General features: G+C 56.1%; 54 protein-coding genes, 1 other RNA gene and 2 pseudogenes. 28 read left to right on the plus strand and 29 right to left on the minus strand.

Translation table 11 applies throughout. From position 1 onward, the window contains the following. Window positions 1-63: 63 nt before the first annotated feature. From rbfA to mtr, 8 genes are all read left to right on the plus strand, one after another. Window positions 64-468, plus strand: a complete 405-nt coding sequence (rbfA, locus tag H2Z33_RS11070) for a 30S ribosome-binding factor RbfA (RefSeq protein WP_003861793.1) — start codon at window positions 64-66, stop codon at window positions 466-468. Continuing rightward, window positions 468-1418, plus strand: a complete 951-nt coding sequence (truB, locus tag H2Z33_RS11075) for a tRNA pseudouridine(55) synthase TruB (RefSeq protein WP_017693918.1) — start codon at window positions 468-470, stop codon at window positions 1416-1418. The genes rbfA and truB overlap by 1 nt, the downstream gene beginning before the upstream one ends. Before the next feature lie 154 nt (window positions 1419-1572). After that, the gene (gene rpsO / locus H2Z33_RS11080) at window positions 1573-1842 is read left to right on the plus strand and encodes a 30S ribosomal protein S15 (protein ID WP_003861789.1); all 270 of its coding nucleotides are present in this window, start codon (window positions 1573-1575) and stop codon (window positions 1840-1842) included. 242 nt (window positions 1843-2084) lie between these two features. After that, window positions 2085-4223, plus strand: coding sequence for a polyribonucleotide nucleotidyltransferase (gene pnp / locus H2Z33_RS11085; RefSeq protein ID WP_017693919.1), 2139 nt, complete (start codon window positions 2085-2087; stop codon window positions 4221-4223). A 109-nt stretch (window positions 4224-4332) separates the two neighbouring features. Continuing rightward, entirely contained in the window at window positions 4333-5217 is an 885-nt protein-coding gene (gene nlpI / locus H2Z33_RS11090) for a lipoprotein NlpI (RefSeq protein ID WP_017693920.1), read from the plus strand. 107 nt (window positions 5218-5324) lie between these two features. Next, on the plus strand, window positions 5325-5405 hold the full coding sequence (yrbN, locus tag H2Z33_RS11095) for a protein YrbN (RefSeq protein WP_097397692.1): 81 nt from the start codon (window positions 5325-5327) through the stop codon (window positions 5403-5405). Beyond that, complete coding sequence (locus H2Z33_RS11100; RefSeq protein WP_003861780.1) at window positions 5398-7293, plus strand: DEAD/DEAH family ATP-dependent RNA helicase; 1896 nt, start codon at window positions 5398-5400, stop codon at window positions 7291-7293. The genes yrbN and H2Z33_RS11100 overlap by 8 nt, the downstream gene beginning before the upstream one ends. Window positions 7294-7435: 142 nt before the next feature. Next, window positions 7436-8680, plus strand: a complete 1245-nt coding sequence (mtr, locus tag H2Z33_RS11105; RefSeq protein WP_006812114.1) for a tryptophan permease — start codon at window positions 7436-7438, stop codon at window positions 8678-8680. Between the two features lie 100 nt (window positions 8681-8780). On the opposite strand, the gene H2Z33_RS11110 is transcribed toward mtr, so the two are convergent. From H2Z33_RS11110 to ubiU, 3 genes are all read right to left on the minus strand, one after another. Then, entirely contained in the window at window positions 8781-9788 is a 1008-nt protein-coding gene (locus H2Z33_RS11110) for a luciferase-like monooxygenase (protein ID WP_006812112.1), read from the minus strand. Between the two features lie 78 nt (window positions 9789-9866). Then, the gene (locus tag H2Z33_RS11115) at window positions 9867-10745 is read right to left on the minus strand and encodes a U32 family peptidase (RefSeq protein ID WP_023295495.1); all 879 of its coding nucleotides are present in this window, start codon (window positions 10743-10745) and stop codon (window positions 9867-9869) included. Between the two features lie 7 nt (window positions 10746-10752). Next, a complete protein-coding gene (gene ubiU, locus H2Z33_RS11120; RefSeq protein ID WP_003861773.1) occupies window positions 10753-11748 on the minus strand; it encodes a ubiquinone anaerobic biosynthesis protein UbiU in 996 nt (331 codons plus the stop codon). Window positions 11749-11969: 221 nt separating this feature from the next. On the opposite strand from ubiU, the gene ubiT reads away from it, so the two are divergent. After that, window positions 11970-12494 (plus strand): ubiquinone anaerobic biosynthesis accessory factor UbiT, encoded by a 525-nt coding sequence (gene ubiT, locus H2Z33_RS11125; protein ID WP_063135407.1) that lies wholly within the window; start codon window positions 11970-11972, stop codon window positions 12492-12494. Continuing rightward, the gene (locus H2Z33_RS11130; protein ID WP_015571968.1) at window positions 12488-12991 is read left to right on the plus strand and encodes a GNAT family N-acetyltransferase; all 504 of its coding nucleotides are present in this window, start codon (window positions 12488-12490) and stop codon (window positions 12989-12991) included. The genes ubiT and H2Z33_RS11130 overlap by 7 nt, the downstream gene beginning before the upstream one ends. On the opposite strand, the gene H2Z33_RS11135 is transcribed toward H2Z33_RS11130, so the two are convergent. Then, window positions 12978-13307 (minus strand): GIY-YIG nuclease family protein, encoded by a 330-nt coding sequence (locus tag H2Z33_RS11135; protein WP_072204116.1) that lies wholly within the window; start codon window positions 13305-13307, stop codon window positions 12978-12980. The two genes, H2Z33_RS11130 and H2Z33_RS11135, sit on opposite strands and share 14 nt — an antisense overlap. A gap of 14 nt (window positions 13308-13321) precedes the next feature. Here H2Z33_RS11135 and H2Z33_RS11140 point away from each other — a divergent pair, with 14 nt between their 5' ends. Further along, window positions 13322-13756 carry a YhbP family protein gene (locus tag H2Z33_RS11140; protein ID WP_047365703.1) on the plus strand — a complete coding sequence of 145 codons (435 nt, stop codon included), beginning with the start codon at window positions 13322-13324 and terminating at the stop codon, window positions 13754-13756. Here the strand turns inward: H2Z33_RS11140 and H2Z33_RS11145 are convergent. Next, the gene (locus H2Z33_RS11145) at window positions 13736-14254 is read right to left on the minus strand and encodes a type 1 glutamine amidotransferase domain-containing protein (RefSeq protein WP_015571965.1); all 519 of its coding nucleotides are present in this window, start codon (window positions 14252-14254) and stop codon (window positions 13736-13738) included. The genes H2Z33_RS11140 and H2Z33_RS11145 overlap by 21 nt on opposite strands. 128 nt (window positions 14255-14382) lie before the next feature. Here H2Z33_RS11145 and H2Z33_RS11150 point away from each other — a divergent pair. Both H2Z33_RS11150 and H2Z33_RS11155 read left to right on the plus strand, forming a co-directional pair. Then, window positions 14383-15027, plus strand: a pseudogene (locus H2Z33_RS11150) (NAD(P)H-binding protein). A 40-nt stretch (window positions 15028-15067) separates the two neighbouring features. Further along, window positions 15068-16105 carry a permease gene (locus H2Z33_RS11155; protein ID WP_032669103.1) on the plus strand — a complete coding sequence of 346 codons (1038 nt, stop codon included), beginning with the start codon at window positions 15068-15070 and terminating at the stop codon, window positions 16103-16105. Between the two features lie 50 nt (window positions 16106-16155). Here H2Z33_RS11155 and dolP read toward each other — a convergent pair whose 3' ends face one another. Genes dolP through H2Z33_RS11175 form a run of 4 tightly spaced genes read right to left on the minus strand, consistent with a single transcriptional unit; the run spans window position 16156 to window position 19844 of the window. Further along, a complete protein-coding gene (gene dolP / locus H2Z33_RS11160) occupies window positions 16156-16731 on the minus strand; it encodes a division/outer membrane stress-associated lipid-binding lipoprotein (RefSeq protein ID WP_006812102.1) in 576 nt (191 codons plus the stop codon). 9 nt (window positions 16732-16740) lie between these two features. Then, the gene (diaA, locus tag H2Z33_RS11165) at window positions 16741-17331 is read right to left on the minus strand and encodes a DnaA initiator-associating protein DiaA (protein ID WP_003861754.1); all 591 of its coding nucleotides are present in this window, start codon (window positions 17329-17331) and stop codon (window positions 16741-16743) included. Window positions 17332-17352: 21 nt separating this feature from the next. Beyond that, a complete protein-coding gene (locus tag H2Z33_RS11170; RefSeq protein WP_017382447.1) occupies window positions 17353-17748 on the minus strand; it encodes a YraN family protein in 396 nt (131 codons plus the stop codon). Next, window positions 17706-19844 carry a penicillin-binding protein activator gene (locus tag H2Z33_RS11175; protein WP_063135406.1) on the minus strand — a complete coding sequence of 713 codons (2139 nt, stop codon included), beginning with the start codon at window positions 19842-19844 and terminating at the stop codon, window positions 17706-17708. The genes H2Z33_RS11170 and H2Z33_RS11175 overlap by 43 nt, the downstream gene beginning before the upstream one ends. Before the next feature lie 61 nt (window positions 19845-19905). On the opposite strand from H2Z33_RS11175, the gene rsmI reads away from it, so the two are divergent. Together rsmI and H2Z33_RS11185 are read left to right on the plus strand one after the other, a co-directional pair. Then, window positions 19906-20769, plus strand: coding sequence for a 16S rRNA (cytidine(1402)-2'-O)-methyltransferase (gene rsmI / locus H2Z33_RS11180; RefSeq protein ID WP_045341652.1), 864 nt, complete (start codon window positions 19906-19908; stop codon window positions 20767-20769). A gap of 5 nt (window positions 20770-20774) precedes the next feature. Continuing rightward, window positions 20775-21755, plus strand: coding sequence for a Fic family protein (locus H2Z33_RS11185; protein WP_017693927.1), 981 nt, complete (start codon window positions 20775-20777; stop codon window positions 21753-21755). A gap of 19 nt (window positions 21756-21774) precedes the next feature. Here the strand turns inward: H2Z33_RS11185 and H2Z33_RS11190 are convergent, their stop codons facing one another. The 11 genes from H2Z33_RS11190 to kbaZ all read right to left on the minus strand — a co-directional run bounded on the left by H2Z33_RS11190 (window position 21775) and on the right by kbaZ (window position 33872). Next, window positions 21775-23664: a hypothetical protein gene (locus H2Z33_RS11190; RefSeq protein WP_063135405.1), complete on the minus strand. Its 1890-nt coding sequence runs from the start codon at window positions 23662-23664 to the stop codon at window positions 21775-21777. Window positions 23665-23680: 16 nt separating this feature from the next. Beyond that, entirely contained in the window at window positions 23681-24853 is a 1173-nt protein-coding gene (locus H2Z33_RS11195) for a MalY/PatB family protein (RefSeq protein WP_032672046.1), read from the minus strand. 12 nt (window positions 24854-24865) lie between these two features. Then, entirely contained in the window at window positions 24866-26437 is a 1572-nt protein-coding gene (gene malX / locus H2Z33_RS11200; protein ID WP_017382443.1) for a maltose/glucose-specific PTS transporter subunit IIBC, read from the minus strand. A 117-nt stretch (window positions 26438-26554) separates the two neighbouring features. Beyond that, window positions 26555-27427: a tagatose-bisphosphate aldolase subunit KbaY gene (gene kbaY, locus H2Z33_RS11205; RefSeq protein WP_047741485.1), complete on the minus strand. Its 873-nt coding sequence runs from the start codon at window positions 27425-27427 to the stop codon at window positions 26555-26557. Between the two features lie 12 nt (window positions 27428-27439). Then, window positions 27440-28585 (minus strand): SIS domain-containing protein, encoded by a 1146-nt coding sequence (locus H2Z33_RS11210; protein WP_032104421.1) that lies wholly within the window; start codon window positions 28583-28585, stop codon window positions 27440-27442. Window positions 28586-28831: 246 nt separating this feature from the next. Next, entirely contained in the window at window positions 28832-29965 is a 1134-nt protein-coding gene (gene nagA / locus H2Z33_RS11215; RefSeq protein WP_045329210.1) for an N-acetylglucosamine-6-phosphate deacetylase, read from the minus strand. Further along, window positions 29962-30396, minus strand: a complete 435-nt coding sequence (gene agaF, locus H2Z33_RS11220; protein ID WP_047636379.1) for a PTS galactosamine/N-acetylgalactosamine transporter subunit IIA — start codon at window positions 30394-30396, stop codon at window positions 29962-29964. Before agaF ends, nagA begins: the two co-directional genes overlap by 4 nt. 17 nt (window positions 30397-30413) lie before the next feature. After that, window positions 30414-31292, minus strand: coding sequence for a PTS N-acetylgalactosamine transporter subunit IID (gene agaE / locus H2Z33_RS11225; protein ID WP_017693933.1), 879 nt, complete (start codon window positions 31290-31292; stop codon window positions 30414-30416). Next, the gene (gene agaW / locus H2Z33_RS11230; RefSeq protein WP_003861730.1) at window positions 31282-32061 is read right to left on the minus strand and encodes a PTS N-acetylgalactosamine transporter subunit IIC; all 780 of its coding nucleotides are present in this window, start codon (window positions 32059-32061) and stop codon (window positions 31282-31284) included. The genes agaE and agaW overlap by 11 nt, the downstream gene beginning before the upstream one ends. 10 nt (window positions 32062-32071) lie before the next feature. Beyond that, window positions 32072-32545, minus strand: coding sequence for a PTS N-acetylgalactosamine transporter subunit IIB (gene agaV / locus H2Z33_RS11235; RefSeq protein ID WP_003861728.1), 474 nt, complete (start codon window positions 32543-32545; stop codon window positions 32072-32074). A gap of 19 nt (window positions 32546-32564) precedes the next feature. Then, window positions 32565-33872: a tagatose-bisphosphate aldolase subunit KbaZ gene (gene kbaZ / locus H2Z33_RS11240; RefSeq protein WP_032649636.1), complete on the minus strand. Its 1308-nt coding sequence runs from the start codon at window positions 33870-33872 to the stop codon at window positions 32565-32567. A 239-nt stretch (window positions 33873-34111) separates the two neighbouring features. Here kbaZ and H2Z33_RS11245 point away from each other — a divergent pair, with 239 nt between their 5' ends. Then, window positions 34112-34915 carry a DeoR family transcriptional regulator gene (locus tag H2Z33_RS11245; protein ID WP_017693937.1) on the plus strand — a complete coding sequence of 268 codons (804 nt, stop codon included), beginning with the start codon at window positions 34112-34114 and terminating at the stop codon, window positions 34913-34915. 540 nt (window positions 34916-35455) lie between these two features. Here the strand turns inward: H2Z33_RS11245 and garD are convergent. Beyond that, a complete protein-coding gene (garD, locus tag H2Z33_RS11250; protein ID WP_015571957.1) occupies window positions 35456-37027 on the minus strand; it encodes a galactarate dehydratase in 1572 nt (523 codons plus the stop codon). A gap of 367 nt (window positions 37028-37394) precedes the next feature. On the opposite strand from garD, the gene garL reads away from it, so the two are divergent. The 11 genes and pseudogenes from garL to H2Z33_RS11305 all read left to right on the plus strand — a co-directional run bounded on the left by garL (window position 37395) and on the right by H2Z33_RS11305 (window position 51188). After that, window positions 37395-38165 carry a 2-dehydro-3-deoxyglucarate aldolase gene (garL, locus tag H2Z33_RS11255; protein ID WP_003862676.1) on the plus strand — a complete coding sequence of 257 codons (771 nt, stop codon included), beginning with the start codon at window positions 37395-37397 and terminating at the stop codon, window positions 38163-38165. 21 nt (window positions 38166-38186) lie between these two features. Then, the gene (garR, locus tag H2Z33_RS11260; RefSeq protein WP_015571956.1) at window positions 38187-39077 is read left to right on the plus strand and encodes a 2-hydroxy-3-oxopropionate reductase; all 891 of its coding nucleotides are present in this window, start codon (window positions 38187-38189) and stop codon (window positions 39075-39077) included. A gap of 56 nt (window positions 39078-39133) precedes the next feature. Beyond that, window positions 39134-40279 carry a glycerate 2-kinase gene (gene garK / locus H2Z33_RS11265; protein ID WP_032672038.1) on the plus strand — a complete coding sequence of 382 codons (1146 nt, stop codon included), beginning with the start codon at window positions 39134-39136 and terminating at the stop codon, window positions 40277-40279. A gap of 32 nt (window positions 40280-40311) precedes the next feature. Beyond that, window positions 40312-40688, plus strand: an RNA gene (rnpB, locus tag H2Z33_RS11270) — RNase P RNA component class A. A gap of 672 nt (window positions 40689-41360) precedes the next feature. Beyond that, a complete protein-coding gene (gene tdcA, locus H2Z33_RS11275) occupies window positions 41361-42281 on the plus strand; it encodes a transcriptional regulator TdcA (protein WP_006812085.1) in 921 nt (306 codons plus the stop codon). A gap of 96 nt (window positions 42282-42377) precedes the next feature. Continuing rightward, the gene (tdcB, locus tag H2Z33_RS11280; protein ID WP_063135376.1) at window positions 42378-43367 is read left to right on the plus strand and encodes a bifunctional threonine ammonia-lyase/L-serine ammonia-lyase TdcB; all 990 of its coding nucleotides are present in this window, start codon (window positions 42378-42380) and stop codon (window positions 43365-43367) included. Window positions 43368-43377: 10 nt separating this feature from the next. After that, window positions 43378-44709: a threonine/serine transporter TdcC gene (tdcC, locus tag H2Z33_RS11285; protein ID WP_006812083.1), complete on the plus strand. Its 1332-nt coding sequence runs from the start codon at window positions 43378-43380 to the stop codon at window positions 44707-44709. 30 nt (window positions 44710-44739) lie between these two features. Continuing rightward, window positions 44740-45948, plus strand: a complete 1209-nt coding sequence (gene tdcD / locus H2Z33_RS11290) for a propionate kinase (RefSeq protein WP_045344033.1) — start codon at window positions 44740-44742, stop codon at window positions 45946-45948. 15 nt (window positions 45949-45963) lie between these two features. Continuing rightward, complete coding sequence (pflB, locus tag H2Z33_RS11295; RefSeq protein ID WP_047057413.1) at window positions 45964-48258, plus strand: formate C-acetyltransferase; 2295 nt, start codon at window positions 45964-45966, stop codon at window positions 48256-48258. A gap of 274 nt (window positions 48259-48532) precedes the next feature. Beyond that, window positions 48533-49863: pseudogene (locus H2Z33_RS11300) on the plus strand (hypothetical protein). 20 nt (window positions 49864-49883) lie between these two features. After that, complete coding sequence (locus H2Z33_RS11305) at window positions 49884-51188, plus strand: serine dehydratase subunit alpha family protein (RefSeq protein WP_063135350.1); 1305 nt, start codon at window positions 49884-49886, stop codon at window positions 51186-51188. 80 nt (window positions 51189-51268) lie between these two features. On the opposite strand, the gene H2Z33_RS11310 is transcribed toward H2Z33_RS11305, so the two are convergent. After that, a complete protein-coding gene (locus tag H2Z33_RS11310; RefSeq protein WP_003862658.1) occupies window positions 51269-51970 on the minus strand; it encodes a pirin family protein in 702 nt (233 codons plus the stop codon). Window positions 51971-52074: 104 nt separating this feature from the next. Here H2Z33_RS11310 and yhaJ point away from each other — a divergent pair, with 104 nt between their 5' ends. Next, entirely contained in the window at window positions 52075-52977 is a 903-nt protein-coding gene (gene yhaJ / locus H2Z33_RS11315) for a DNA-binding transcriptional regulator YhaJ (RefSeq protein ID WP_045911536.1), read from the plus strand. A gap of 38 nt (window positions 52978-53015) precedes the next feature. Here yhaJ and H2Z33_RS11320 read toward each other — a convergent pair whose 3' ends face one another. The 7 genes from H2Z33_RS11320 to H2Z33_RS11350 all read right to left on the minus strand — a co-directional run bounded on the left by H2Z33_RS11320 (window position 53016) and on the right by H2Z33_RS11350 (window position 56584). Next, window positions 53016-53381, minus strand: coding sequence for a DUF805 domain-containing protein (locus H2Z33_RS11320; protein ID WP_015571946.1), 366 nt, complete (start codon window positions 53379-53381; stop codon window positions 53016-53018). A 106-nt stretch (window positions 53382-53487) separates the two neighbouring features. Next, a complete protein-coding gene (locus tag H2Z33_RS11325; protein ID WP_017382429.1) occupies window positions 53488-54474 on the minus strand; it encodes a glutathione S-transferase family protein in 987 nt (328 codons plus the stop codon). Window positions 54475-54546: 72 nt separating this feature from the next. Then, the gene (locus H2Z33_RS11330; RefSeq protein WP_006812075.1) at window positions 54547-54939 is read right to left on the minus strand and encodes a DoxX family protein; all 393 of its coding nucleotides are present in this window, start codon (window positions 54937-54939) and stop codon (window positions 54547-54549) included. A 247-nt stretch (window positions 54940-55186) separates the two neighbouring features. Continuing rightward, entirely contained in the window at window positions 55187-55483 is a 297-nt protein-coding gene (locus H2Z33_RS11335; RefSeq protein WP_003862649.1) for a YqjK-like family protein, read from the minus strand. After that, window positions 55480-55878, minus strand: coding sequence for a phage holin family protein (locus H2Z33_RS11340; protein ID WP_003862647.1), 399 nt, complete (start codon window positions 55876-55878; stop codon window positions 55480-55482). The genes H2Z33_RS11335 and H2Z33_RS11340 overlap by 4 nt, the downstream gene beginning before the upstream one ends. A gap of 2 nt (window positions 55879-55880) precedes the next feature. Then, the gene (locus H2Z33_RS11345; protein WP_003862645.1) at window positions 55881-56186 is read right to left on the minus strand and encodes a DUF883 family protein; all 306 of its coding nucleotides are present in this window, start codon (window positions 56184-56186) and stop codon (window positions 55881-55883) included. A gap of 29 nt (window positions 56187-56215) precedes the next feature. Continuing rightward, window positions 56216-56584, minus strand: a complete 369-nt coding sequence (locus tag H2Z33_RS11350; RefSeq protein WP_017382428.1) for a DUF1090 domain-containing protein — start codon at window positions 56582-56584, stop codon at window positions 56216-56218. Window positions 56585-56699: the final 115 nt, after the last annotated feature.

Below are 56699 nucleotides of genomic sequence, written 5' to 3' on the forward strand. Positions count from 1 at the left end.
AGCGCCACCCGGCAGTAATTTTAAAAAGGGGCTTAAGCCCCTTTTTTGTCTGGAGAATTTATTATGGCGAAAGAATTTGGTCGCCCACAGCGCGTCGCGCAGGAGATGCAGAAAGAGATCGCTCTCATTCTGCAACGTGAAATCAAAGATCCACGCGTGGGTATGATGACCACCGTGTCTGGCGTGGAAATGTCCCGCGACCTGGCGTACGCCAAAGTGTTTGTTACTTTCCTGAATGACCAGGATGAAGACGCCGTGAAGAACGGCATTAAAGCGTTGCAGGAAGCCTCTGGTTTCATCCGCTCTCTGCTTGGCAAAGCAATGCGCCTGCGTATCGTGCCAGAGCTGACCTTCTTCTACGACAACTCGCTGGTTGAAGGTATGCGTATGTCCAACCTGGTGACCAGCGTGGTGAAACATGACGATGAGCGTCGTGTTAACCCGGCGGACGACAGCAAGGAGGACTGATGAGTCGTCCTCGTCGTCGCGGTCGTGACGTGCATGGCGTGCTGTTGCTGGATAAACCACAGGGCGCATCCAGCAACGACGTGCTGCAAAAAGTGAAGCGTATTTATAACGCCAACCGTGCAGGGCACACTGGCGCGCTGGATCCGCTGGCAACCGGCATGCTGCCGATCTGCCTGGGGGAAGCGACAAAGTTTTCCCAGTACCTGCTGGATTCGGATAAGCGCTACCGCGTGATTGCCAAACTGGGCCAGCGCACGGATACCTCCGATGCAGATGGCCTGGTGGTGGAAGAGCGCCCGGTGACCTTCAGCGCGGAGCAACTTGATGCGGCGCTGGACAGCTTCCGTGGTGATACGCTACAGGTGCCGTCGATGTATTCGGCGCTGAAATATCAGGGCAAAAAGCTCTACGAATATGCGCGTCAGGGCATTGAGGTTCCGCGTGAAGCTCGTCCGATTACCGTGTATGAGTTGCTGTTCATTCGCCACGAAGGTGATGAACTCGAGCTGGAAGTACACTGTTCGAAAGGGACCTATATCCGCACCATCATTGATGACCTCGGTGAAAAGCTGGGCTGCGGCGCGCATGTGATTTATCTGCGTCGTCTGGCGGTCAGCAAATATCCGGTCGAACGCATGGTGACGCTTGAGCATCTGCACGCCCTGGTTGAGCAGGCGCAAGCGCAGGGCGTTGCGCCTGCCGATCTGCTGGACCCGCTGCTGATGCCAATGGACAGTCCGGCAGTGGACTTCCCGGTTGTTAATCTTCCTTTAACATCGTCCGTTTACTTTAAGAACGGAAACCCGGTTCGCACATCGGGGGCGCCGCTTGAGGGCCTGGTACGCGTGACGGAAGGTGACGAAGGGAAATTCATCGGTATGGGCGAAATGGATGGCGAAGGGCGTGTGGCGCCGCGTCGTCTGGTCGTCGAATATCCGGTCGAAGCGTGACGGTGATAACGCCTCACCTTGCGATAAGCAGGGGAGACGAGTAGAATATCGCCGCTTAACGCCTGGTAAATTGTTTAACAATCTGCGGGGCGTACATGGGATAGCTGAATTAGAGATCGGCATCCTTACATTCTTTATACTTTGGAGTTTGAAAATGTCTCTAAGCGTTGAAGCTAAAGCTAAAATCGTTTCTGAGTTTGGTCGTGGTACTAACGACAGCGGTTCTACCGAAGTTCAGGTTGCACTGCTGACTGCACAGATTAACCACCTGCAAGGTCACTTTGCAGAGCACAAAAAAGATCACCACAGCCGTCGTGGTCTGCTGCGTATGGTTTCTCAGCGTCGTAAACTGCTCGACTACCTGAAGCGTAAAGATGTTGCACGCTACACCGCGCTGATCGAGCGTCTGGGCCTGCGTCGCTAATTCTTGCGAGTTTCAGAAAAGGGGGCCTGATGGCCCCTTTTTTCAACCAGACGGCAGCAATTCAATGGAAACTATTGTATTGTTGCTATAAATGATCTTCATTGCAGAGGTTCGCGCGGCTAATGAGAGGCTTCACCCATGGGGGTGTCGGTTGTCATTAGTCGCGAGGATGCGAAGAAGGTCGGGTTAAATCGTCAGCACACCTGAGGTGTGCTTTCAAACATTTAAGAAAGGACAGAATTTTGCTGAATCCGATCGTTCGTAAATTCCAGTATGGTCAGCATACCGTCACGCTGGAAACCGGCATGATGGCGCGTCAGGCTACTGCTGCCGTTATGGTAAGCATGGATGACACCGCTGTATTCGTTACCGTAGTTGGCCAGAAAAAAGCTAAACCAGGTCAGGACTTCTTCCCTCTGACCGTTAACTACCAGGAGCGTACCTACGCTGCCGGTAAAATCCCGGGTGGCTTCTTCCGTCGTGAAGGCCGTCCAAGCGAAGGCGAAACCCTGATCGCGCGTCTGATTGACCGCCCGGTTCGTCCGCTGTTCCCGGAAGGCTTCGTAAACGAAGTTCAGGTTATTGCGACCGTTGTTTCCGTTAACCCACAGGTTAACCCGGACATCGTTGCTATGATCGGCGCATCTGCGGCCCTGTCACTGTCTGGTATTCCATTCAATGGCCCAATCGGTTCCGCGCGCGTTGGCTACATCAACGACCAGTACGTACTGAACCCAACTCAGGAAGAGCTGAAAGAGAGTAAGCTGGACCTGGTTGTTGCCGGTACTGAAGCAGCGGTTCTGATGGTTGAATCCGAAGCTGAACTGCTGAGCGAAGATCAGATGCTGGGCGCTGTGGTATTTGGCCACGAGCAGCAGCAGATCGTTATTCAGAACATCAACGACCTGGTGAAAGAAGCCGGTAAACCACGTTGGGACTGGCAGCCAGAAGCGGTGAACGAGGCGCTGAACGCACGCGTTGCTGCACTGGCAGAATCTCGTCTGAGCGACGCATACCGCATCACCGACAAACAGGAGCGCTATGCTCAGGTTGATGTGATCAAATCTGAAGTGACCGCGACCCTGGTTGCCGAAGACGAAACGCTGGACGCTAACGAGATTGGCGAAATCCTGCACGCCATCGAGAAAAACGTTGTTCGTAGCCGCGTCCTGGCAGGCGAGCCGCGTATCGATGGCCGTGAAAAAGACATGATCCGTGGTCTGGACGTGCGTACTGGCGTACTGCCACGTACTCACGGTTCTGCGCTGTTCACCCGTGGTGAAACGCAGGCGCTGGTAACCGCGACCCTGGGTACCGCACGTGACGCACAGATCATCGACGAACTGATGGGCGAGCGTACTGACAGCTTCCTGTTCCACTACAACTTCCCTCCGTACTCTGTGGGCGAAACCGGTATGGTTGGCTCACCGAAGCGTCGTGAAATTGGTCACGGTCGTCTGGCGAAGCGCGGCGTGCTGGCAGTGATGCCAGAAGCAGACAAATTCCCGTACACCGTACGTGTGGTGTCTGAAATCACCGAATCCAACGGTTCCTCTTCTATGGCTTCCGTGTGTGGTGCCTCTCTGGCGCTGATGGATGCAGGCGTGCCAATTAAAGCCGCCGTTGCGGGTATCGCAATGGGTCTGGTGAAAGAGGGCGACAACTACGTTGTTCTGTCTGACATTCTGGGCGACGAAGACCACCTGGGCGATATGGACTTCAAAGTAGCGGGTTCCCGTGACGGTATCTCTGCCTTGCAGATGGATATCAAAATTGAAGGTATCACCAAAGAGATCATGCAGGTTGCTCTGAACCAGGCTAAAGGTGCGCGTCTGCACATCCTGGGCGTGATGGAACAGGCGATTAATGCGCCGCGTGGCGACATTTCTCAGTTCGCTCCACGTATCCACACCATCAAGATCAATCCAGACAAGATCAAAGATGTTATCGGTAAGGGCGGTTCTGTTATCCGTGCACTGACCGAAGAAACGGGCACCACCATCGAAATCGAAGATGACGGTACTGTGAAAATCGCAGCAACCGACGGCGAGAAAGCGAAATACGCTATCCGTCGTATCGAAGAGATCACGGCAGAAATCGAAGTGGGCCGTATCTACAATGGTAAAGTGACCCGTATCGTTGACTTTGGCGCATTCGTTGCTATCGGTGGCGGTAAAGAAGGTCTGGTACACATCTCTCAGATCGCTGACAAGCGCGTTGAGAAAGTGACCGATTACCTGCAAATGGGTCAGGAAGTACCGGTGAAAGTTCTGGAAGTTGACCGCCAGGGCCGTATCCGTCTGAGCATTAAAGAAGCAACCGAGCAGTCTCAGCCTGCTGCGGCACCGGAAGCCCCGGCTGCTGAACAGCAAGGCGAGTAAGGTTGCCATTTGCCCTCCGCGCAGGCGGAGGGCTTATTATCAGGCAGGACGCCTTGTTAAGCCGCCGGGGGACAGGACGTTCATCAATAGTTGTCTTCGGGAGTGGGAAATGAAGCCTTTTTTGCGCTGGTGTTTCGTTGCGACAGCTTTAACGCTGGCAGGATGCAGCAACTCTGCCTGGCGTAAGAGCGAAGTCCTCGCAGTGCCATTGCAACCGACTTTGCAGCAGGAAGTCATTCTGGCACGCATGGAACAAATACTTGCCAGTCGGGCTTTAACCGATGACGAACGCGCACAGCTTTTATATGAGCGCGGAGTGTTGTATGATAGTCTCGGTCTGAGGGCACTGGCGCGAAATGATTTTTCACAAGCGCTGGCGATTCGACCTGATATGCCTGAAGTATTCAATTACTTAGGCATTTATTTAACGCAGGCAGGCAATTTTGATGCTGCCTATGAAGCGTTTGATTCTGTACTTGAGCTTGATCCAACTTACAACTACGCGCACTTGAATCGCGGTATCGCATTGTATTACGGCGGTCGTGATAAGTTAGCGCAAGATGATCTGCTGGCGTTTTATCAAGACGATCCTAATGATCCTTTCCGCAGCCTGTGGCTTTACATCGTTGAGCAGAAGCTCGATGAGAAGCAGGCCAAAGAAGCACTGAAACAGCGCTTCGATAAATCGGACAAGGAACAGTGGGGATGGAACATTGTCGAGTTCTACCTGGGCAACATTAGCGAAGCAACGCTGATGGAACGCCTCAAGGCGGACGCAACGGATAACACCTCGCTCGCTGAGCATCTCAGTGAAACCAACTTCTATTTAGGTAAGTACTACCTAAGTCTGGGGGATATGGACAGCGCTACGGCACTGTTCAAATTAGCGGTTGCTAACAACGTACATAACTTCGTTGAGCACCGTTATGCATTGTTGGAATTATCGCTCTTGGGCCAGGAGCAAGACGACCTGGCAGAATCGGACCAGCAATAGCTGACGACATAAACATCAGCCCGTAATCTTTTGATTGCCATCACCTTCACTGGTGAGGGCGTTGTTGTTCGTCAATACACCTAATTTGAGCCGGTTCACACTTTTCAATGAAAATTGCTAATCATTTTCACGATGAGCTAAGTAGACTGGCCGCCATTAATATCGAGGCACTTGTACTACATGGCTGAATTCGAAACCACTTTTGCAGATCTGGGCCTGAAGGCTCCTATCCTTGAAGCCCTTAACGATCTGGGTTACGAAAAACCATCTCCGATCCAGGCTGAGTGTATCCCACACCTGCTTTCTGGTCGTGACGTGCTGGGCATGGCCCAGACTGGTAGCGGTAAAACCGCAGCATTCTCGCTGCCGCTGCTGAACAACATTGATCCGGACCTGCGCGCGCCGCAGATCCTCGTCCTGGCTCCAACCCGTGAACTGGCTGTTCAGGTTGCTGAAGCTATGACGGAATTCTCTAAACATATGCGCGGCGTAAACGTGGTAGCCCTGTACGGCGGCCAGCGTTATGACGTGCAGTTACGCGCCCTGCGCCAGGGTCCACAGATTGTTGTCGGTACGCCGGGTCGTCTGCTGGATCACCTGAAGCGCGGTACCCTGGACCTCTCTAAACTGAGTGGTCTGGTACTGGACGAAGCCGATGAAATGCTGCGTATGGGCTTCATCGAAGACGTAGAAACCATCATGGCGCAGATCCCGGAAGGTCATCAGACCGCTCTGTTCTCTGCAACTATGCCAGAAGCGATCCGTCGCATTACCCGCCGCTTCATGAAAGAGCCGCAGGAAGTGCGTATTCAGTCCAGCGTGACCACTCGCCCGGACATCAGCCAGAGCTACTGGTCTGTATACGGCATGCGCAAAAACGAAGCGCTGGTGCGTTTCCTGGAAGCGGAAGATTTTGATGCGGCGATTATCTTCGTTCGTACCAAAAACGCGACCCTGGAAGTGGCTGAAGCCCTGGAGCGTAGCGGTTACAACAGCGCAGCGCTGAACGGCGACATGAACCAGGCCCTGCGTGAGCAGACTCTGGAGCGTCTGAAAGACGGTCGTCTGGATATCCTGATTGCAACCGACGTGGCAGCACGTGGCCTGGACGTTGAGCGTATCAGCCTGGTTGTAAACTACGATATCCCAATGGACTCCGAGTCTTACGTTCACCGTATCGGCCGTACCGGTCGTGCGGGTCGTGCAGGCCGTGCGCTGCTGTTCGTTGAGAACCGCGAGCGTCGTCTGCTGCGTAACATTGAACGCACCATGAAGCTGACCATTCCAGAAGCCGAGCTGCCAAACGCAGAACTGCTGGGCAAACGCCGTCTGGAAAAATTCGCTGCGAAAGTACAGCAGCAGCTGGAAAGCAGCGATCTGGATCAGTACCGTGCGCTGCTGTCCCAGATCCAGCCTGTCGCTGAAGGCGAAGAGCTGGACATGGAAACCCTGGCCGCAGCACTGCTGAAAATGGCGCAGGGCGAACGTAGCCTGATCGTGCCACCTGATGCGCCGATGCGTCCTAAGCGTGAGTTCCGTGACCGTGACGATCGTTTCGAACGTCGTGGCGACCGTAACGACCGTGGTCCACGCGGTGACCGTCCAGAGCGTGGTGGTGAAGACCGTCCACGTCGCGAGCGTCGTGACGCTGGCGAAATGGAACTGTATCGCATCGAAGTGGGCCGTGATGATGGTGTTGAAGTTCGTCACATCGTTGGCGCGATCGCTAACGAAGGCGATATCAGCAGCCGTTACATCGGTAACATCAAGCTGTTCGGTTCCCACTCCACCATCGAGCTGCCAAAAGGCATGCCGGGCGAAGTACTGCAACACTTTACTCGCACCCGTATCCTGAACAAGCCGATGAACATGCAGCTGCTGGGCGATGCACAGCCACGTCCTGACCGTGGCGGCGAACGTCGTGGCGGTGGTCGCGGTTTCGGTGGCGAGCGTCGTGAAGGCGGTCGCAGCGAAGGACGCGGTGGTGAAGGCCGTCGTTTCTCCGGTGAGCGCCGCGAAAACCGTGGTCCACGCCGTGAAGAAGGCGCCAGCCGTCGTCGTTTCGGTGACGCGTAAGCCTTTCGCTTCTAACGTAAAGTAAAATATACAGCCCCGATAGTTGCTATCGGGGCTTTTTTTATTCCTTTTGTACTCTTGTACTGGTACAGTGCAACACACTAAAATGCAGAACCACATTTTTCACTGGAGATAAGGCCGCATGGCAACACTAACCACCACCCAAACGTCACCTTCGCTGCTTGGCGGCGTGGTGATCATCGGCGGAACCATCATTGGTGCCGGGATGTTTTCCCTGCCTGTGGTCATGTCCGGTGCGTGGTTCTTCTGGTCGCTGGCGGCGCTGGTTTTCACCTGGTTCTGCATGCTCCATTCCGGGCTGATGATCCTTGAAGCAAACCTGAACTACCGCATTGGCTCCAGCTTCGACACCATCACCCGGGATCTGTTGGGCAAAGGCTGGAACCTGGTGAACGGGCTGTCCATCGCGTTTGTACTCTATATCCTGACCTACGCGTACATTTCAGCGAGCGGGTCGATTCTGCATCACACCTTCTCAGAGATGTCGCTGAACGTTCCGGCGCGTCTGGCGGGTCTCTGCTTCGCGCTGGGCGTGGCGTTTATCGTCTGGATGAGCACCAAAGCGGTCAGCCGCATGACGGCGATCGTGCTGGGCGCAAAGGTCATCACCTTCTTTCTGACCTTCGGCAGCCTGCTGGGGCACGTCACGCCGGCCACGCTGTTTAACGTTGCGGAAGTGAACACCTCCTACACGCCGTACCTGCTGATGACGCTGCCATTCTGTCTGGCGTCGTTCGGCTACCACGGCAACGTACCGAGCCTGATGAAATACTACGGCAAGGATCCGCGCACCATCGTGAAATGCCTGGTTTACGGCACGTTGCTGGCGCTGGGGCTGTATGTGATCTGGCTGCTGGGGACGATGGGTAACATCCCGCGTCCGGAATTTATCGGCATTGCGCAGAAGGGCGGTAACATTGATGTGCTGGTACAGGCGCTGAGCGGCGTGCTGAACAGCCGCAGTCTGGATCTGCTTCTGGTGGTCTTCTCGAACTTTGCGGTGGCGAGCTCATTCCTCGGCGTGACGCTGGGCCTGTTTGACTACCTGGCGGATCTGTTTGGTTTTGATGACTCTGCTATGGGGCGCTTCAAAACCGCGCTGTTGACCTTCCTGCCGCCGATTGTGGGCGGCCTGCTGTGGCCGAACGGTTTCCTGTACGCCATCGGCTATGCGGGACTGGCGGCCACCATCTGGGCGGCGATTGTACCGGCGCTGCTGGCGCGCAAATCACGTAAGCGCTTCGGCAGCCCGAAATTCCGCGTCTGGGGCGGAAAACCGATGATTGCGCTGATTCTGGTATTTGGTATCGGCAATGCGGTGGTGCACGTGCTGTCGAGTTTTAATCTGTTGCCGGTATATCAGTAAAACGTGCGGTCTGAACCCCTCACCCCGGCCCTCTCCCCATGGGAGAGGGAGAAAAGAATGTAGGCCCGGTAAGCGAAGCGCCACCGGGCAAAGCAAAAAACTACCCCACCAACTCCTCTTTCACCTGCATCGCCAAATCAAACGAATGCAGACGCGCCTGGTGATCGAAAATCTGGCCGTTAACCATAATCTCATCCGCCTGGGTTTCACGCAGCACCGCCTCCAGCCCGTGACGCACTTTCGCCTTATCACCCACCAGCGACATACTCAGAGCCTGCTGCACGCCATACTGCTCGGAGGCCGACCACAGCTGATGCATATTCTCTACCGGCGGCGGCAACTGGCCCGTCTCGCCGCGACGCAGCTTCACAAACGCCTGCTGCATAGAGGTAAACAGGAATTCCGCGTCGCGGTTGCTGTCGGCGGCAATGATATTGATACACACCATCGCATACGGCTTCTCCAGACGTTCAGACGGTTTGAAGTGCGTACGATAAAGATGCAGTGCCTGATGCAGCATATCCGGTGCGAAGTGGGAAGCGAACGCGAACGGCAGCCCCAGTTGAGCGGCGAGCTGTGCGCTGTACAGGCTTGAGCCTAACAGCCATACCGGGATCTTTTCCCCGTACCCCGGCACAGGACGCACGTGCGGGTTCGGATCCCGCGCGTCAAACCAGTCCACCAGCTCGGCCACATCGCGCGGGAAGTTATCGATATCGCCGCTCATATGGCGACGCAGGGCGCGCATGGTCGGCTGGTCGCTGCCCGGCGCGCGGCCAAGCCCTAGATCAATACGGCCCGGATAAAGGGTATTCAGCGTCCCGAACTGCTCGGCAATCACCAGCGGGGCGTGGTTCGGCAGCATCACACCGCCGGAGCCCAGGTGCAGAGTGGTGGTATTCGCCGCCAGATAGCCAATCAGCACCGAGGTGGCGGCGCTGGCGATGCCCACCATATTGTGGTGCTCCGCCAGCCAGTAGCGGTGATAGCCGCGCTTTTCGGCAAGCTGAGCAAGATCGAGAGAGTGCGTGAAGGCTTCTCTGGCCGAGGAGCCTTGTGGGATCGGCGCCAGATCCAGCACCGAAAACGGAATGGTTTTGTCAGTCATAACAGCTCACTTTGTCGACGGTCAATCTTTAATACTGCATTAAAAAATGATAACCGTTGTTAACAAAGTGAGCCTTTTTTACGCCTGCAATTCCAGCCCGGCGAGACGTCTCCAGTAACCGTTGCAGTCGCTGTTTGCCGTCAACGGCAGCGGTGAGGCGCCGTTTTCGTTGGCGCGGAAGGCGTCCAGCATCGCGAAAACGCCGGTATCAAGCGGCGAAAGACGCACCATATCCACCAGCCCGTGCATTGACGCCAGTTCGTTGCCGAGGTTATAGACGTAACCGCTCATGGTCTGAATGCCGTTGAGAACAAACACCTGCTGGTTCTCCTGCGACAGCATACTGCGGCCGTTCGGGTACTTAATGCAGCAGGTTTCGCACTCGTCTTTCGGGCGATCTTCGGAACGAGCGGTGAAGCAGCGGGCAGAGTAGGCCAGCGGCAGATGGCCGTAGCTCAGAACCTCCACTTCAAACTTGTTGCGAATGCCCAGCTCTTCGCACTGTGTGAGCAGGTTGGCCAGCCAGTCGCGGGAGAGCTCTACTGGCATGCACCAGCGGGTCATCCCCTGTTTGAGCAACAGGCGCAGGGTCACCGCGTTATAGCAGTTCAGCGCATGTCCGGCGACAAACGGCAGCTTACGCTCGGCACACAGGTTTACCACGCCCAGGTCGCTCGCCTCCAGCAGGAACTCACCGTTTTCGACGTAGCGCTTCAGCTCGCCCAGTTCAGAGGATGCCTGCACCAGCGCCAGCGTCGAGAGCACCACCTGCTTGCCGCTGCCGGCCAGGTTTTTCGCCATATCCAGCCAGTCGCCCACTTTGGTGGCGCGGCGCTTGCTGCACACCGCTTCGCCGAGGTAAATCACATCGGCGCTGCTGTTAGCCGCCTGCTGGTAAAAATCTTCCAGCGTCTCTTTTGGCCAGTAGTAAAGCACCGGCCCTAATGAATATTTCATGATTATCTCACTGCCATTTACGGTGGTACGCGCCGAGCGTAGTTTGGGTGCCTTCAGACATCGCGCCGAGCGTCTCCATCCAGGCCGCTTGTGGAGCATAGTTTTGCGGGTCCGCCATGCAGCGGTCGATGGCCTGACGCCACACCTTCGCCACCTGGCTCACGTAGGCCGGGCTGCGCTGGCGGCCTTCGATTTTCACCGAGGCAATATTGGCGGCCAGCAGTTCCGGCAGCAATTCCAGCGTGTTGAGGCTTGTGGGCTCCTCCAGCGCGTGGTAGCGCTCGCCGTCCACCAGATAGCGGCCCTTACACAGTGTCGGATACCCCGCGTTTTCACCGTCCTGATAGCGGTCAATTAACACGTCATTCAGGCGTGACTCCAGTCCCTGCGGCGTTTGCTGCCAGCGAACGAAGCGGGCAGGCGAGCAGGCACCGACGGTATTTGGCGATTCCCCGGTGAGATAGGAAGAAAGATAGCAGCGGCCTTCGGCCATGATGCACAGGCTGCCGAAGGCAAAAACCTCCAGCGGCACTGGCGTGACGCGCGCCAGTTGCTTAACCTGATGAATAGAGAGCACGCGCGGCAGCACCACGCGGGCTACGTCAAAGTGTCGATGATAAAAACGCACGGCCTCTTCATTGGTGGCCGATGCCTGAACAGAGACGTGGCGCTCAATATGCGGATAACGTTCTGCCGCATACTCAAGCATGGCGAGGTCGGCCAGGATCAGCGCATCGGCGCCCAGCTGGGCCGCCATATCCACGGCGCGCTGCCAGCGGGCATAGCCATCAGGATGGGCAAAGGTATTGATGGCGATGTGCAGTTTGCGCCGGTGCTGGTGAACGAAGTTAACGGCTTCCTGAAGCTTTTTCTCCGTAAAGTTAAGACCCGCAAAATGGCGGGCGTTGGTATCATCTTTCAGCCCGATATAGACCGCATCGGCCCCATTTTCGATGGCCGCCTTAAGCGCCGGAAGGTTTCCGGCAGGGCAGAGCAGCTCCATAATTTATCCCGATGTTGTCGATCGCAGGGATCGTAAAAAATGTTAACGAGCTGGGATTTTAATTAACCCATACGCGACAATTTTTGATTTAAGGCAGCTAATGGCGTATTGATGGCACCAATAATGAGGTATACCGGACAACGGTTTGTTGATTTACGCCGCTATCTTCTTGTCGGGATATGGCAAAATAGCAGGACTATAGCTATCAGGGAGTAAAGCTCGTGCTGGATAAACTGCGTTCACGTCTCGTACAATTTGGTCCATCAATGCTGAGCGTGCCGGTAAAACTGGCGCCGTTCGCGCTTAAACGCCAGGTGCTGGAACAGGTACTGAGCTGGCAGTTCCGCCAGGCGCTACAGGACGGTGAGCTGGAGTTTCTGGAAGGCCGCTGGTTAAAGATTGAAGTGCGCGATATCGGGTTGCGCTGGTTTACTTCCGTTGAGAACGATCGGCTGATCGTCCGTGAAACCGCCGAGGCGGATGTCAGCTTTAGCGCGGATACCAGCGATCTGCTGATGATCGCCGCGCGCAAACAGGATCCGGACACCCTCTTCTTCCAGCGTCGTCTGGTGATTGAAGGCGACACGGAGCTCGGTCTGTACGTCAAAAATTTAATGGATGCCATTGAGCTGGAGCAGATGCCGAAAGCGCTGCGTATGATGTTGATGCAAATGGCAGATTTCGTTGAGGCCGGGCTAAAAACCCCGCCGGACAGTAAACACACTTCAGTAGGTGAGCCATGCTGATTCGAGTCGAAATTGGGATTGATGCGCCGGGTATCGATGCGTTGTTACGCCGCTCTTTTGCAGGCGACGCCGAAGCCCAACTGGTTCACGATCTTCGCGAAGATGGCCTGATTACGCTGGGCCTGGTTGCCACCGACGATGAAGGGCAGGTGGTCGGCTACGTGGCCTTCAGCCCGGTGATTGTGCAGGGTGAAGAGTTACAGTGGGTCGGCATGGCGCCGCTGGCGGTGGATGAAAACTACCGTGGCCAGGGCCTGGCGCGCCAGCTGGTCTATGAAGGGCTGGATTCACTGAATGAATTTGGCTATGCCGCTGTCGTCGTTCTGGGCGATCCGGCGTTCTACGAACGTTTAGGTTTTAAGCCAGCGTCCAGATACGATCTGCGCTGCCACTGGCCGGGCACGGAAACATCTTTCCTGGTGCATCCTCTGGCGGATGATGCGCTCGACGGCGTTACCGGTCTGGTGGAGTACCACGATCATTTCAATCGTTTTTAAGCAGGCTTTCGCGTAGCGCCTCGAAAGAGCCGTCCCCGTTGACGAGACGCTCTTTCTGGCGCTTCGTCAGCTGCTTGATGCAGTATTCCAGCCTGAGCGCCAGGGATCTGTCGCCCACGGCGGCTGAAAACGCTAACTGAAGTTCACCTTTCCCCCGCAGCGCCTTCGCTCCTTTCCCCGTTTGATGTTGTAAAAAACGCCGTGCCACATCGGTAGTGATCCCGGTGTAGAGTGCGTTATCAGCGGTTCGGACAAGATAGAGAAACCAGCACACGGTAAACAGATTCAGTATGTTAAGGTGAACGCACCATAGCATGAGAGAGAGCGAAAATGGAAACACTGGCCGCCATTAACCGCTGGCTGGCAAAGCAGCATGTCGTGACCTGGTGCGTCTGTAAAGACGAGGAGATGTGGTGCGCAAATGCCTTTTATTACTACGATCCCGGGCGCGTGGCCTTTTACGTGATGAGCGAAGATAAAACGCGGCATGCGCAGATGACGGGCCAGCGGGCAAAAGTGGCGGGCACGGTAAACGGTCAGCCTAAAACCGTTGCGCTGATCCGCGGGGTCCAGTTTAAAGGCGAAATTCGTCGCCTGGAAGGTGAGGAGAGCGACGCGCAACGTAAACGCTATACGCGCCGCTTCCCGGTGGCCGCGGCGCTAAAAGCCCCGGTGTGGGAAATCCGCCTTGATGAGCTGAAATTTACCGACAACACCCTGGGCTTTGGCAAGAAGCTGCACTGGTTACGCGCCGAGCAGGCGTAGCGCTTCACGGTTAAACGCCGGCAGATCGTCCGGTGTACGGCTGGTGATCAGCTGATCGTTATCGTTCACCACTTCCTGATCGTAGAACTCGGCTCCCGCGTTTTTCAGATCGATAACGATCGGCTTCACCGCGGTGAGCTTACGCCCGCGTACCACCTCGGCGCTGATCAGCAACTGCGGACCGTGGCAAATGGCAAATACCGGTTTACCGGTGCCGACGAAGTCACGGGTAAAGGTGACGAAACGCTCGTCTCCGCGCAGGGAATCCGGTGAATGACCGCCCGGTAACAGCAGGGCGTCGAAATCCGACGGGCTGACGTTATCAATGGATTCGTCAATGGTCACGCTGGCTTCGCCCTTATGGCCCTTCACGGTTTTACCCGCTTCTTTCTCGATGGTGACCACCTCGTGGCCCGCCTTGCGGAATGCCTCTGCTGGCGACGTAAATTCTGAATCTTCAAACTCGTCGGTAATCAAGACTGCGATTTTTTTACCCATGCTTCCTCCGTTGTTTTCGCTTCAGACTGTTTTTTTCCCGTTTGTGGTAAATACTTACCGGTAACAGACTTTTAAGTGTGGTAGAGCAGGCCCAGAACGCAAACGGACAATTCTGTAAAGGGGATAAGATGAGTCAGGTACTGATTACCGGCGCAACCGGGCTGGTGGGTGGACATCTGCTGCGGCTGCTGATCTAGGATCGGCATATCAATTATATCGCCGCCCCGACGCGTCGCCCGCTGTTGGATATCACCGGCGTCTATAACCCGCACGATCCACAGCTCACCGACGCGCTGGCGCAGGTGCAGGATCCCATTGATATCGCCTTTTGCTGCCTTGGCACCACCCGACGGGAAGCGGGCAGTAAAGAAGCTTTTGTCCATGCGGATTACACACTGGTGGTGGATACCGCCCTGACGGCGAAAAAGCTGGGCGCAAAACATTTCCTGGTAGTCAGCGCGCACGGCGCGAACGCAGGCTCGCCGTTTTTTTACAACCAGGTGAAGGGCAAAATGGAAGAGGCGTTAATCGCGCAGAAATGGGAGCGCCTGACCATCGCGCGGCCTTCCATGCTGATGGGGCACCGTGACGAACGTCGTTTTAACGAGTCTTTTTTCGCTCCGCTGTTTCGCATCCTGCCGGGTAACTGGAAGTCCATCGAGGCGCGGGATGTCGCGCTGGCGATGCTAAAAGAGGCGCTGGCTCCGTCGCAGGAGGGGGTTAATATTATCCCTTCGGCAAAACTGCGTGAAATCGCGCAGGGCGAGGCGTAAACTTCCCCGGCTTATTAAATAACACCTTCCGGGGAATGGTATGACTGGTCAGTCTTCATCTCAGGCGGCAACACCTGTTCAGTGGTGGAAGCCCGCACTCTTCTTTCTCGTGGTCATCATTGGCCTCTGGTATGTGAAATGGCTGCCGTACTACGGTAAAGCCTTCACCGCCGCCGACACCCACAGCATCGGTAAATCGATTCTCGCGCAAGCCGATTCCAGCCCGCTACGCGCGGCGTGGGATTACGCCATGGTCTATTTTCTTGCCGTCTGGAAAGCGGCGGTATTGGGCGTATTGCTGGGCTCGCTGATTCAGGTACTTATCCCGCGTAACTGGCTGGTGAAAACCCTGGGACAGCCGCGCTTGCAGGGCACGCTGCTGGGGACGATTTTCTCCCTGCCGGGCATGATGTGCTCCTGCTGCGCCGCACCGGTGGCGGCGGGTATGCGCCGACAGCGCGTGTCGATGGGCGGCGCGCTTGCCTTCTGGATGGGTAACCCCCTGCTGAACCCGGCAACGCTGGTGTTTATGGGCTTCGTTCTCGGCTGGCATTTCGCGTTTATCCGTCTGGCGGCTGGCCTGCTGACGGTGGTGCTTGTCGCTACGCTGGTGCAGCACCTGGTGAAAGACAACGAGGCCGGGCCTGCCTCCGTTGAGCTGGACGTCAGCGAGCCGCAGGGCAGTTTCTTTGCTCGCTGGGGCAAAGCGCTGTGGCAGCTTTTCTGGAGCACCATTCCGGTCTATATCCTGGCCGTACTGGTGCTGGGGGCGGCGCGCGTCTGGCTGTTCCCGCATGCGGATGGCGCTATCGACAACACGCTGATGTGGGTGATTGCGATGGCGGTGGCCGGGTGCCTGTTCGTGATCCCAACCGCGGCGGAGATCCCGATTATTCAGACCATGATGATGGCTGGTATGGGGACCGCACCGGCGCTGGCGCTGCTCATCACGCTGCCGGCGGTGAGCCTGCCGTCGCTTATCATGCTGCGTAAGTCATTCCCGGCGAAAGCGCTGTGGCTGACTGCGGGGCTGGTGGCGTTGAGCGGAGTGATTGTGGGGAGTATGGCGCTTGTGTGAAAAAAAGCCCGGTGGCGCTAGCGCTTACCGGGCCTGTAGTCAGGTGGTAATTACTTAATGTAAGTAAAGGCGGTGGTGACGTGTTTCACGCCGCTCACCCGGCTGGCGATATCCGCCGCCGCTTTCCCTTCACGTTCCGTCACCAGACCCAGCAGGAACACTTCGCCGTTCTCCGTGGTCACTTTCACGTTTGAGGATTTCACCTGGTCGGTACCCAGCAGCTGGGAACGCACTTTGGTGGTGATCCAGGTATCAGATGACGCGGTGCCGAGACCAATCGGCTGGCCCTGGCGGATCTCGTTAAACACTTCCGCCGTACCTTCCACACCCATCGCAATCTGTTTGGCGCGCGAGGCGAGTTCAGGATTTGGCGCCTGGCCTGCCAGCAGCACTTTGCCCTGATAAGCCGTCACGTTGATGCGTGCTTCCTTCTTGATCTGCTCGTCTTTCGACAGCGCACTGTTTACGCGCAGCTCAAGCGTACCGTCATCCACCTGCGTCCCAACGGTGCGCGGATCGGTCGCTGCTTTGGTGCCGACCGCTGCGGTGCCGACTACAGCGGCAGCGATGCATCCCTGAAGCAGTAATGCAGACATCACGACTGCAAGGGCCGATAAAACCTTCATGAGAACTCCTTAATCATCCTGGTGAGGGAAAAGCGTGTTATCGATCAGATCGCATAAGCAGTTCACCGTGAGCATATGCATCTCCTGGATGCGGGCGCTACGGTGCGAAGGAATGCGGATCTCCACATCCTGCGGCCCCAGCAGGCCAGCCAGCTCTCCGCCGTCGTAACCGGTCAGGGCGACAATCGTCATATCCCGGGTCACGGCCGCTTCAACCGCTTTAACGATATCCCGGCTGTTACCGCGCGTGGAGATCGCCAGCAGCACGTCTCCGGCATGGCCTAAGGCGCGCACCTGCTTGGCGTAGATTTCGTCATGCAGACGATCGTTGGCAATCGCAGTTAAGACCACGTTATCGGTGTTTAGTGCAATGGCAGGTAAACTCGGGCGCTCGGTTTCGAAGCGATTGATCATGCTGGCAGCAAAATGCTGTGCGTTGGCGGCGGACGTGCCATTGCCACAACAGAGGATTTTGTTGCCGTTGAGCAGCGACTGAACCAGCGTCATCGCTGCACGCGAGATCGCGTCCGGGAGGGCTTCCGCCGCGGCAATCTGCGTTTGAATGCTTTCTGTGAAGCACACTTTAATTCGTTCGAGCACGGTATCCCTTTAAAATCTTATTTATGCGTCTTCGCCAAACGCGTTTTTAAGCCAGTCGATCGCATTTCCGGTGAAGGCTACCACATCGAAACGGCAATCCACAGTATCAAAACTCCCATTATGGCGGGCAAGCCACAAGTGGGCAGTCTGTAATAATTTTTGTTGTTTGGCGAGCGTCACGCTGGCGGCAGCACCGCCAAAACGGGACGACTGTCGGAAGCGAACTTCAACAAACACGATGGTCTGACCGTCTTTCATGATCAGGTCAATCTCGCCGCCGCGCCCGCGAACGTTGGCGGCGACAAAGCGCAGTCCTTTGCCTTCAAGCCAGCGACGCGCCTTTAACTCCCACGCGTCGCCGGTCTGTTTACGGCTTAACTGGCCGGGACAATCTGCCCCTGCTGGTATTTGAGCCATGATAACTTCCTGTTAATCACACAATCCTGATCGGCGGTCAGATCGCCGGTATTCCCGTTAAGCTCGAAGCCCGGTACCTGACGCATCTGGGTGAAGTGGTTTGCCAGCGCCCAGGCATCGACGCCCATCGCGTACAGACGCGCCAGGGAATAGTCATTGCGCACCGCGCCCAGCGCCTGCTGCATCAACTGCGGGTTGCTGCCTGCCAGCATGGGGATCTCGCTGTATTGCAGTCCTTCCATTTCCAGACGGAAATCCGGGCCTGCGGTACCCTGTGCGCTGCGTGAGCTGGCGTAGAGCGTTGCACCGCTCTGGCTGCCGTTACGCATGGCGATCATCGGTTTGATAAAGGCGATCTCTTCCGGCGTAGCGACGATGTACGCCGAATCCACTTTACCGCCGCCGCTGATTTGCGCGTCGGTAGGTGGCGCCGGGATCGTCAGACCGCCGATGGTGACGCTCTGCTGCTGCGGCAGGCTGGCGGATACCGGGCTACCGTTGAGGGCAATACCTGCCCCGCCGTTCACGCCCGCTCTCAGTTCGGAAGCTGAGCCAAATTTCTGCTGCAACACCACGCCACCGCCAAGGGTCTGCCACTCTTGCGCAAACGCGTTGGCAACGCGATCGCCCAGCGTGCTGCGTGGGATCAGCAGCAGCGGCGCCTGCTTGCCCTGCTCGTGAATATGGCGGGCCGCATCGCGGGCTTCATCCTCCGGAGAGAGGGCGAAGTAACAGATATTGGCGCGGTTCTGAACCTGCTCAGGCTGGTTAAGCGCCAGCACGTTCAGCGTGGTGTTGCTCTTCATCAGCGCTTCCACGTTGTTTTTCAACAGCGGGCCGACAACGATGCTGGCCCCGTCCTGCTGAACCTGCGCCAGCACCTGGTCAAGCGGCTGGGCGCTGGTGTCGTAGATTTTCAACTCTGCACCAGGATTAGCGCTGGTGGTGGCCACAGCCTGCGGCTGGGTTGCTGGCTGCTGTTCCGGCTGCGCGGTTTGCGGCTGAGGTTGTTCTGCCGTCGCGGGCACCGGTGCTTCAGCCGGGGCCTGTGTTGCCGCAGGCGCTGGGGTAGCAGGCTGCGTCGTTGGGGCGGTAACCGGATTCTGCATGGTGCCCTGCGCAGGGGTTTGCGCGGTGGTCAGGTCGCTGGTTTCGGCGGCGGACGGGCTGACAACGTCATTCACATTCGCCGCCTGTGCAGCCTGCGCCGGAACCGCGCTGCCGCTGACGGCGGTGGTGCCGTTTTTCGCGGCTTCAAAACCTTGCTGAATGGCGCGACCAAACACCGCAGCCTGACCGTTTAACGGCAGCAGCAGGGCAATTTTGCTGGTGGAGGCGGGCTTAAAGTTTTGCACGTTCACCAGCTGCGTTGGCAGCATTTTCGCTCCCGGGTTTTGCGGGTAACGCTTTTGCCAGTCGGTAATGCCGGCTTTCAGCATGTTCGGATCGCTGCGGTTGTTGAACCACATCTGTTGCAGATCCAGCCAGCCTTGCAGGACATTTTCATCGGCGTTGATTACCAGCGCCTTGGCCTGATCCTGGGTCATGGAGGCGAGCGCCTGCCAGGTTGCGTCAATATTTTTTTGCTTGTCCGCACCCGCGAGCAGAGGCTCCTGGGCAATCAGCGCGCGGAGTAGCGTCAGGGAAGGACGACCCTGCTCAGCGGTGATACCGGCCTGCCAGAAACGGGCCTGCTGGTTTTTATCCAGCGTGCTGAGATCGATGGTGCCGAGGATCTTCTTCGCGCCGTCGTAATCTTTTTGCGCGACCTTCAGTTCTGCCGACAGCAGCGTCTGCTCATGGCGCTGAGTGTCGTTAAGATCCTGCGGCAGCTGGCTGAACAGCTCGGCGGCCTGCTGGGTTTTCCCTTCTTTCAGCAGTGCACGAATGGCGAGTAATTGCCAGTTGATCCTGGTATCATTTGTACTCTGCGACATTTGTTGCAGATAAAAGCCAGAATCAGCCTGAGCGGATCCCTGCATATGAGCAGTGCTCTGGTCAGGTGCCTGGGTGCCGCAGCCGGTAAAGATCAGGGCTGCCAGCAGGAGGGGCACGCTGTGCGCGGCTTTTTTTCGAAGAAACGTTAACGGTACCATACTGTATCCAGTGATTTTTTTACGCAATGCTCAATATTAAATCGGCAATACGGACGAAACAATGAAACAACACGAAACGGCAGATAATTCTCAAGGCCAGCTTTATATTGTACCTACTCCTATCGGGAATTTGTCTGATATTACCCAACGTGCGCTCACCGTATTGCAAGCTGTTGATTTAATTGCGGCTGAAGACACCCGTCATACCGGTTTACTGCTACAACACTTTGCCATCAACGCCCGTTTGTTTGCCCTGCACGATCACAATGAGCAACAAAAAGCCGAAACGCTTGTGGCGAAGCTTAAGGAAGGGCAGAACATTGCGTTGGTGTCCGACGCGGGAACGCCGCTGATCAACGATCCGGGTTACCATCTGGTGCGCACCTGCCGTGAAGCCGGGATCCGCGTGGTCCCACTGCCGGGACCGTGTGCTGCTATTGCCGCATTAAGCGCGGCGGGCCTGCCGTCCGATCGTTTCTGCTACGAAGGTTTCCTGCCAGCTAAATCCAAAGGTCGCCGCGATGTATTAAAGGATCTGGAAGCCGAACCGCGTACGTTGATCTTCTACGAATCCACTCACCGTCTGCTGGAAAGCCTGGAGGATATGGTGACCGTCTGGGGCGAAGGGCGCTACGTGGTGCTGGCGCGCGAGCTGACCAAAACGTGGGAAACCATTCACGGTGCGCCGGTCGGCGAACTGCTGGCGTGGGTGAAAGAGGATGAAAACCGCCGCAAGGGCGAAATGGTGCTGATTGTTGAAGGTCACAAAGCGCAGGAAGACGCTCTGCCTGCCGATGCGCTGCGTACGCTGGTCCTGCTACAGGCTGAACTCCCCCTGAAAAAAGCGGCGGCGCTGGCGGCGGAGATCCACGGCGTGAAGAAAAATGCGCTGTATAAATATGCGCTGGAGCAGCAGGGGGAGTAAGCCAAATGAGCCGCTATCAGCCTCCCTTCACCATCACACCCTTTATCCTCAATCAGGTGGTTGAGATTGGTGAACTATTGGGGCATTGGGCGGCACATTCAGGCAGAACTTCGCCACTCCTGCGTAAAGAGAACCGTATTCGAACCATTCAGGCATCGCTAGCCATTGAGCACAACTCGCTGACGACAGGGCAGGTGACGGCAATCATGGATGGCAAACGCGTGCTTGCACCTGAAAAAGATATTCAGGAAGTACGCAATGCTATCCTGGCATATGAGAAACTGCCCGAATGGAAGCCCTGGAAGCTCAACGACTTACTCAGTGCACACCGATTATTAATGATGGGTCTGGTCGATCATCCCGGAAAGCTCAGAAATGGGGACGTAGGGGTGTACCGTGGAAACCAGTTAGTCCACATGGCTCCGCCAGCCTCACAGATGAACCGCCTTATCGACGATCTTCTTTCCTGGCTTAAGCAAACCGATCTTCACCCGCTGATTGCCAGTTCGGTATTTCACTACGAGTTTGAATTTATTCATCCCTTTTCGGATGGAAATGGCCGCATGGGGCGGCTGTGGCAAACGTTGATCTTAAGCCAGTGGCGTGCAGAACTTGCATGGCTGCCCGTTGAAACACTCATTCACTTCCAGCAAGCGCGCTATTATCAGATTTTAGGACAATGCGATCGGGCCAGTGACTGCACGGCATTCGTGGCGTTTATGTTGCAAAATTTGGCCGAAGCTTTGCGGGAAGGCATCGATATGACATCCGCCATGTCGGAAAAAATGTCGGAAGAATTGTCGGAAAAGGAACACACTATCCTTGAATTGCTTACCGTTCAACCGCAAATGACTGCGGTGATGTTGGCCTCTGTATTGGGCGTGACTTCCCGCACTGCGGAACGTTATCTCCGTTCTTTGCAAACAAAAGGTAAATTAAAACGCCTTGGGGCAAGGAAAGGGGGAAGCTGGCAGGTCATGGCTTAACCTGCCAGCTGAACACTTTTTATTTCCACGGCATCGCCTCAAACACCAGCGTTTCCAGCGGTTGCAGCGTAATCACCACAGCGTTTTTATACTCCTCTGGTACGGTCGAATTACTGCCGTACACGGCTTTCAGGGTAAACTGCGAACGCTCTCCTGCCGGGACTTCAAAATCTTTGGTTAAATCCAGGTAGTAACGTTGCGGCTTATCCGATGGGTTGCGTAAGCCAAAAATCGCTTTGTCTTTACTCCATGAGGCCCAGCCGTAAACCTCAAGCGAAGTTGGGTCACCGCCAATCCAGTGAGTATCCACCAGCACGCTGGCATTCTCACGCGACCATTTCGCCGCCTGCGCCAGGGTATCCCACTTCGCCTTATTCAGCATGGACGGCGTAATGTACAGCTCCTGAAGCTGAGTTCCGGTTGCGAAGTAGCTCCAGACCTGATCGGCAAAATCGCTGTCTGTTTGCACTTTCTCGAGTCCATAGTAAGCGTTCTCTGCGCTGACGATCCCGTGGTACATCAGTGAGTTCAGCGGGAACAGCGGACCTTTACGCACGATGGATCGCCAGGTTTCGGCATCGCGGTAGGTCATCCACTGCTGCACTGGCGTGCCGGGGCCGTACAGGTTGATATCATCGCCCTGACGCCAGATTGAATCAGCATAGAACAGCCAGGACGGGCTGGCGTCGGTGCCGGTGGTCAGGTTGATAAACAGGTTCGGGTTTGCGCTGCGCATGTTGTGCAGCAGGGCAATGGACGCGTCAAAATCCGATGCAAATGGGCTGCCCTTGATATGCGAATTGGCATTACCCATTCCGTCGAGCTTGAACGAGGTAATGTGCTCGTTTTTGATCAGCTTGATGATCTGATCGTTAAAGTTTTTAAAGTAGTTCGGCCCCGACAGCGCCAGCTTGCCGTCTACGGTTTCGAAACCATACTCTTTTGCATGCGAGACGCGAATATCGCGCGGCTTGTTGTAACCGCCCCACGGTGAAAGCCACAGCCCAACCGAGCTATGCAGGCTGTCGGCTTTTTCCCTGACTTTGCCAAAACCGTTGCTGAATGCCGGGCCAAACAGCCAGCGTCCGGTGCGATCGTCCCAGCCATCGTCCAGCAGGAACGCGTCCAGCGCCACCCCGCGTCCGGCAATAAATTCTTTATTCCATTCGTCCATCCGCCCAATGACATCCTGCTCGGAGTAAGGGGTAAAGAAGCCGATGTCCATCCAGCTGTTGTAGTGCAGGTAAGGCTTATAAGGCCGTGGACGCACGGCATCGATAAACTGGTTTACGCTGCGGCGCAGCTGATTAGTTTCCGGGAAAGTGCCGAACCAGGTGGTAAAACTAACCGGTGTCTCAGGCAGAATTGGCGTTTTCAGCTCCACGTTGAGGTTCGTGGTGGCTTCATAAGCGTAAGTATTCACAATCGGTTTGTCTGGCAGGATGAAGAACGAGTCGGCCACGATTGGCGAGCTGTTAATCGCCCCGTCAACGTAAGGTGCCTGAGACTGCTTCTTCGTCGGGAAGAAGGTAATTTTCGCTACGTCCCGGGGCTGCCCGACGGCGGCGATGGTGTAGCCGATGCTGGCGTATTTTCCCTTCACCAGGTTCAGTTTCACCGTTACGTTAAAATCCGGATGCGTAAAGTCGATGACTATCGCATTGTCCTGCTTTTCGACGTACTTGATTTTGAAATCAGCGGTGTGGATTTTTGTTTCATCCGGTAGCGTCAGAAAGAACAACTCCTGGGGCGTGAGCGGATGGTTAGCTTTGCTGTCCGTTACCACTACCGTTGCGTTTGCATCATCAAACAAAAGGGCAATATTGTCGTTACTGAGCGCGTAGTTTGCTGCCGCCGCACCATGAGAAACACAGAGAGTCAGCAGCGAGAGAGTGAGCATTTTTTTCATCGGGGTAAGATCCTTATCAGTAATGCTTCAGCATTCGGTTGATGGACTGTTCCAGCCAGTAGCGCTGGGTGCCGAAGTTAATACGCAGGTAGTTTTCGCCGTTTTGTACGTAGTGGCTGCCATCTTCAATGACCACGCCAGCCTGTTTTGCGAAATGTTGAGTTAGCGCCGTCGCACTGCGATCGTCCGCACTGACGTCTATCCAGGCGAGATACGACGACTCCGGGTTCATCATCTTCCATGCAGGGAAATGGGTCTGGATGGCATCCGCAAGGTAGCGGGCATTGCCGCGCAGATAACCATTCAGCGCGTCGAGCCATGGCAGACCTTGCTGATAAGCCAGAATAATTCCCCACACGCCGAAGATATTGGGCGAGGTAATGGAGTTCTTCTCCAGCTGCTGGCGGAAACGCTGGCGCAGCGAATCGTCTGGAATCATTGAGTAGGATGTTTTTAGCCCGCCAAGGTTGAAGGCTTTATTGGGGGAGGTCAGCACAATCAGGTTGTCCTGGGCGGCACAGCCTGAAGTCAGACAACTGACGAATGTACCGTCCAGAATGTGCTCGGCGTGAACCTCATCAACCACCAGAATCGTGCCGTAGCGCTTACAGAGATCGGACACCTGACGTATCTCATCCGCGCGCCAGATTCGGCCCGAAGGGTTATGCGGCGAGCAGAAGAACCACAGTTTTGGACGGTGAGTTTTGAGCTGAACTTCAATCAGATTAAAATCCAGCTGATAGCGGTTTTCCTTCACGCTCAGCGGATTTGCAAGCACCCGCACGCCCTGTCGCTGTGTCGCCATCGCAAACGGGTCATACACTGGGGTATTCATCATCACGCAGTCCCCGGGTTTGCAGAACGCCTGAACCGTATAGTGCAGCGTGGAAACGGTGCCGTAGGTCAGGGTGATCCATGACTTATGCACCTCAACCTGATGACGGGTGCGCTGGAAGGCGATGACCGCATCGTAGAATTCGTCGAAGCACCAGGTGTAACCGAAGGTGCCATGCTCCACGATGCGCTGGAAGCCTTCAATCACGGCGGGTGGCGAGGTGAAATCCATATCTGCTATCCACAGCGGGATAAATCCCTCCGGGACATCACCGAAACGCGAGCACACAAACGCATGATCCCATTTACGGCATTTATCGCTTTTACGCTCAATGATTCTGTCGAAATCAAACACAACGTCCCCCTGTTAAATTAAGGCTTCAATGCCGGATTTGACGCTCTGCACCTGCGGGCCGATGATCACCTGAACGCTGTGGGCATCAAGCACCACTACTGACAAGGCGCCCGCGGCCTTCAGCGCCTGCTGGTCGATAAGCCCCATATCTTTTACCACCAGACGTAAGCGGGTGATGCAGTTGTCGAGCGACTCAATATTCTCTTTACCGCCAAGCGCGCGAAGAATAAGCCCATGATCGTATTTCGATTTTCCACGTGCCCGGGTATTGGCTTCCACCGCCTGGAGCGCACCCTGCGCGTCAACCTCACGGCCCGGCGTTTTAATATCGTGCCTGAGGATGTACCAGCGGAAGACGAAGAAGTAGATAGCAAACCAGGCAATACCCACCGGGAACAGCAGATACCATTTGGTCGACATCCCCTGCATGACGCCGAAGATCAGCAGATCCAGAATGCCGCCGTCGGTGTTGCCGATGGTGACGCCGAGCAGCGCCATCACCATCAGCGCCAGGCCAGACATAACGATATGAAACGCGTAAAGCACAGGGGCAATAAACAGGAACAGGAACTCAATCGGCTCTGAAATACCCGTGACAACTGAAACCAGCACGCCTGAAAGCAGCAGCCCTTTAATCACCGGACGGTTTTCCGGGCGCGCGGTGCGGTAGATAGCGTAAGCCACGGCAGGCAGGCCGAAGATAAAGGTCGGCATAAACCCTTGCGATAAAAATGCCGTAACGTGCGGGCTAAACGGCAGGCCAGCTTTCAGCTCGGCGTAGAAAATGTTCAGCGCACCGGCCACTTCCTGGCCGTTAACCATCTCAATGCCACCCGCCGGGGTGAAGCGCACCATCGCCAGCAGGATGTGGTGCAGGCCAAAAGGTTTGAGCAGCAGTACGCCCACGCCATACAGGAACGGCCCAAAGACGCTGGTGCTCTGGATGATATGACCAATCCCGGCAATGCCCATTGCCACATATTCCCACAGCAGGGGGATAAACAAGCCGACCAGCGACAGGGTGAGGGCGGTAATGATGGGCACAAAACGAATGCCGCTAAAGAAGGCAAACGCGTCGTGCAGCACCGTGTCCTGGAAGCGTTCGTGCAGGAAGTAGGTGATCACCCCTACCACAATGCCGCCGAGCACGCCCATCTCCAGCGTTTGAATGCCAAGCACAATGGATTGTCCCACCTGTCTCATGGTGGCGGCATCCGCAAGCTGGTGGGTGGCGGTCAGGTAGTAGTTGATGCTCATGTTCATCAGCATGTAGCCAACGAATCCGGCAAAAGCGCCAACCGCTTTATTACGTCTGGCAAGGCCCATCGGGATCGCCATGGCAAACATCAGCGGCAGATAGGTAAAAGCAAAGCCGCCGACCATGGCGATAAAACCAAAGGTGAGCTGCGTTAACTCGCCGCCCAGAAAGGGAAAACTTTTGATGGTGGAAGGGCTGGTGACAGAACTACCGATACCTAACAACAACCCCATAAAGGCCAACAGTGAGACCGGGAACATAAACGTCTTTCCCAGGCTCTGGAAAAACTCCCACGCTTTCGATTTAAACGACTTTTCCTGTGTCATGTAGGGACTCCTCGGTTTTTTAGGATAATGGAAGGCGCTGTCCGGCTTAAGGACGCGCCTTCATATTTGCGAGGCTTATAGTTATTTTTTTAGGTACTAACGTTATGCGCGATGGGTTCAGGCTTCAGTCGCAAGCAGCAGCCGGTTCGCCGAGCCGCAAACGGTGATTTTGCTTCTGACCACCTCTTTCATGGCATCCATGCCGACGCGCATGTAGAAGCGCGGATCGTTGCCCTGTGGGTTCTCGGCAAACCAGGCTTTGACTGCGTCAGAAAAGGCGATTTTCAGCTCTGTTGCGACGTTAACTTTGCAGACGCCCAGCTCAATGGTGCGGCGCACATCCTCATCCGGCACATCACTCGCACCGTGCAGCACCAGCGGCACTGTCACTACCTCGCGGATCTCGGCCAGCCGCTGGAAGTCGATTTTTGGGCGTTTGGTATAAAGACCGTGCGCGGTACCGATGGCAACGGCGAGGCTGTCCACGCCTGTCATTTCGACAAAGCGTTTTGCTTCCTGCGGGTCGGTCAGGAACGCGCTTTCGGCGTCGACGCTCATGTCATCTTCCACTCCGCCCAGTCGGCCCAGTTCGGCCTCGACGCTACAGTCGTTGAGGTGGCAGAAATCGACGACCGATTTCACCAGCTTGACGTTTTGTTCGAAGGGGTAATGGCTACCGTCGATCATTGCGCTACGTACGCCGGCATGGACTTTGCGGCGAATGTCGTCCAGCGATTCGTGGTGATCGAGGTGTAGCGCCAGCGGCATGTCATAAGTAAGGGAATATGCGCTGCACAAGGCGTAGATCTCTTCCAGCGCAATATGTTTAAACGTCCCCGGCGTACCCGCGAGGATCACCGGCGATCGCATTTCGCTACAGACTTCGAGGATCGCCTGGATCGTCTCGGCGTTATGGATGTTAAAGGCCGGAACGGCATAGCCCTTCGCCTGTGCGTCCTGCAAAAGATATTTGGTAGAAATAATACTCATGAGCCTGTCCTCTTAAGCCTGCCACGGATGAATAACGACGCCCTGGACCACACGGTTAACCGTACCGCTGGCGGATGGCGTATCCGGCGTATTGCCAACGTGCAGAGACTGGGTCAGTGCGAAGACCTGGGCGTACATCAGGAAGCAGAACGCCTGCTCCATATCGTTAAATGAACGGGAAGGCGGCAGCAGGATATGCGGGCCAGCTTCAATGACCGGATCCGTTTCGGCTGCAATGGCTACCACGCGCATGGCCTGACGATCGCGTCGCAGTTCGGCGAGCAGATCCAGATCGTACTGACGCGTATACGGATGGCTGGAGACAAACACGACGACCAGCGTTTCGTTGTCTACCAGCGACTTAGGCCCGTGACGGAAACCCGTTGGCGAATCGTAGAATGCCGCCAGCTTGCCGGCGGTCAGCTCCAGCACCTTCAGCGCAGACTCCCGTGCGGCGCCCTGTAATCCACCGCTGCCCAGATAAACAATGCGTTTCCACGGTTCGTTACCAAAGACGCCGGGACTGAAATCGCCAAGCGATGTGAGGATCGCCTGACAGCGATCGGACACGTCGCGGAACGTTTTGCTGTTGATCGTTTCCGGTGCGAATACCGCCAGGCAGCTCGCCATCATGGTGGTGATGCTGCTTGTCATCGCGAACCCGCGATCGTGCGTTTCGGCTGGCATGAGCAGAGCGCAGGCGTTATCGCTGTCGACGGCATTCTGGTACAGGCTGCCTGCTTCATTACAGGTGATCGACAGGTGGTAGCACTCCGGTACAAACTGATTCGCCAGCTCAACGGCGGCGACGCTCTCCGGGCTATTGCCAGAACGGGCGAAAGAGACCAGCAGCAGCGGGTGCGAAGGGCTGAAATAATCCATCGGGTTGGTGACCAGATCGGTCGTAGGTATCGCGGTGATGTTTTTCCCCGTGTGGCTGGCAAGCCATGGCGCAATGATGTCGCCGATAAAAGCAGACGTACCCGCGCCGGTCAGAACGATCCGCAGATCGGGCTTGCGCAACAGTGGCGTCAGAAAACTGTCGATCGACGCGCGCAGATTATCAATATTGTTGAGCGAGCGAAGCCAGCTGGCTGGCTGCTGGCGGATCTCTTTTTCGGTCCAGGTGCCGGTGGTGGCGATAGTGGTTTGTGGCATAACTCAGTCCTTAGTCGTGTGAATTCCACATCAGACGCTGGCAAATGTGTCGCTATCTTTCGTTTCGTTTCACTTGTTCACTTTAGCAGTTAAATAAAATTTATAGAAAAGAAATCGAAAGTTCAATGGCGAAAAAGAAATAAAACGAAAAGTGTGATCGCGAAAGGAAAGGCGAAAATCAAGGAAAGGAAAAGAAAGGCCTTACGATCGTCTTCCGTAAGGCCAACAGGGCACACTGTGAAGGGGCTACAGGGAAAGAGCCTGACCCTGGATCCAGATCTGCCGGAGGTGTAAACCCGCATCCAGCGCAAGAACATTGGCGCGTTTGCCTGGCGCTAACGTTCCCAGCAGGTGATCCATACCGAGCAGACGAGCAGGATGCAGCGAGGCCATATGGATTGCGTTTTCTGGGGCGATCCCCGTATGCTCCACCATATTTCGCACGGCGGCATCCAGCGCGAGCGTGCTGCCCGCCAGCCCGCCCGAGGCCGTGCGGACAACGCCGCCCTGCATCTCGACATTTTCACCACACAACGTATAGCGCCCATCAGGCATACCCGCCGCCTGCATGGCATCGGTAATCAGCACCGTACGATCCTTCGCGCAGCAACAACATAGCCGCATGGCTCCAGGATGAACGTGATGCCCGTCGGCAATAAGCTCCAGCCACGCGCGTGGGTCCGTAAGCCCGGCGCCAACCATGCCGGGCTCCCGGTGGTGTAACCCTGTCATGCCGTTGTAGCAGTGCACCAGCCCGGCTGCGCCTGCATCAAATGCGGCCAGGGTTTGCGCGTATGTAGCGGCGCTGTGGCCCAGCATGACGCGTATCCCTTTTTGCTTGAGGTGATGGATCGCCTTCAGGGCATCCACTTTTTCCGGAGCAAGCGCCACTACCCGCAGCGTGTTCTGCGAAACCGCAATCAGCTCATCAAGTTCCGCGAGATCCAGTTCGCGAAACAGTTCTGGCGGGTGCGCCCCTTTGTTCTGCGGTGTAAAGTACGGGCCTTCCAGATAGCTGCCCAGGATCTGCGCGCCGGGGCCACCGGCATGACAGCGCCGGGCAATGCGCCGTAACGCGCCATGGATCGCCTCCAGCGGAGCGGTGACGGTGGTAGGCAGAAACGCCCCCACGCCTTCACGCGCTTTGTGCACGGCTAACCGGTCCAGCACGTCGGGCGCATCATCCATCACATCCACACCCGCGCCGCCGTGGACGTGGATATCAATGTATGCCGGGCAAAGCAGGTCTGCCTCGCGGGTATTAACCCCTGCCGGAATCGGCTCGATGGCGGTGATGACGCCTCTATCCATACGCAGCTGATGGTCATCCAGCCAGCCCTGCCCGGTAAGCAGACGACGCGCGCGCAGCAGCTGGCTCATATCCCTTCCTCGGCGGGCGCTTCCTCGCGACAGCGTGCAAGTTCATCCACCAGGCTGGTCAGGCCGCGATGGCCGCACTCCAGCGCCTGCAAACGAAAGGCTTCACTGCTTAATCCGTCGCGCTCCAGAACCATCTCCAGCAAAAGCTGGAGATTGGTGCCGGTGATCACTTCGCTGCCGGGGCGCTGCATCGCGAGGGTAGAGGCCACACGAAACGGCGTACCGCCGAGAAGATCGGTGAGAAACACGATATCGTGCTCTGCATCCAGTTCATTCACTGCCTGCTCAAGCTGCGCGGTCAGCCGCACAGTGGTGGAGCTTTCCGGAAAATCGATGGCGATAAACTGCGGCTGTTCGCCGAGGATTTGCTTCATCGCCTGTTCCAGCCCGCTGGCAAAACCGCCGTGACCCGTCAAAATAATGCCTAACATCGCAACCTCTTTGCTTATTACAGGAAGTGACAGAATTTACCGACAACGCCCAGCACCACGGTGATACCAATCAGGCGCAGCGGGCTCCAGCCACGGCGTACCAGCCAGAACATGGTCAGGGTGTAGACCAGCGGCAGAAAAGCGGGCATCAGTTTGTCGATCACATCGGTTTGCAGTTTGACGACCGCATCCCCGGCTTTAATCTCGAGTGTGGTATTCAGGCGCACATAGGTTGCCACCAGCGCACCAATCACTGTCATCCCGACAATGGACGCAGCATGACCAACCTTTTTGGTGTTGGCCTTGATCAGCGGGATCGCGGCGACACCCATTCGATAGGCATAGTGCGCCAGACCAAAACGCAGGCCGAGATGCACCACGTTAAACAGCACGATAAAGACCACCGCGCCAAGAATGGATCCCTGTAGCGCCAGGCTGGCGCCAATCCCCCCGCAGATGGGCAGCAGGGTCAGCCAGAACATGGCGTCACCAATGCCACCGAGCGGTGCGCCGACGGCAATTTTAGTGCTCTGGATGCTGTTCACATCCTGCTTGGAACGCTCCATTGCCAGAATAATGCCGATGACGAAGGTCACCAGGAACGGGTGGGTGTTGAAGAAGCCCATATGGCCTTTCATGGCGCGCGCCAGGTCCCGCTTATTGGTGTGGATCTTTTTCAGCGCGGGCAGTAGCCCATACAGCCAGCCGGAGGCCTGCATACGCTCGTAGTTAAACGAGGCCTGTAGCAGCATGGAACGCCAGGCGACACGGTTAATATCCTTTTTCGTTAGCTCAGCGCCAATACTCTGGTCTTCGTAGACGTTTTCATTCACGCCGGTCAGCAGTGTCTCTTCACTTTCAGACACGCCCGGCAGGGTGGTGTGATTAGATGCCATCTTCAAATTCCTCTTTCTGGGCCGCAGGCGCCGTGGGTTCAGGCGATTTGCGCAGCAGGTCGATCAGCGCCATCGCCAGCGCAGCCGCGGCAATCGCCAGCACCGGGAGTTTCAGCCAGGCCGCGGCGACAAAGCCGATAATGAAGTAAGGGATGTAAACGTTTTTCATCATGATCTTCAGCAGCACGGCGAAGCCGATCGCTGGCATGATGCCGCCCGCGACGCCGAGACCGTCGATCAGACGTTCCGGCAGCACGTCAATGGCGGTTTTCGCATGTTCAGCCCCGAAGTAGATGGGCAGAAACGCGCACAGGAAGTAGAAGACGCCGAGCGCCAGCAGTGCCAGATAGTTGACCCGTTCAATACCACGGGTGTCTGCGTTAGCCGCCATGCGATCGCAGCGGGACATCACGCCGGACATCACCGAGAAGAGGAAGGTGATCCCCATCTGAACCGCCACGGCAAACGGCACGGCGACCCCAACGGCGACATCCGGCTTCACGCCTGTAGTAATGGCAAATGTGGTGCCAACGATGGTGCCGATAATCACGTTTGGCGGCTGCGCGCCCGCCAGCGGCGCGAGTCCCATCCAGACCAGTTCTAACGTACCGCCGGTCAGAATTCCGGTGTGCAAATCGCCCAGAATCAGGCCAACCAGTGGCCCGAGCACCACTGGACGGTGCATGTGTGTTAAGCCGTTAAACATATCCAGGCCCGCTATAAAGGCGAGAAGCCCCAGCGCGAAAGCCTGCAACAGACTGATTTCCATTGTGAATCCCTCAGAGCAGTTTAAAGAGATCCAAAGCAGTCTCTGTTGGAACGCCCTGAACGAAGCATTCCACTCCGGCCGCCTTCAGGCCGTTAAACGCGGCGATATCGTTCGCGTCTACAGATACCGTTTTGGCAATTTGCTGTTTGCCACTGGCGTAATGCATATTTCCGACGTTAATACGGGTGATGGGCACGCCGCCCTCGACCAGCGTTAAAAAATCAGCCGGTGTTTTACAGACCAGCAGAATTTTCTGCCGGTCGGCGGCGCGATGAATGTTGTCGATCACTTTTTGCAGGGACCAGAAACGCACGGCGATGCCTTCCGCCAGCACCATCTCCATCAGGTTTTGCTGAACCGGATCGTCTGCAACCTCGTCATTTGCCACCAGCACCAGGTTCGCCCCCGCAAACCCCACCCACTGTACGCCCACCTGACCGTGGATCAGGCGTTCATCAATGCGGCATAAGACAATGTTTGGCATAGCGTTTTCCTCTTTTTAATTATGCGTGTTGAGTCGTTACGCCTTCGCAGGCGGCATGGTACTGCTGGAGTATGTCCTGAATGTGGTCGAGGATGAGTTCCCGTGGTGTGGACCTGAGAGCGCCATCGCGAACTTTGCTGTACTGCAACGGCAGATACTGGCTGATCAGCGGCAGCGGGATCGGTTCATCCGCCAGGTTGCGTACCAGCCGCTCAAAGGCGTCGTCAATCTGGCTGTCTGGCCAGTAATAGCGCACGCGATCGGAATAGCTGTAACCGCGCGCCAGGCGACGGGCATTGCCGTCGCCGTGATAGTGGCTTTGCCAGTATTCCGGGCGATCGAGCATCACGTTTTCCAGGACGTGACGCAGCCCTGAGCAGGCTTTTGCCGGCAGCAGCTCTTCTTCAATTGCTGCCAGTGAGAACAGCGCTTCGCGCAGCGCGAAGGTTAGCGCAGGGCCGACTTTCAGAATGGCGAAGTGATCTTTCACCAACTGGCGCAGCGCCTGCGGCGTCTGGTAATCGGTAGAGTGTGCTTCAAATACAAGCGTGTCGTAGGCTTCAACCATCTCGCTCAGCGCGACGGCTTTATGCGGTTGATAGTCACAAACCTGCGCATGGTCGAACTCAACGCCAGGCTGAACTACCAGGCCAATAATGCGCGGCCAGATGTCGCTTAACCCTTCCTTCTCGAATGCGTGGCGGTGTGCCTCAAGCGTGGCGCGTGCCGCCTCTGGCGTGGTGACCTCAAGCTCGGTCAGCGTCTCGTGTGCCCCACCGGGAACCGGAACTTCCGTGCCGATAACGTAGACCAGATCGGCTACGCCAAATTGCTCGAGACAGGTGGTTTCGGCAATTTTAGCCAGCCGAGCGGCACGCCCGGCAACGATTGCATCGGTTAACGGAACTGGGTCGTCTTCGCAGGACATGCTGCAATCGAGGTGAATTTTTTTAAATCCGGCCGCCACGTAGCTTCTGATCAGATCGTCGGCGTTCGCCATCGCCTGCGAAGCCGGCAGGTTTTGCCAGCGGTTTGGACCTAAATGATCGCCGCCAAGGATCAGCTGCGAGGTGGGGAAACCAAGAGATCCCGCCAGCTTGCAGACAAACCCATAAAAATCGGCGGGCGTCATACCGGTATAACCGCCAAACTGATCCACCTGGTTTGAGGTGGCTTCTATCAGCAGGGGCGTCTGTTGTGAATGGGCGTAACGTAGTGCAGCTTCAAGTACCAGTGGATGTGCGGAACAGACGGCATAAATCCCGTTTGTATTCCCCCGTTTATGTTGTTCCACCATTTCTGTCAGATGTTTCACTTTCCTCTCCATTTCGGATGGTGTTGGTATTCATCTTTCGTTTTGTTTCATTTGATACTGCATTATGGTGAGGTAAAAATAAAACGAAAGATAATAGTTTTCCGATCTGTTTCACAAAAGAAACATAATGAAAGGTTTCAGCGGCGATTAAGCTTGCGTCCGCACCCCATACAGGGCTTGCATTCCCTCAAAAGAAAGGCGTTAATAAGCAAAACGAAATGAAACGAAAGTGTATTTACTAAGGAGCTCGTATGAGCAGCACCGATTCATCCGCAGAGAAGCGCATCACCGGCACCAGTGAAAGGCGAGAGCAGATCATTCAGCGGTTGCGGGCGCAGGGAAGCGTGCAGGTTAACGATCTTTCTCTTTTATTCGGCGTGTCGACGGTGACGATCCGTAACGATCTGGCCTTTCTGGAAAAGCAGGGGATTGCCGTTCGCGCTTACGGCGGCGCGCTGATTTGCGAAGGCAATGCCCCCGGCGTGGAGCCGTCCGTTGAGGACAAAAGTTCCCTTAATACGGCAGTGAAGCGCAGCATCGCGCAGGCGGCGGCTGAACTGGTGAAGCCGGGTCACCGCATTATTCTGGACTCCGGCACCACAACCTTTGAAATTGCCCGCATGCTGCGCCAGCACACCGATGTCATTGCCATGACCAACGGGATGAACGTGGCAAACGCGCTGCTGGAAGCGGAGGGCGTAGAGCTGCTGATGACCGGCGGGCACTTGCGCCGTCAGTCGCAGTCCTTCTACGGCGACCAGGCGGAGCAGTCCTTACAGAATTACCATTTTGACCTGCTGTTCCTGGGCGTCGATGCCATCGATCTCGACCGGGGGGTGAGTACGCACAACGAGGATGAAGCCCGTCTGAACCGCAAAATGTGCGAGGTGGCGGAGCGTATTATCGTTGTCACTGACTCCAGCAAGTTTAACCGTTCAAGCCTGCATAAAATCATTGATACTCAGCGGATCGACATGATTATCGTTGATGAAGGCATTCCGGCGGAAAGCCTTGAAGGATTACGCAAAAGCGGGATCGATGTGGTGCTGGTCTAAAGAGGCTTTTCCCCTCTCCCTAACCCTCTCCCCATAGGGAGAGGGTTCCCCAGTAATTTGAAAGCAAAAGCTATAACGTTGCCTCAGAATAACTGAGGGCTTTCAGCGATGCCTCGGTCCGGCTGTAAATCGCTGAGGCGTTTCCTGTAGGCCGGGGCGAGGCGCAGGGATGCGCCGAGAGGGCGGGCTTTACAGGGATGTTACCTCCGCCCGTCCCCGATAAGCCGGAAGGAATAAGCCGAAGGCACCGCGAAGCGGCGATTTTCCGCCGGAAGCCCGGGTCGCCAGGGTGGTGGCGACTGAGCCACCCTGGCACGTTCACCGCTCATGTCGTGACAGAGTAGCAAGGAACATAAAGTGAACGGAATGACCACCTGAGCCGTATGTTCCCCCTCACCCCAGCCCTCTCCCTCAAGGGAGAGGGGGCCGTCTGTGCAGGCATTATTTTGTGGGGAACCCTCAGCCCCATAGGGGAGAGGGGACTGCCCGGTGCGGTTTTTTACCCTCTCCCCGGTGGGGAGAGGGCTGGGTGAGGGGCCATCAGGTCACCGGCGCCGGGTTAAACACCGCCAGCGAGTTATGCAATCCCCATTGATCGGAGAAGGTTTTCTTCCGCCCGCTTGCCACATCCAGAATGAAGTGGAACAGCTTCCAGCCCACCTCTTCAATACTCTCTTCCCCGGTGGCGATGGTGCCCGCGTTGATATCCATTAAGTCATACCAGCGGTTTGCCAGCTCGGTGCGGGTCGCCATTTTGATCACCGGTACCGCCATCAGGCCGTACGGCGTGCCGCGCCCGGTGGTAAAGACCTGTACCGTAATGCCGGACGCCACCTGCTGGGTACCGCACACGAAATCACTGGCAGGCGTTGCCGCGTAGATCAGACCGCGTTTGGTTGGTCGCTGGCCAGGGGAGAGCACTTCCACAATCGCGCTCTGGCCGGATTTGGCAATCGACCCGAGGGCCTTTTCCACCACGTTGGCCAGGCCGCCTTTCTTGTTACCCGGAGACGGGTTGGCGCTGCGGTCGGTTTTGCCCATGTCGAGATAGTTATCGTACCAGGCCATCTCCTCCAGCAGGCGTTTGCCCACCTCTTCGTTGACGGCGCGCGGCGTGAGCAGGTGGATAGCATCACGTACTTCGGTGACTTCGGAGAACATCACCGTGGCGCCGCAGCGCACGAACAGATCGGAGGCATAACCGACTGCCGGGTTGGCGGTGACGCCGGAAAACGCATCGCTGCCGCCACACTGTGTCCCAACGACCAGTTCAGAGGCCGGGCAGGTTTCACGCTGGCGTTTGTTCAGCTTCTCCAGATGGTGCTCTGCCACCTGTAAAATGTCGTCGACCATCGATCTGAAGCCGACATGGTGTTCATCCTGAAGTCGCACAACACTGGCATCGTCAACCGGAATGGCTTTCACATCCTCAGTACCCTGCAACAGGCGTTCTGGCTGCAATTTTTCACAGCCGAGACCAATCACCATGACCTCACCGCCAAAGTTTGGGTTAAGGGCGATATTGTGAATCGTGCGGATCGGCACGACCGCTGCGGGCGCGTTGATCGCCACGCCGCAGCCGTACAGGTGGTTAAGACCCACCACGCCGTCAACGTTGGGGTATTTCGGCAACAGATCGCGCTCAATAATTTTCACCACATAATCCACTACGCCCGCCACGCAATGCACGCTGGTGGTGATGCCAAGCAGGTTTTTGGTTCCCACGCTGCCATCCGCGTTGCGGTAACCCTCGAAGGTATAACCCTCCAGCGGAGGCAACGGCTCAGGGACGCGGGTAGCCAGCGGCAACGACTCCAGCGGCGGGGCGGTGGGCAGCTCAACCAGCGACTCCTCAATCCAGCTACCCTGCGGGATAGCGCGCACCGCATAGCCGATGACTTCGCCGTAGCGCACGATTTCGCCCTGCGCCGGGATATCGACCAGTGCGACTTTATGCCCCTGCGGAATGTGCTCAATCAGCTCCAGGCCATCCGGAAAGCGGGTGCCAGCTTTTAAGCCATTGTCGTTGACAATAATCGCCACGTTATCGGTATCGTGCACTTTTATATAGAACGCCGTCGGCGACGCCTGTCGAATTTCAATATCGGCCATTGTTCACTCTTCTCCAGCAAAATATCTGATACTAAATATAGCCAGATGGTTAATTGTTTCTTATTGAGGAAATAAAGAATGCCAGGAGAGGAAAGGTGAGAATGTGATCGCGATCGCTCCCGAACCACTAATCGTTGATTCTGTGCATCAGCGCCCACTGTGTTGGGCATATGCTCAAAATAGCGTGCTACTCCCGTTGGATAATTGAGCATTGAGACAATGTGCTGCCGGGTGGTGACGATTATACTGAATGACGATTTTATAACGCCAAAATTCAGTCAGGAAAATAAATATAACGCTGACGCTGAGTCGGAATAAATAAGAAAAGCTACTGGCTAAAACTGCGGAATTAAAAAAGGTATAAGTAATGAGTAACGACATCTTCCCGAATAAATTTAAAGCGGCCCTCGCGGCGCACCAGATTCAGATTGGCTGCTGGTCTGCGCTGGCTAACCCCATCAGCACCGAAGTGCTGGGCCTGGCCGGGTTCGACTGGCTGGTGCTGGACGGCGAACATGCGCCAAACGATATCAACACGTTTATTCCGCAGCTGATGGCGCTGAAAGGCAGCCACAGCGCGCCGGTGGTGCGTGTGCCCACCAACGAGCCGGTGATCATCAAGCGTCTGCTGGATATCGGCTTCTACAACTTCCTGATCCCGTTTGTTGAAACGGAAGAAGAAGCGGTGCTGGCCGTGGCGGCGACCCGCTATCCACCGGAAGGGATCCGCGGCGTGTCCGTCTCGCACCGCGCCAACATGTTTGGCACCGTGCCGGACTATTTCGCTCAGTCCAACAAGAACATCACCATTCTGGTTCAGATCGAGAGCCAGCAGGGGGTCGATAACGTCGACGCTATTGCCGCGACGGAGGGGGTAGACGGCATTTTCGTCGGCCCGAGCGATCTGGCGGCCGCCTTTGGTCATCTGGGCAACGCCAGCCATCCGGACGTGCAGCGCGCAATTCAGCACATTTTTGCCCGTGCCAAAGCGCACGGTAAACCGTGCGGCATTCTGGCGCCAGTGGAAGCCGATGCCCGCCGCTACCTGGAGTGGGGCGCAACGTTTGTTGCCGTGGGCAGCGATCTCGGCGTATTCCGCGCCGCCACGCAGAAATTAGCGGACGCTTTTAAAAAATAACCATCATTGAGGAAACAGATTATGACGCTGAAAGTGGGTTTTATTGGCCTGGGTATCATGGGCAAACCAATGAGCAAAAACCTCATCAAAGCAGGTTACTCACTGGTGGTTTTAGATCGTAATTCAGACGCGGTGGCAGAGGTGATTGCGGCTGGCGCAGAAACGGCGACAACCGCAAAAGCGATTGCTGAGCAGTGCGACGTGATTATCACCATGCTGCCAAACTCCCCGCACGTGAAAGAGGTGGCGCTGGGTGAGAACGGCATTATCGACGGCGCGAAGCCGGGTCTGGTGGTGATCGACATGAGTTCTATCGCACCGCTGGCAAGCCGCGAAATCAGCGAGGCGCTGAAAGTGAAAGGCGTGGAAATGCTGGATGCGCCGGTCAGCGGCGGCGAACCGAAAGCCATCGACGGCACCCTGTCGGTGATGGTGGGGGGCGATAAAGCTGTGTTCGACAAATACTACGACCTGATGAAAGCCATGGCTGGCTCCGTGGTGCACACCGGTGAAATTGGCGCAGGCAACGTCACCAAGCTGGCAAACCAGGTGATTGTGGCGTTGAACATCGCGGCCATGTCCGAAGCGCTGACGCTGGCCACCAAAGCGGGCGTTAATCCGGATCTGGTCTATCAGGCCATTCGCGGTGGTCTGGCGGGCAGCACCGTGCTGGATGCCAAGGCGCCGATGGTGATGGATCGTAACTTCAGGCCGGGCTTCCGCATCGATCTGCACATTAAGGATCTGGCGAATGCGCTGGATACCTCCCACGGCGTGGGCGCGCAGCTGCCGCTGACTGCCGCCGTCATGGAGATGATGCAGGCGCTGCGTGCGGACGGTCTGGGCACCGCCGATCACAGCGCGTTAGCGTGCTATTACGAAAAACTGGCGAAGGTTGAAATTGCTCGCTAATGACGTCCTGCCCGGTGGCGTTACGCTTACCGGGCCTACGGCTCAGGCATACAACTATGAAAATCGTAATCGCGCCAGACTCTTATAAAGAAAGCCTGTCTGCCACCGAGGTGGCGCAGGCGATAGAAAAAGGATTTCGGGAAATTTTCCCCGACGCTCATTACGTGTCTGTTCCCGTTGCTGACGGCGGAGAAGGTACAGTTGAAGCGATGATCGCTGCGACGCAGGGCACCTGGCAGCAGGCTGTCGTCACCGGCCCGTTAGGGGAAAAGGTGAAGGCCAGTTGGGGGATCTCGGGCGACGGTACCACCGCGTTTATCGAGATGGCCGCCGCCAGCGGCCTGGTGCTTGTTCCTCCCGCGCAGCGTAACCCGCTGGTCACGACGTCGCGCGGGACGGGGGAGCTGATCCTCAGCGCGCTGGATAAAGGCGCGCGCAACATCATTATCGGTATCGGCGGGAGCGCAACCAACGATGGGGGCGCAGGCATGATGCAGGCGCTGGGCGCGAAGTTTACGGATGCGAACGGGACGGAGATCGGCTACGGCGGCGGCAGCCTGATGGCGCTTAACCGGATTGATATTTCCGATCTCGATCCGCGTCTTCAGGGATGCGCAATCCGCGTCGCCTGTGACGTGACGAATCCGCTGGTCGGTGAAAGCGGCGCGTCGCGTATCTTTGGCCCGCAAAAAGGCGCCACGGAGGAGATGATCCTCGAACTCGACGCCAATCTTAGCCACTACGCCGGGGTGATCAAAAAATCGCTGCGCATTGACGTCAACCGGGTTCCGGGGGCTGGCGCCGCGGGCGGCATGGGCGCAGCGCTGATGGCCTTCCTGGGCGCTGAGCTGAAAAGCGGCATCGAGATTGTCACTCAGGCGCTCAATCTTGAAGAACATATTCACGACTGCACGTGGGTGCTGACCGGGGAAGGGCGCATCGACAGCCAGAGCATTAATGGCAAAGTGCCCGTCGGCGTGGCGAGCGTCGCCAAAAAATACCATAAGCCGGTGATCGGGATTGCCGGAAGTCTGACGCAGGATGTGGGTGTGGTGCATCAGTACGGCATCGACGCGGTGTTCAGCGTACTGACCAGTATCGGTTCACTGGAAGAGGCGTTCCAGGGAGCATATGACAACATTTACCGCGCCTCGCGGAATATCGCGGCCACATTGCAGGTAGGCATGCGTAGCCAGGGGTGACAGCGGCGCGCAAACCCTCTATACTGCGCGCCGAAGCTGACCAGACAGTCGCCGCTTCGTCGTCGTCCCTTTCGGGGGAGACGGGCGGAGGGGAGGAAAGTCCGGGCTCCACAGGGCAGGGTGCCAGGTAACGCCTGGGGGGGAAACCCACGACCAGTGCAACAGAGAGCAAACCGCCGATGGCCCGCGCAAGCGGGATCAGGTAAGGGTGAAAGGGTGCGGTAAGAGCGCACCGCGCGGCTGGTAACAGTCCGTGGCACGGTAAACTCCACCCGGAGCAAGGCCAAATAGGGGTTCACATGGTACGGCCCGTACTGAACCCGGGTAGGCTGCTTGAGCCAGTGAGCGATTGCTGGCCTAGATGAATGACTGTCCACGACAGAACCCGGCTTATCGGTCAGCTTCAACTTCTTACGAAACCCCGCTTCGGCGGGGTTTTTGTTTTCTGAAGGTTGCAGGCCGGGTAAGCGAAGCGCCAAACGACATCAATTCTCAATTTTGCGACGCCAAGCACATTTCACTATTTGGTTGACTGTGTGTTCCTCTCATCTGCTGCGCATGATCGTAATCACAAAATTTAACTCTATAAAATTAGAAAATTTTAGTGTTGAGCAGATGTTGTAAATGTTTAGTCAGTGATGCCGAATGTTATTCATTTGATAATTTAATATTGAATCTAAAAACATTCTTCTGGTGAATGTGTGATATATCCCACTCTTTAACCGGAAAGTGAATAAATATTCCTGGTAAAGTTGATAAACCACAAAAATGTTTTAAAGGGATAATGGTGTTTTATTAACCTTTAATTGCCTGAAAGATAGCCTTTATTAATATTTTTAAAGCAAAAAAATTCACGCTGGTTATTGCCATAAAATAAATTTATTACCGCGTTTTTTATTGATCGATATCAGCGTAAATGCGTATTTTTATTGTAATAAGCATTTGATTTATAAAGACATAAATAGATTTCGGGTGCGATTGAAAACAGAGCGTCCTGGCAAATTGTGAGTAACAGCACATACCCCCTGAAACAATATTGGGTAGAATCCGCTGCGTCATAGGGAAATAAGCGCAGAATATTATGAATACTATTATTCTACCGAAAACACAGCACCTCGTGGTATTTCAGGAAGTCATCAAAAGTGGCTCCATAGGTTCTGCTGCAAGACAACTGGGGCTGACGCAACCTGCCGTCAGCAAAATCATCAGCGACATCGAATCCTACTTTGGGGTGGAAGTGATGGTGCGTAAGAACACCGGCGTAAAACTCACTGCCGCCGGTCAGGTGCTGCTGTCCTACGCTGAGTCGATCACCCGCGAAATGAAAAACATGGTGAGCGAGATTAACAGCCTCAGTTTCAGTACCGTCATGGACGTCTCTTTTGGCTATCCGTCGCTGATTGGCTTCACTTTCCTGTCCGGGATGATCAAAAAATTCAAGGAAGTGTTCCCGAAAGCGCGCGTCTCAATGTATGAAGCGCAGCTCTCTTCATTCCTGCCCGCCATTCGCGATGGCCGGCTGGATTTCGCCATCGGCACGCTGAGCGACGGGATGCAGCTTCAGGATCTTCACGTTGAGCCACTGTTTGAATCCGAGTTTGTGCTGGTGGCGAGTAAATCACGAACGTGCACCGGCCCGACCAGACTGGCATCGCTCACGCACGAGCAGTGGGTGATGCCGCAAACCGATATGGGCTACTACAACGAACTCCTGACCACCCTGCAAGACAACCACATCAGCATTGAAAACATCGTCCAGACCGATTCCGTCGTCACCATCTATAACCTTGTCCTCAATGCCGATTACCTGACGGTGATCCCCCGTGACATGATTGCGCCATTCGGCTCGGACCAGTTTATTGTTCTGCCGGTGGAAGATGAATTACCCGTGGCGCGTTATGCCGCCGTGTGGTCAAAAAATTACAGTATTAAAAAATCGGCGTCAGTATTAGTTGAACTGGCAAAACAATATTCGTCGATGAATATCGAAAAACGACGATAGAAATAATGATGATTTAAAACACCCGGAGCGACGCTTTTTAACGCTCTGATACCCTGACTTTGCCTGAAAACAATGAATTATTATAACGAGGATATTATGCACATTACTTACGATCTCCCGGTGACCATTGAAGATATTCAGGACGCCAGAAAAAGACTGGCGGGAAAGATCTATAAAACCGGTATGCCGCGCTCGAATTATCTGAGCGAACGGTGTAAGGGTGAGATATTCCTGAAATTTGAAAATATGCAGCGTACCGGTTCGTTTAAAATACGTGGGGCGTTTAATAAATTAAGCTCGCTGACCGATGCGGAAAAACGCAAGGGCGTGGTGGCCTGTTCCGCAGGGAACCACGCGCAGGGGGTCTCTCTCTCCTGCGCCATGCTCGGCATCGACGGCAAAGTGGTCATGCCGATGGGCGCGCCGAAATCCAAGGTTGCCGCCACGCGCGACTACTCCGCCGAAGTGGTGCTGCACGGCGAAAACTTTAACGACACCATCGCCAAAGTGAGCGAAATCGTCGAGATGGAAGGGCGCATTTTTATCCCGCCTTACGACGATCCGAAAGTCATTGCCGGCCAGGGCACCATCGGCCTGGAAATCCTCGAAGATTTATATGACGTGGATAACGTGGTTGTCCCCATCGGCGGCGGCGGTTTAATTGCCGGTATTGCGACAGCAATTAAATCCATCAACCCAACTATCAATATTATCGGCGTGCAGTCTGAAAATGTGCACGGAATGGCGGCATCGTATCAGGCCGGAGAAATAACCAGTCATCGTGTTACCGGCACATTAGCTGACGGCTGCGACGTGTCTCGCCCAGGTAATTTAACCTTCGAAATTGTTCGTGAATTAGTCGATGACATTGTGCTGGTCAGCGAAGACGAGATTCGCAACAGCATGATCGCGCTTATTCAGCGAAATAAGGTGGTCACGGAAGGTGCCGGTGCGCTGGCGTGCGCGGCGTTATTAAGCGGCAAGCTGGACCACTATATTCAGGGCCGAAAAACCGTCTGCATTATTTCCGGCGGCAATATCGATCTCTCCCGTGTTTCCCAAATTACCGGCTTCGTTGACGCATAAAGGATGACTTATGAGCAACACAGAAAGCATTATCGTTGGCCAGACAAAAACGTCCACCTGGCGTAAATCGGATACCACCTGGACGCTCGGCCTGTTTGGTACCGCCATTGGCGCAGGCGTGCTGTTCTTCCCTATCCGTGCAGGCTTTGGCGGCCTGATCCCTATCCTGCTGATGCTGGTACTCGCGTTCCCGATTGCGTTTTACTGCCACCGCGCGCTGGCGCGTCTGTGTTTGTCCGGCAGTAACGTCTCCGGCAACATCACCGAAACGGTGGAGGAGCATTTTGGTAAGACCGGAGGGGTGGTGATCACCTTCCTCTACTTCTTTGCCATTTGCCCGCTGCTGTGGATTTACGGCGTCACCATTACCAACACCTTTATGACCTTCTGGGAAAACCAGCTCCAGATGCCCGCCCTGAACCGCGGCGTGGTGGCGCTATTCCTGCTGCTGCTGATGGCTTTTGTTATCTGGTTCGGTAAAGACCTGATGGTGAAAGTGATGAGCTACCTTGTGTTCCCGTTCATCGCCAGCCTGGTGTTGATTTCTCTCTCGCTGATCCCGTACTGGAACTCGGCGGTGATCGACCAGGTTAACCTGAGCGATATCGCCTTCACCGGTCATGACGGCATTCTGGTCACGGTGTGGCTGGGGATCTCCATCATGGTCTTCTCCTTCAACTTCTCGCCTATCGTCTCCTCGTTTGTGGTCTCCAAACGCGAAGAGTACGAACCAGAGTTCGGGAAAGAGTTTACCGAGCAGAAATGTTCCAAAATCATTGGTCGCGCCAGCCTGCTGATGGTGGCGGTGGTGATGTTCTTCGCCTTTAGCTGCCTGTTTACGCTCTCTCCGCAGAACATGGCGGACGCCAAAGCGCAGAACATTCCGGTGCTCTCTTACCTGGCGAACCACTTCGCGTCGATGTCAGGCAGTAAATCCACGTTCGCCACGGTGCTGGAATACGGCGCCTCCATCATCGCGCTGGTCGCTATCTTTAAATCCTTCTTCGGCCACTATCTGGGCACGCTGGAGGGGCTAAACGGTCTGATCCTCAAGTTCGGTTACAAGGGCGACAAGAAGAAAGTTTCCGTCGGCAAGCTGAACACCATCAGCATGGTCTTCATCATGGGCTCCACCTGGATTGTGGCCTACGCCAACCCGAACATCCTGGACCTTATTGAAGCCATGGGCGCGCCAATTATCGCCTCTCTGCTGTGCCTGCTGCCGATGTACGCCATCCGCAAGGCGCCTGCGCTGGCGAAATACAAAGGCCGGACCGAGAACATCTTCGTAACCGTGGTCGGCCTGCTGACCATTCTGAACATCGTGTACAAACTGTTTTAAACCAAAGCTCAGGAAGAGCGGAGCCATACCATGATTGAGTTTCCGGTAGTACTGGTCATTAACTGCGGATCGTCCTCTGTTAAGTTCTCGGTGCTGGACGCCGCAGGCTGCGATGCCCTGATGACGGGCATTGCGGACGGCATCAACACAGAAAAAGCCTTTATTTCCGTGAATGGGGGGGAGCCGGTCAGACTGGCTCACCAGGACTACGAAGGGGCGCTGGCCGCCATCGCCCTGGAGCTGGAGAAACGCAACCTGATGGGCAGCGTGGCCTTGATTGGCCATCGCATTGCCCACGGCGGCGACCTCTTCAGCGAGTCGACCCTGATCACGGAAGAGGTGATGGCGCAGATCCGCGAGGTCTCCCCGCTGGCGCCGCTGCATAACTACGCCAACCTGAGCGGCGTGGAAGCCGCCGGGCGCTTGTTCCCCGGCGTGCAGCAGGTGGCGGTATTTGATACCAGCTTCCACCAGACCATGGCGCCGCAGGCGTATCTGTACGGCTTGCCGTACCGCTATTTTGAAGAGCTGGGCGTGCGCCGCTACGGTTTCCACGGCACCTCTCACCGCTACGTGTCGGCGCAGGCGCACGCGCTGCTCGGGCTCTCTCCCGATGACAGCGGCCTGGTGATTGCCCATCTCGGCAACGGGGCGTCCATCTGCGCGGTGCGTAACGGCGTAAGCGTGGACACGTCCATGGGGATGACGCCGCTTGAAGGACTGGTGATGGGCACACGCTGCGGCGACGTGGATTTTGGCGCGATGGCGTGGATTGCCCGGCAGACCGGCCAGTCGTTCGAGGATCTGGAGCGCGTGGTCAACAAAGAGTCCGGGCTGCTGGGGATCTCTGGCATCTCCTCCGATTTGCGCGCGCTGGAGAAAGCCTGGCATGACGGCAACGAGCGGGCGCGGCTGGCAATAAAGACCTTTGTCCACCGGATTGCGCGACATATCGCCGGTCATGCCGCGTCCCTGCACCGTCTGGATGGCGTGGTGTTTACCGGCGGGATCGGTGAGAACTCCGTGCTTATCCGCGCGCTGGTGGTGGAGCATCTTAAGGTGTTTGGCATCATCCTCGACGAGTCCAAAAATGCCCTGCCGGGCAGCGCGGGCGAGCGCGTGATCTCTACCGAGTCGTCCCGCGCGGCCTGCGCGGTGATCCCTACCAATGAAGAAAAAATGATCGCGCTGGACGCCCTCCGTCTTGGGAAGGTTACTCCGGCTGCGGCTTACGCCTGATAAAGCGAGAATCTGATGAAAGTAACAATCGATACGGGCGTCGCGCCTTACAGCGACGCATGGGCCGGGTTTCGCGGTGAAGAATGGAAAAACGCCATTAACGTGCGCGATTTTATTCAGCATAACTACACCCCTTATGAAGGCGATGAAGCTTTCCTCGCGCAGGCGACGCCAGCAACGACGGCGCTGTGGCAGAAGGTGATGGTCGGCATTCGTCAGGAGAATGCTACTCACGCTCCGGTGGATTTTGACACCAACATCGCCACTACCATTACCGCGCACGGGCCGGGCTATATTGATCAGGAGCTGGAGACGATCGTTGGCCTGCAAACCGACAAGCCGCTCAAGCGGGCCCTGCATCCGTACGGCGGGATCAACATGATCCGCAGCTCGTTCGAAGCCTACGGTCGCGAAATGGATCCGCAGTTTGAATATCTCTTCACCGACCTGCGCAAAACCCACAACCAGGGCGTATTTGACGTCTACTCCCCGGAGATGATGCGCTGCCGCAAATCGGGGGTGCTGACCGGTCTGCCGGACGGCTACGGGCGCGGACGCATCATCGGCGACTACCGTCGCGTGGCGCTGTACGGCATCAGCTATCTGGTGCGCGAGCGTGAACTTCAGTTCGCCGATCTCCAGGGGAAACTGGAGCGCGGAGAAGAACTGGAGGCCACGATCCGCCTGCGCGAGGAGCTGGCGGAGCATAAACGTGCGTTGCTCCAGATCCAGCAGATGGCGGCGAACTATGGCTTTGATATTTCACGTCCGGCGATGAATGCGCAGGAAGCGGTGCAGTGGGTCTACTTTGCCTACCTTGCCGCAGTGAAATCCCAGAACGGCGGGGCGATGTCGCTGGGGCGCACGGCCTCGTTCCTCGATATCTACATTGAACGCGACATGCAGGCAGGACGGCTGAATGAGGTGCAGGCCCAGGAGCTGATCGACCACTTCATCATGAAGATCCGCATGGTACGCTTCCTGCGCACGCCGGAGTTCGACACGCTCTTCTCCGGCGATCCGATCTGGGCCACGGAAGTGATTGGCGGCATGGGGCTGGATGGCCGCACGCTGGTGACCAAAAACAGCTTCCGCTACCTGCATACCCTGCACACCATGGGGCCTGCGCCGGAGCCAAACCTGACGATCCTCTGGTCCGAACAACTGCCGATCGCGTTCAAGAAATACGCCGCGCAGGTGTCGATCGTCACCTCCTCGCTGCAATACGAGAACGACGATCTGATGCGCGCCGACTTCAACAGCGACGACTACGCCATTGCCTGCTGCGTCAGCCCGATGGTGATCGGCAAGCAGATGCAGTTCTTCGGCGCACGCGCCAACCTGGCGAAAACGCTGCTGTATGCAATCAACGGCGGGGTGGATGAGAAGCTGAAGATCCAGGTGGGGCCGAAAACCGAGCCGCTGCTGGATGAGGTACTGGATTACGACACCGTAATGGCGAGCCTCGATCACTTCATGGACTGGCTGGCGGTGCAGTACATCAGCGCGCTGAATCTCATTCACTATATGCATGATAAATACAGCTACGAAGCCTCGCTGATGGCGCTGCACGACCGGGACGTCTACCGCACCATGGCCTGCGGCATTGCCGGGCTGTCGGTGGCGGCGGATTCCCTGTCGGCCATCAAGTACGCCACGGTAAAACCGGTGCGCGACCACACTGGCCTGGCGGTCGATTTCGTCATCGAAGGCGACTATCCGCAGTACGGCAACAACGACGATCGCGTGGACAGTATCGCCTGCGATCTGGTTGAGCGCTTTATGAAGAAAATCCAGGCGCTGCCGACGTACCGCAACGCGGTACCGACGCAGTCGATCCTGACCATCACCTCCAACGTGGTTTACGGGCAGAAGACCGGCAACACGCCGGACGGACGTCGCGGCGGCACGCCGTTTGCGCCTGGCGCCAACCCGATGCACGGGCGCGACAGAAAAGGGGCGGTGGCGTCGTTAACCTCGGTCGCCAAGCTGCCGTTCACCTATGCCAAAGACGGGATCTCCTACACCTTCTCCATCGTGCCGCAGGCACTGGGCAAGGACGAGCCGGTGCGCAAAACCAACCTTGTCGGGCTGCTGGACGGATACTTCCATCACGAAGCGACCATTGAGGGCGGGCAACACCTGAACGTCAACGTGATGAACCGGGAGATGCTGCTGGATGCCGTCGCCCATCCGGAGAACTATCCGAACCTGACGATCCGCGTTTCAGGTTATGCGGTGCGGTTTAACGCCCTGACGCGCGAGCAGCAGCAGGACGTGATTTCGAGGACGTTTACGCAGGCGATGTAATACAGGCTTCATCTTCAGCCTCCTCAAATGGGGAGGCTTTTAATTTTGTGAACGCCGTCAATTTTAGAAAACTTACTCTCCTTTCTGCTATCCCGAAGTAATATTATTCTCTCGCTTTAGAAAATCCCTATAAAAGTTGTGACTTTTTTCTCCCGCGCTCCGGATATGATCTTCCCATATCAATAACTCACACCTGCACCCTCTGACTCGCAATCGCTGGCGAACGGAACCTTATAAAAACAACCAGTTACCCTACAAAATAAGCGAGTGCCCAATGAATATGGCAACAAACAGCAGTGTGATTGTGAGTGATTCCCCTGCGGCAAGGCGGGCGGGAATGAGCGAAAGCGAATGGCGAGAGGCGATCAAATTCGACAGCACCGATACGGGCTGGGTCATCATGAGTATCGGGATGGCTATCGGCGCGGGCATCGTTTTTCTTCCGGTGCAGGTCGGGTTAATGGGGCTGTGGGTGTTTTTACTCTCGTCGATAATTGGTTATCCGGCTATGTACCTGTTCCAGCGCCTGTTTATTAATACGCTGGCGGAATCACCGGAATGCAAAGATTACCCGAGCGTCATTAGCGGTTATTTAGGTAAAAACTGGGGCATCTTATTGGGTGCGCTTTATTTTGTGATGCTGGTGATCTGGATGTTTGTCTATTCCACGGCTATCACCAACGACAGCGCATCTTACCTACACACCTTCGGCGTAACCGACGGTTTGCTGTCGGAAAATCCGTTCTACGGCTTATTCCTGATCTGCATTCTGGTCGCCATTTCGTCGCGCGGTGAAAAACTGCTGTTTAAAGTCTCCAGCCTGATGGTGCTGACCAAATTATTTGTGGTGGCGGCGCTGGGGCTTTCGATGATTGCCTCTGGCATTTAGCCAACGTCGGTATGCTGCCGCCGATGGGCCTGCTGATTAAAAATGCCATTATTACGCTGCCTTTCACCTTAACCTCCATTCTGTTTATTCAGACATTAAGCCCGATGGTGATTTCCTATCGTTCACGGGAAAAATCCGTAGAGGTGGCGCGTCATAAGGCGCTGCGGGCAATGAATATCGCTTTTGGCGTGCTGTTTGTGACGGTCTTTTTCTACGCGGTCTCCTTTACGCTGGCGATGGGGCACGACGAGGCGGTAAAAGCCTACGAGCAGAATATTTCCGCCCTGGCAATCGCAGCACAGTTCATCAGCGGTGACGGTGCGGGCTGGGTCAAAATCGTCAGCGTGATCCTCAACATTTTTGCCGTGATGACCGCGTTCTTTGGCGTCTATCTCGGCTTTCGTGAGGCGACGCAGGGCATCGTGATGAACATCCTGCGCCGCAAAATGCCGGCGGAGAAAATCAATGAAAGCACCGTCCAGCGCGGGATTATGCTGTTCGCTATCCTGCTGGCCTGGAGCGCGATTGTGTTAAACGCGCCGGTGCTGAGCTTCACCTCCATCTGTAGCCCTATTTTCGGGATGGTGGGCTGCTTAATTCCGGCGTGGCTGGTCTACAAAGTGCCCGCACTTCATAAATATAAAGGCGTATCGCTGGTGATTATTGTGATTACCGGGCTGCTGCTTTGTGTTTCTCCTTTCCTCGCCTTCTCATGAGGTTAAATAAGGTCGTAACGATGTCTGAGCAAATTAATCCTTTATGGAACCATTTTATTCGCGCCGTGCAGGAAGAGGTAAAGCCTGCGCTGGGCTGTACCGAACCCGTCTCGCTGGCGCTGGCGTGCGCGATGGCTGCCGGACAGCTTGACGGTGAGGTGACGCGTATCGAGGCGTGGGTATCGCCGAACCTGATGAAAAACGGGCTTGGCGTAACGGTGCCCGGCACCGGTATGGTCGGTTTACCCATCGCGGCCGCGCTGGGGGCGACAGGCGGTAATGCACACGCCGGGCTGGAGGTGTTGAAAGATGCGTCGGCCGAGGCGCTAACGCGCGCCAAAGCACTGCTGAACGCAGGTCTGGTGCAGGTGAAATTGCAGGAGCCGTGCGAGGAGATCCTCTATTCACGCGCCTGCGTTTACGTCGGTGAATCCTCGGCGATGGTGACCATCGCTGGCGGGCACACTCGCGTGGTGGAGGTAGTTTGTCAGGGCGAAACGCGCTTCAGGCTTGACGATCGTCAGAGCCAGAACAACGACGATCCGCTGGCGGTACTCTCGACCACCACGCTGTCGCAGATCCTTGAGTTTGTAGAGCAGGTGCCGTTTGACGCGATCCGCTTTATCCTCGATGCGGGGCGGCTGAACGATGCGCTCTCCCGCGAAGGTTTGCGTGGCAACTGGGGGCTGCATATTGGCGCGACGCTCAATAAACAGCGCGCACGCGGCTGGATGGCGCAGGATCTGGGTTCAGACATTATTATCCGCACCAGCGCAGCCTCGGATGCCCGCATGGGAGGCGCGACGCTGCCGGCGATGAGCAACTCGGGTTCCGGGAATCAGGGCATCACCGCCACCATGCCGGTAGTGGTGGTGGCTGAGCACGTTCAGGCCGATGACGAACGGCTGGCGCGGGCGCTGATGCTCTCGCATCTGTCGGCTATCTATATCCACTACCAGCTTCCGCGCTTGTCCGCGTTGTGCGCGGCGACAACGGCCGGAATGGGGGCAGCGGCGGGGATGGCGTGGCTGATGGGCGGTTCTTACCAGACCATTGCCATGGCGATCGGCAGTATGATCGGCGACGTGAGCGGGATGATCTGCGATGGGGCTTCTAACAGCTGCGCAATGAAGGTCTCGACCAGCGTTACCAGCGCCTGGAAAGCCGTGATGATGGCGCTGGATGATACTGCCGTGACGGGTAACGAGGGGATTGTGGCGCACGACGTGGAACAGTCTATCGCTAACCTGTGCGCCCTGGCGTGCCGCGCAATGCAGGCGACGGACCGGCAGATCATTGAAATTATGGCGAGTAAGGTGTTGTGATTTAATCCAACCCGTTACCCCTGACTCTAACCCTCTCCCATAGGGAGAGGGAACCGATCGAGCGAGGGGGCGTGTTGATCTTAAACCGGCAAATCAATCAGCAGCGCGCGCAGCGGCGTATCGGCAACCAGAGTGATATTCGCTTCGTCACGAATAAACGCCCCGTCACCGCAGGTGAGCGCTTCTTTCTCTTCCGTATGCGTGACCGCATGCACCGTTCCGTGAATGGACTGCAAATAGGCACGCGGGCCATGAAGCTGGAAGCTCGCCTGTTCACCTTTTTTCAGTTCGATATGGTGCAGCCACACCTGCTGGCGTAACTGCAAGCTGCCTTTGCTGCCGTCTGGCGAGGCAATCAGCTGCTGTTGATCGCCCTTCAGATCGATTTTTTGCACCAGCGGATTTTCCCGTTCCGGACAGGCATCCAGCCACAGCTGCATGCGGGTCAGCGTTTTATCTTTGCTGAGGTTATGCTCGCTGTAGCTAATACCTGGCTGCGTGGAAATTAACAGCGCCTCGCCAGCCTTCGCCTGGACATGATTGCCCTCGCTATCGCGGTATTCTGCCTCGCCTTCCAGGATCAGGTTCAGGATATCGACTTTAGGGTACGTGCGCGGCTGGAAGGACGCGCCCGGGGCGAGCACTTCCTGATTCAATACGCGCAGTGAAGCGTAACCGAGGAGTTTAGGGTCAAAGTAGTGTCCAAAGGAAAAGGTGTAGCGGGCCTGCAACCAACCGAAATCGGCTTGTCCGCACTGTTTCGCTGTTCTTGTCGTAATCATAAACTTGACCTCTCTTTACACTAAATCAATGGTAAAGGTATGGACGCTGCATTGTTAGCCAGATATTCTGCCTGGTATGTTCAAATTTCCTGAATGAGAACGAGATGGCTAAAGAGAGAGCATTGACGCTTGAGGCGCTTCGCGTCATGGACGCGATTGACAGGCGCGGCAGCTTTGCCGCGGCGGCAGATGAACTGGGGCGCGTTCCGTCTGCCCTGAGCTACACCATGCAAAAGCTGGAAGAGGAGCTGGATGTTGTGCTCTTCGATCGCTCCGGTCATCGAACAAAATTCACCAACGTTGGGCGGATGCTGCTGGAGCGCGGCCGCGTATTGCTGGAAGCGGCGGATAAGCTGACGACGGATGCCGAAGCGCTGGCCCGCGGCTGGGAAACCCATCTGACGCTGGTGACCGAAGCGCTGGTGCCCACCGAGGCGCTGTTCCCGCTGGTGGACAGACTGGCCGCGAAAGCCAATACCCAGCTGTCGATCATCACTGAGGTGCTGGCCGGGGCGTGGGAGCGTCTTGAGACGGGCAGGGCGGATATCGTGATTGCGCCGGACATGCATTTCCGCTCATCGTCAGAAATCAATTCGCGCAAACTGTACAGCGTGATGAACGTCTACGTCGCCGCCCCGGATCACCCTATCCATCAGGAGCCGGAGCCGCTCTCTGAGGTCACGCGCGTGAAATACCGCGGTGTGGCGGTCGCGGATACCGCCCGAGAGCGCCCGGTGTTAACGGTACAGTTGCTGGATAAACAGCCGCGACTGACGGTAACGTCGCTGGAAGATAAGCGACAGGCACTCCTGGCGGGGCTGGGCGTGGCGACTATGCCGTATCCGTTTGTCGAAAAGGACATTGCAGAAGGGCGGCTGCGCGTCGTCAGCCCGGAATACACCAGCGAAGTGGATATCATTATGGCGTGGCGTCGCGACAGCATGGGCGAAGCCAAATCGTGGTGTTTGCGTGAAATTCCCAGGCTCTTTGCCCACCACAACAAATAAGCGTAGGCCCGGTAAGCGTATGCGCCACCGGGCAGAATTTACGCGCTTGCCTTAGGATCCGGACCAAAGCGGTTTTCGCCCGGCGTTCCGCTCTGACAGTTGAAAATCAAAATCACGATCCAGCCGATAAGCGGGATCAACAGCAACAGCAGCCACCACGCCGAACGATCTGTGTCGTGGAGACGACGAAACAGTACGGCCCATGAAGGCAGCAGAACTAACACACCATAAATGGTGGTGAGAATGCCTTCACCCCCCTCGCGTTCCCAGCCGAGGATCTTGTCCACAATGCCCAGCACCATAATCAGGACGAAGTTCACCAGAACGAACATCCAGTACTCTTTACGGCGGGCACGGCCACCAAATCCAACGTAGTTGCGCAGTACTTTTAAATACCAGTCCATTTTTCCTTGCCTCTTAATCAGTCAATCACTTGTTTTCTAAGCGATCGAGGTAAGGATAGATGTATGCTGTGAATTAAAAAAGGGAATCAATTGATTCCCTAAATAATTATCCGAAACGCACGTCGCGCCCGTGCGGTTCATCCAGGTCCTGCCACGGGCCAATGGAGATAATGCCCGTTGGGTTGATGGTCTTATGACTGCGGAAATAGTGGGTGCGAATATGGTCAAAATTGACCGTCTCCGCAATCCCCGGCATCTGATAGATGTCGCGCAGGAAACCGTGCAGGTTCAGGTAATCACTGATGCGATGCTTGTCGCACTTGAAGTGGGTGACATATACCGGATCAAAGCGGATCAGCGTCGTCCACAGGCGGATGTCTGCTTCGGTGAGGCGATCGCCCGCTAAATAACGATGCTGGCCGAGGATCTGCTCCAGGCGCTCCAGGGATCCAAACACGTTGCCGACCGCTTCGTCGTACGCTTCCTGACTGGTGGCAAAGCCCGCTTTGTAGACGCCGTTGTTAACGTTGTCGTAGATCCAGCCGTTCAGCTCGTCAATTTTCTCGCGCAGCTCAACCGGGTAGTAATCCCCGGCACGGGCACCGTGCGCGTCAAACGCGGTATTGAACATGCGAATGATTTCAGCGGATTCATTGCTGACGATCGTCTGGTTTTTCTTGTCCCACAGCACAGGCACCGTTACGCGTCCGGTGTAGTGCGGATCGGCGCGCAGATAGAGCTGATACAGGAAATCGTGATGATAAAGCTCATCACCCGTCGCGGCCGGGAAGCCACTGTCGAACGTCCAGCCGTTTTCCAGCATCAGCGGGTTGACCACCGAAACCGGAATTAACGATTCGAGACCTTTAAGTTTGCGCACAATCAGCGTGCGGTGCGCCCACGGACAGGCGAGAGAAACATACAGATGATAACGATCTTTTTCCGCCGCAAAGCCCCCTTCGCCACTCGGGCCGGGTGCGCCGTCGGCGGTCAGCCAGTTACGGAAGGCCGAAACAGAGCGCTTAAAGCGTCCACCGGTGGATTTGGTGTCATACCAGACATCCTGCCAGACGCCGTCTACGAGTTGTCCCATTTTTTACTCCTCCGTCAGATAGCAAAAGCGAGGAGATGTCTCCTCGCTTTGAATGTAATCAGTATAGCCTGCTTACCACTTCTTATTCAGAAGACGGTCGATGCTGTAGGCGCCCGGACCCGTGATAGCCAGCAGCAGGAAGCCGCCCGCGATGGTCAGGTTTTTCATGAACATCAGGGAGTTCACGCCTTCCGCAAAGTTGCTGTGGAAGATGAACGCGGTCAGCAGGGTAAAGCCTGCGGTGAACAGCGCCGTAGTGCGGGTCAGGAAACCGAACAGCACTGCCAGGCCGCCGCCGAACTCAAGCAGAATGGTCAGTGGCAGCAGGAACCCCGGCACGCCCATCGCTTCCATATACTGCTGAGTGCCCGCATAGCCGGTAATTTTGCCCCAGCCTGCGGTGATGAACAGAACAGGCATCAGAATACGCGCTACCAGTACACCAACATCTTCTAATTTTTTCATTTTACTCTCCAGGAAACCACATCAGCGGCTAAACGTTATTTGCTTGCAAATTCGGGTAGATACCGCGTCTTTGCTGTCGATGGAGAGGAGTGTAAACGGGGCGGATGGCAAATGTTAGCAAGGAAAACTGTTAATCTTCTTCAAAGATATTGAGTAAGGGAGGGGGTTTTGCCGGGTAGCGGCTACGCCTTACCCGGCCTACACGCAATCGTAGGCCGGGTAAGCGCAGCGTCACCCGGCAAGAAGGCTAGCGCAACTGCTGTTGTCGCAGCGTGGTTTTCACCAGCCGCCAGGCGCTCCAGGCGCCAAAGCCGCGGCGTGCCCAGCGGATCAGCATGTTAGGATGCCGAACCGACCAGATCGCCATCACGCTGCTGCCGACCAGCGCCCATGAGCGCAGGCTCAGGACCGTGTTCCAGCCGCGGTCAAACCGATGCGTGGCTTCAACCCAGTCTCGACGGCTGGCAGACAAATCCAGCCGCTGCTGCTGGATTTGGCTCAACAGATACGCTTTCCGCTTTTGACGTTCGGCTTTGTCGCTCACGACTTATCATCCTCCAGCAGGGCGCGGTCGTTGGCCAGCTCCTGGCGCGTATGGCGCAGGAAGGTCGACGTGCGCGCTTTATGCAGGGTCCAGATACCGCCTATCAGCGCCGCCACCAGCAGAACCACGGTAGTCGCAATCATCGCGTTCAGACGATACTGTGGATCGATAGCCCAGATGATTAACACCATCAGGCTCATCAGACCAAACGCGGCAAAGAGCATCGTAAGCCCAAGCATGAGCAGCATCTGGAAGAGGTTGGCTTTCTCCTCTTCCAGCTCCACTACCGCAAGCCGGACGCGCGTTTCGGCAATCCCGACCAGCGTCGTAAGAATACGCTGGCCGATGCCGAGGACGTTTTTAGCAGGCCCTTGTGCGTGACGTGGATCTTCCATAATCAACGACGCGTCAGCAGGACACCCAGCACCACACCCACTGCGGCGCCAATACCTACACCCGTCCATGGATTATCACGTACATATTCGTCTGCGCGCGCTGCCGCTTCGCGGGTTTGTTTCGCCAGCGCGTCACCGGTTTCGCCCAGACGGTAACGGCTCTCTTTCAGTGCCTGCTCCGCTTTGCTGCGCAGTTTACTTACTTCTTCTTTCGATTTATCCGCAGAAGAGTTCAGCACCTCTTCCAGGGTGTCCGCCAGGGATTTCAGTTCAGCGCGCAGATTTTCTGAAGTTGTATCTTTTGACATGATTCTCTCCTGTTGAGATTTCCGTTAACTCAATAATCGCGAGCTTCCAGCGCTTTCAGTTCGTCCTGCGCCTCTTGCAACTTCCTCTCGCGCTTGGCAATTTTTTCCGCATCACCTTTCTCTTTCGCTTCCTGTAGGTCTTGACGGCGCTCGGCTATCTCGTCCTTCTGTTCAGCGATTTTTTCCTGATGATCGGCACGCAGCTTGCTGTCCGTACAGTTGTCTTTCACTTCGCTCAACGCTTTTTTCAGCCCGTCGATCCGGTGCTGATTGTTATGCTTTTCGGCATAACTGATTTCGCGTTGGATATCCTGTTCTTTCTCCTGACAAAGAGACATAGCGAAGGAAGCTGTGCTTAAAGAAAAAAGGGCCAGAGCCAGAGTGATGCGGTATTTCATTATAGAAACCTTCCATTGTGTTACGGCGTAAACCGTGTTCCAGAACTATGCGGAGAACATCTGAGGGGTGCTCCGCGTACTTAAGCATAGTAAGTAAACGGGAGTTTCACCAAAG

This window comes from Enterobacter sp. YSU (assembly GCF_016082135.1).
Taxonomy (GTDB): domain Bacteria; phylum Pseudomonadota; class Gammaproteobacteria; order Enterobacterales; family Enterobacteriaceae; genus Enterobacter; species Enterobacter hormaechei_C.

Bases quoted from the DNA above. Each gene is read 5' to 3' on its own strand.
- tdcA (WP_006812085.1), top strand. From the start codon at position 41,361: ATGAATACTATTATTCTACCGAAAACACAGCACCTCGTGGTATTTCAG.
- kbaZ (WP_032649636.1), bottom strand. From the start codon at position 33,872: ATGGAGAGGAAAGTGAAACATCTGACAGAAATGGTGGAACAACATAAA.
- H2Z33_RS11155 (WP_032669103.1), top strand. From the start codon at position 15,068: ATGACTGGTCAGTCTTCATCTCAGGCGGCAACACCTGTTCAGTGGTGG.
- tdcC (WP_006812083.1), top strand. From the start codon at position 43,378: ATGAGCAACACAGAAAGCATTATCGTTGGCCAGACAAAAACGTCCACC.
- yhaJ (WP_045911536.1), top strand. From the start codon at position 52,075: ATGGCTAAAGAGAGAGCATTGACGCTTGAGGCGCTTCGCGTCATGGAC.
- H2Z33_RS11130 (WP_015571968.1), top strand. From the start codon at position 12,488: ATGCTGATTCGAGTCGAAATTGGGATTGATGCGCCGGGTATCGATGCG.
- H2Z33_RS11135 (WP_072204116.1), bottom strand. From the start codon at position 13,307: ATGCTATGGTGCGTTCACCTTAACATACTGAATCTGTTTACCGTGTGC.
- H2Z33_RS11310 (WP_003862658.1), bottom strand. From the start codon at position 51,970: ATGATTACGACAAGAACAGCGAAACAGTGCGGACAAGCCGATTTCGGT.
- garR (WP_015571956.1), top strand. From the start codon at position 38,187: ATGACGCTGAAAGTGGGTTTTATTGGCCTGGGTATCATGGGCAAACCA.
- kbaY (WP_047741485.1), bottom strand. From the start codon at position 27,427: ATGAGTATTATTTCTACCAAATATCTTTTGCAGGACGCACAGGCGAAG.
- H2Z33_RS11210 (WP_032104421.1), bottom strand. From the start codon at position 28,585: ATGCCACAAACCACTATCGCCACCACCGGCACCTGGACCGAAAAAGAG.
- agaF (WP_047636379.1), bottom strand. From the start codon at position 30,396: ATGTTAGGCATTATTTTGACGGGTCACGGCGGTTTTGCCAGCGGGCTG.
- H2Z33_RS11245 (WP_017693937.1), top strand. From the start codon at position 34,112: ATGAGCAGCACCGATTCATCCGCAGAGAAGCGCATCACCGGCACCAGT.
- rbfA (WP_003861793.1), top strand. From the start codon at position 64: ATGGCGAAAGAATTTGGTCGCCCACAGCGCGTCGCGCAGGAGATGCAG.
- H2Z33_RS11190 (WP_063135405.1), bottom strand. From the start codon at position 23,664: ATGAAAAAAATGCTCACTCTCTCGCTGCTGACTCTCTGTGTTTCTCAT.
- tdcB (WP_063135376.1), top strand. From the start codon at position 42,378: ATGCACATTACTTACGATCTCCCGGTGACCATTGAAGATATTCAGGAC.
- H2Z33_RS11325 (WP_017382429.1), bottom strand. From the start codon at position 54,474: ATGGGACAACTCGTAGACGGCGTCTGGCAGGATGTCTGGTATGACACC.
- nlpI (WP_017693920.1), top strand. From the start codon at position 4,333: ATGAAGCCTTTTTTGCGCTGGTGTTTCGTTGCGACAGCTTTAACGCTG.
- nagA (WP_045329210.1), bottom strand. From the start codon at position 29,965: ATGAGCCAGCTGCTGCGCGCGCGTCGTCTGCTTACCGGGCAGGGCTGG.
- rpsO (WP_003861789.1), top strand. From the start codon at position 1,573: ATGTCTCTAAGCGTTGAAGCTAAAGCTAAAATCGTTTCTGAGTTTGGT.
- agaW (WP_003861730.1), bottom strand. From the start codon at position 32,061: ATGGAAATCAGTCTGTTGCAGGCTTTCGCGCTGGGGCTTCTCGCCTTT.
- H2Z33_RS11320 (WP_015571946.1), bottom strand. From the start codon at position 53,381: ATGGACTGGTATTTAAAAGTACTGCGCAACTACGTTGGATTTGGTGGC.
- H2Z33_RS11115 (WP_023295495.1), bottom strand. From the start codon at position 10,745: ATGAAATATTCATTAGGGCCGGTGCTTTACTACTGGCCAAAAGAGACG.
- garD (WP_015571957.1), bottom strand. From the start codon at position 37,027: ATGGCCGATATTGAAATTCGACAGGCGTCGCCGACGGCGTTCTATATA.
- malX (WP_017382443.1), bottom strand. From the start codon at position 26,437: ATGACACAGGAAAAGTCGTTTAAATCGAAAGCGTGGGAGTTTTTCCAG.
- H2Z33_RS11345 (WP_003862645.1), bottom strand. From the start codon at position 56,186: ATGTCAAAAGATACAACTTCAGAAAATCTGCGCGCTGAACTGAAATCC.
- H2Z33_RS11175 (WP_063135406.1), bottom strand. From the start codon at position 19,844: ATGGTACCGTTAACGTTTCTTCGAAAAAAAGCCGCGCACAGCGTGCCC.
- H2Z33_RS11145 (WP_015571965.1), bottom strand. From the start codon at position 14,254: ATGGGTAAAAAAATCGCAGTCTTGATTACCGACGAGTTTGAAGATTCA.
- pflB (WP_047057413.1), top strand. From the start codon at position 45,964: ATGAAAGTAACAATCGATACGGGCGTCGCGCCTTACAGCGACGCATGG.
- H2Z33_RS11185 (WP_017693927.1), top strand. From the start codon at position 20,775: ATGAGCCGCTATCAGCCTCCCTTCACCATCACACCCTTTATCCTCAAT.
- garK (WP_032672038.1), top strand. From the start codon at position 39,134: ATGAAAATCGTAATCGCGCCAGACTCTTATAAAGAAAGCCTGTCTGCC.
- H2Z33_RS11110 (WP_006812112.1), bottom strand. From the start codon at position 9,788: ATGACTGACAAAACCATTCCGTTTTCGGTGCTGGATCTGGCGCCGATC.
- garL (WP_003862676.1), top strand. From the start codon at position 37,395: ATGAGTAACGACATCTTCCCGAATAAATTTAAAGCGGCCCTCGCGGCG.
- dolP (WP_006812102.1), bottom strand. From the start codon at position 16,731: ATGAAGGTTTTATCGGCCCTTGCAGTCGTGATGTCTGCATTACTGCTT.
- truB (WP_017693918.1), top strand. From the start codon at position 468: ATGAGTCGTCCTCGTCGTCGCGGTCGTGACGTGCATGGCGTGCTGTTG.
- mtr (WP_006812114.1), top strand. From the start codon at position 7,436: ATGGCAACACTAACCACCACCCAAACGTCACCTTCGCTGCTTGGCGGC.
- H2Z33_RS11170 (WP_017382447.1), bottom strand. From the start codon at position 17,748: ATGGCTCAAATACCAGCAGGGGCAGATTGTCCCGGCCAGTTAAGCCGT.
- H2Z33_RS11330 (WP_006812075.1), bottom strand. From the start codon at position 54,939: ATGAAAAAATTAGAAGATGTTGGTGTACTGGTAGCGCGTATTCTGATG.
- agaE (WP_017693933.1), bottom strand. From the start codon at position 31,292: ATGGCATCTAATCACACCACCCTGCCGGGCGTGTCTGAAAGTGAAGAG.
- H2Z33_RS11340 (WP_003862647.1), bottom strand. From the start codon at position 55,878: ATGGAAGATCCACGTCACGCACAAGGGCCTGCTAAAAACGTCCTCGGC.
- tdcD (WP_045344033.1), top strand. From the start codon at position 44,740: ATGATTGAGTTTCCGGTAGTACTGGTCATTAACTGCGGATCGTCCTCT.
- agaV (WP_003861728.1), bottom strand. From the start codon at position 32,545: ATGCCAAACATTGTCTTATGCCGCATTGATGAACGCCTGATCCACGGT.
- H2Z33_RS11305 (WP_063135350.1), top strand. From the start codon at position 49,884: ATGTCTGAGCAAATTAATCCTTTATGGAACCATTTTATTCGCGCCGTG.
- H2Z33_RS11350 (WP_017382428.1), bottom strand. From the start codon at position 56,584: ATGAAATACCGCATCACTCTGGCTCTGGCCCTTTTTTCTTTAAGCACA.
- H2Z33_RS11140 (WP_047365703.1), top strand. From the start codon at position 13,322: ATGGAAACACTGGCCGCCATTAACCGCTGGCTGGCAAAGCAGCATGTC.
- yrbN (WP_097397692.1), top strand. From the start codon at position 5,325: ATGAAAATTGCTAATCATTTTCACGATGAGCTAAGTAGACTGGCCGCC.
- ubiU (WP_003861773.1), bottom strand. From the start codon at position 11,748: ATGGAGCTGCTCTGCCCTGCCGGAAACCTTCCGGCGCTTAAGGCGGCC.
- H2Z33_RS11100 (WP_003861780.1), top strand. From the start codon at position 5,398: ATGGCTGAATTCGAAACCACTTTTGCAGATCTGGGCCTGAAGGCTCCT.
- rsmI (WP_045341652.1), top strand. From the start codon at position 19,906: ATGAAACAACACGAAACGGCAGATAATTCTCAAGGCCAGCTTTATATT.